General features: G+C 72.2%; 54 protein-coding genes and 1 pseudogene (2 of these 55 cut by a window edge). 38 read left to right on the top strand and 17 right to left on the bottom strand.

Annotated features, from left to right (window positions below; all coding sequences use genetic code 11):
• From AB0G11_RS09810 to AB0G11_RS09795, 4 genes are all read left to right on the top strand, one after another.
• Positions 1–800 carry the 3' end of an acetate--CoA ligase family protein gene (locus tag AB0G11_RS09810; RefSeq protein WP_219509514.1) on the top strand. It extends 1,318 nt beyond the left edge of the window, so the window shows 800 of its 2,118 coding nt (coding positions 1,319–2,118); its start codon lies beyond the left edge, outside the window; it ends in the stop codon at positions 798–800.
• 165 nt (positions 801–965) lie between these two features.
• Positions 966–2,372: an Nramp family divalent metal transporter gene (locus AB0G11_RS09805; protein ID WP_246645942.1), complete on the top strand. Its 1,407-nt coding sequence runs from the start codon at positions 966–968 to the stop codon at positions 2,370–2,372.
• Complete coding sequence (locus AB0G11_RS09800; RefSeq protein WP_219509516.1) at positions 2,372–2,863, top strand: hypothetical protein; 492 nt, start codon at positions 2,372–2,374, stop codon at positions 2,861–2,863. Before AB0G11_RS09805 ends, AB0G11_RS09800 begins: the two co-directional genes overlap by 1 nt.
• Complete coding sequence (locus tag AB0G11_RS09795) at positions 2,860–3,828, top strand: TerC family protein (protein ID WP_219509517.1); 969 nt, start codon at positions 2,860–2,862, stop codon at positions 3,826–3,828. Before AB0G11_RS09800 ends, AB0G11_RS09795 begins: the two co-directional genes overlap by 4 nt.
• A 41-nt stretch (positions 3,829–3,869) precedes the next feature.
• On the opposite strand, the gene AB0G11_RS09790 is transcribed toward AB0G11_RS09795, so the two are convergent.
• The 3 genes from AB0G11_RS09790 to AB0G11_RS09780 form a co-directional block, all read right to left on the bottom strand.
• Positions 3,870–4,049, bottom strand: a complete 180-nt coding sequence (locus AB0G11_RS09790; protein ID WP_357585084.1) for a hypothetical protein — start codon at positions 4,047–4,049, stop codon at positions 3,870–3,872.
• Between the two features lie 114 nt (positions 4,050–4,163).
• Positions 4,164–4,910: a GntR family transcriptional regulator gene (locus AB0G11_RS09785; RefSeq protein WP_219509519.1), complete on the bottom strand. Its 747-nt coding sequence runs from the start codon at positions 4,908–4,910 to the stop codon at positions 4,164–4,166.
• 135 nt (positions 4,911–5,045) lie between these two features.
• Positions 5,046–6,350 carry an MFS transporter gene (locus AB0G11_RS09780; protein WP_357585082.1) on the bottom strand — a complete coding sequence of 435 codons (1,305 nt, stop codon included), beginning with the start codon at positions 6,348–6,350 and terminating at the stop codon, positions 5,046–5,048.
• An 88-nt stretch (positions 6,351–6,438) separates the two neighbouring features.
• Between AB0G11_RS09780 and sucC the strand changes: the two genes are divergently transcribed.
• Genes sucC through AB0G11_RS09750 form a run of 6 tightly spaced genes read left to right on the top strand, consistent with a single transcriptional unit; the run spans position 6,439 to position 13,328 of the window.
• Positions 6,439–7,569, top strand: coding sequence for an ADP-forming succinate--CoA ligase subunit beta (gene sucC / locus AB0G11_RS09775; protein ID WP_219509521.1), 1,131 nt, complete (start codon positions 6,439–6,441; stop codon positions 7,567–7,569).
• Complete coding sequence (sucD, locus tag AB0G11_RS09770; protein WP_357585080.1) at positions 7,569–8,453, top strand: succinate--CoA ligase subunit alpha; 885 nt, start codon at positions 7,569–7,571, stop codon at positions 8,451–8,453. Before sucC ends, sucD begins: the two co-directional genes overlap by 1 nt.
• A complete protein-coding gene (locus AB0G11_RS09765) occupies positions 8,450–9,214 on the top strand; it encodes a TIM barrel protein (RefSeq protein WP_357585078.1) in 765 nt (254 codons plus the stop codon). The genes sucD and AB0G11_RS09765 overlap by 4 nt, the downstream gene beginning before the upstream one ends.
• The gene (locus tag AB0G11_RS09760; protein ID WP_219509524.1) at positions 9,211–10,071 is read left to right on the top strand and encodes an NAD(P)-dependent oxidoreductase; all 861 of its coding nucleotides are present in this window, start codon (positions 9,211–9,213) and stop codon (positions 10,069–10,071) included. The genes AB0G11_RS09765 and AB0G11_RS09760 overlap by 4 nt, the downstream gene beginning before the upstream one ends.
• Positions 10,068–11,789, top strand: coding sequence for a glyoxylate carboligase (gene gcl / locus AB0G11_RS09755; RefSeq protein ID WP_219509525.1), 1,722 nt, complete (start codon positions 10,068–10,070; stop codon positions 11,787–11,789). Before AB0G11_RS09760 ends, gcl begins: the two co-directional genes overlap by 4 nt.
• A gap of 9 nt (positions 11,790–11,798) precedes the next feature.
• Positions 11,799–13,328 carry an aldehyde dehydrogenase family protein gene (locus AB0G11_RS09750; protein ID WP_219509526.1) on the top strand — a complete coding sequence of 510 codons (1,530 nt, stop codon included), beginning with the start codon at positions 11,799–11,801 and terminating at the stop codon, positions 13,326–13,328.
• A gap of 26 nt (positions 13,329–13,354) precedes the next feature.
• On the opposite strand, the gene AB0G11_RS09745 is transcribed toward AB0G11_RS09750, so the two are convergent.
• Entirely contained in the window at positions 13,355–13,741 is a 387-nt protein-coding gene (locus AB0G11_RS09745; RefSeq protein ID WP_219509527.1) for a DUF6703 family protein, read from the bottom strand.
• Between the two features lie 64 nt (positions 13,742–13,805).
• Between AB0G11_RS09745 and AB0G11_RS09740 the strand changes: the two genes are divergently transcribed.
• The 15 genes from AB0G11_RS09740 (at position 13,806) to AB0G11_RS09670 (ending at position 27,492) form a co-directional block, all read left to right on the top strand.
• Positions 13,806–14,093, top strand: coding sequence for an antibiotic biosynthesis monooxygenase family protein (locus AB0G11_RS09740; RefSeq protein WP_219509528.1), 288 nt, complete (start codon positions 13,806–13,808; stop codon positions 14,091–14,093).
• Positions 14,094–14,200: 107 nt separating this feature from the next.
• Complete coding sequence (locus AB0G11_RS09735; RefSeq protein WP_219509529.1) at positions 14,201–15,586, top strand: glycine--tRNA ligase; 1,386 nt, start codon at positions 14,201–14,203, stop codon at positions 15,584–15,586.
• Between the two features lie 151 nt (positions 15,587–15,737).
• Positions 15,738–16,574, top strand: coding sequence for an STAS domain-containing protein (locus AB0G11_RS09730; protein ID WP_246645943.1), 837 nt, complete (start codon positions 15,738–15,740; stop codon positions 16,572–16,574).
• Positions 16,574–16,939 carry an STAS domain-containing protein gene (locus AB0G11_RS09725; RefSeq protein WP_219509531.1) on the top strand — a complete coding sequence of 122 codons (366 nt, stop codon included), beginning with the start codon at positions 16,574–16,576 and terminating at the stop codon, positions 16,937–16,939. Before AB0G11_RS09730 ends, AB0G11_RS09725 begins: the two co-directional genes overlap by 1 nt.
• Positions 16,936–17,340, top strand: coding sequence for an anti-sigma regulatory factor (locus AB0G11_RS09720; protein WP_219509532.1), 405 nt, complete (start codon positions 16,936–16,938; stop codon positions 17,338–17,340). The genes AB0G11_RS09725 and AB0G11_RS09720 overlap by 4 nt, the downstream gene beginning before the upstream one ends.
• A gap of 12 nt (positions 17,341–17,352) precedes the next feature.
• The gene (locus AB0G11_RS09715; RefSeq protein ID WP_219509533.1) at positions 17,353–18,354 is read left to right on the top strand and encodes an ATP-binding protein; all 1,002 of its coding nucleotides are present in this window, start codon (positions 17,353–17,355) and stop codon (positions 18,352–18,354) included.
• Positions 18,351–20,000 carry an ATP-binding protein gene (locus AB0G11_RS09710; RefSeq protein WP_219509534.1) on the top strand — a complete coding sequence of 550 codons (1,650 nt, stop codon included), beginning with the start codon at positions 18,351–18,353 and terminating at the stop codon, positions 19,998–20,000. The genes AB0G11_RS09715 and AB0G11_RS09710 overlap by 4 nt, the downstream gene beginning before the upstream one ends.
• Positions 19,993–21,564, top strand: a complete 1,572-nt coding sequence (locus tag AB0G11_RS09705) for a fused response regulator/phosphatase (protein WP_357585076.1) — start codon at positions 19,993–19,995, stop codon at positions 21,562–21,564. Before AB0G11_RS09710 ends, AB0G11_RS09705 begins: the two co-directional genes overlap by 8 nt.
• 98 nt (positions 21,565–21,662) lie before the next feature.
• On the top strand, positions 21,663–21,806 hold the full coding sequence (locus AB0G11_RS09700) for a hypothetical protein (RefSeq protein ID WP_219509536.1): 144 nt from the start codon (positions 21,663–21,665) through the stop codon (positions 21,804–21,806).
• The gene (locus AB0G11_RS09695; RefSeq protein WP_219509537.1) at positions 21,803–22,783 is read left to right on the top strand and encodes a MoxR family ATPase; all 981 of its coding nucleotides are present in this window, start codon (positions 21,803–21,805) and stop codon (positions 22,781–22,783) included. The genes AB0G11_RS09700 and AB0G11_RS09695 overlap by 4 nt, the downstream gene beginning before the upstream one ends.
• On the top strand, positions 22,780–23,766 hold the full coding sequence (locus AB0G11_RS09690) for a DUF58 domain-containing protein (protein WP_357585074.1): 987 nt from the start codon (positions 22,780–22,782) through the stop codon (positions 23,764–23,766). The genes AB0G11_RS09695 and AB0G11_RS09690 overlap by 4 nt, the downstream gene beginning before the upstream one ends.
• Positions 23,763–24,704, top strand: a complete 942-nt coding sequence (locus tag AB0G11_RS09685) for a VWA domain-containing protein (RefSeq protein WP_219509539.1) — start codon at positions 23,763–23,765, stop codon at positions 24,702–24,704. The genes AB0G11_RS09690 and AB0G11_RS09685 overlap by 4 nt, the downstream gene beginning before the upstream one ends.
• Positions 24,701–25,546 (top strand): trypsin-like peptidase domain-containing protein, encoded by an 846-nt coding sequence (locus tag AB0G11_RS09680; protein ID WP_219509540.1) that lies wholly within the window; start codon positions 24,701–24,703, stop codon positions 25,544–25,546. Before AB0G11_RS09685 ends, AB0G11_RS09680 begins: the two co-directional genes overlap by 4 nt.
• 9 nt (positions 25,547–25,555) lie before the next feature.
• Positions 25,556–26,218 (top strand): response regulator transcription factor, encoded by a 663-nt coding sequence (locus AB0G11_RS09675; protein ID WP_219509541.1) that lies wholly within the window; start codon positions 25,556–25,558, stop codon positions 26,216–26,218.
• The gene (locus AB0G11_RS09670) at positions 26,215–27,492 is read left to right on the top strand and encodes a HAMP domain-containing sensor histidine kinase (RefSeq protein ID WP_357585072.1); all 1,278 of its coding nucleotides are present in this window, start codon (positions 26,215–26,217) and stop codon (positions 27,490–27,492) included. The genes AB0G11_RS09675 and AB0G11_RS09670 overlap by 4 nt, the downstream gene beginning before the upstream one ends.
• Here AB0G11_RS09670 and AB0G11_RS09665 read toward each other — a convergent pair.
• On the bottom strand, positions 27,485–27,901 hold the full coding sequence (locus AB0G11_RS09665; RefSeq protein WP_357585070.1) for a hypothetical protein: 417 nt from the start codon (positions 27,899–27,901) through the stop codon (positions 27,485–27,487). The genes AB0G11_RS09670 and AB0G11_RS09665 overlap by 8 nt on opposite strands.
• A gap of 311 nt (positions 27,902–28,212) precedes the next feature.
• Between AB0G11_RS09665 and ppdK the strand changes: the two genes are divergently transcribed.
• Positions 28,213–30,861: a pyruvate, phosphate dikinase gene (ppdK, locus tag AB0G11_RS09660; protein WP_219509544.1), complete on the top strand. Its 2,649-nt coding sequence runs from the start codon at positions 28,213–28,215 to the stop codon at positions 30,859–30,861.
• Between the two features lie 7 nt (positions 30,862–30,868).
• On the opposite strand, the gene AB0G11_RS09655 is transcribed toward ppdK, so the two are convergent.
• Positions 30,869–32,374 (bottom strand): M48 family metallopeptidase, encoded by a 1,506-nt coding sequence (locus AB0G11_RS09655; RefSeq protein ID WP_357585068.1) that lies wholly within the window; start codon positions 32,372–32,374, stop codon positions 30,869–30,871.
• A gap of 82 nt (positions 32,375–32,456) precedes the next feature.
• Between AB0G11_RS09655 and AB0G11_RS09650 the strand changes: the two genes are divergently transcribed.
• Complete coding sequence (locus AB0G11_RS09650) at positions 32,457–33,677, top strand: deoxyguanosinetriphosphate triphosphohydrolase (RefSeq protein WP_219509546.1); 1,221 nt, start codon at positions 32,457–32,459, stop codon at positions 33,675–33,677.
• A gap of 6 nt (positions 33,678–33,683) precedes the next feature.
• Here the strand turns inward: AB0G11_RS09650 and AB0G11_RS09645 are convergent, their stop codons facing one another.
• On the bottom strand, positions 33,684–34,562 hold the full coding sequence (locus tag AB0G11_RS09645; protein WP_357585066.1) for a peptidoglycan DD-metalloendopeptidase family protein: 879 nt from the start codon (positions 34,560–34,562) through the stop codon (positions 33,684–33,686).
• Positions 34,563–34,779: 217 nt separating this feature from the next.
• On the opposite strand from AB0G11_RS09645, the gene dnaG reads away from it, so the two are divergent.
• Both dnaG and rpoD read left to right on the top strand, forming a co-directional pair.
• A complete protein-coding gene (gene dnaG / locus AB0G11_RS09640) occupies positions 34,780–36,621 on the top strand; it encodes a DNA primase (protein ID WP_219509548.1) in 1,842 nt (613 codons plus the stop codon).
• Positions 36,622–36,918: 297 nt separating this feature from the next.
• Complete coding sequence (gene rpoD, locus AB0G11_RS09635) at positions 36,919–38,022, top strand: RNA polymerase sigma factor RpoD (RefSeq protein ID WP_308125969.1); 1,104 nt, start codon at positions 36,919–36,921, stop codon at positions 38,020–38,022.
• A gap of 51 nt (positions 38,023–38,073) precedes the next feature.
• Here rpoD and AB0G11_RS09630 read toward each other — a convergent pair whose 3' ends face one another.
• From AB0G11_RS09630 to AB0G11_RS09620, 3 genes are all read right to left on the bottom strand, one after another.
• Positions 38,074–38,388, bottom strand: coding sequence for a hypothetical protein (locus AB0G11_RS09630; RefSeq protein ID WP_219509550.1), 315 nt, complete (start codon positions 38,386–38,388; stop codon positions 38,074–38,076).
• 95 nt (positions 38,389–38,483) lie between these two features.
• Positions 38,484–39,299: a transporter substrate-binding domain-containing protein gene (locus tag AB0G11_RS09625; RefSeq protein WP_357585064.1), complete on the bottom strand. Its 816-nt coding sequence runs from the start codon at positions 39,297–39,299 to the stop codon at positions 38,484–38,486.
• On the bottom strand, positions 39,296–40,606 hold the full coding sequence (locus AB0G11_RS09620) for a hypothetical protein (protein WP_357585062.1): 1,311 nt from the start codon (positions 40,604–40,606) through the stop codon (positions 39,296–39,298). The genes AB0G11_RS09625 and AB0G11_RS09620 overlap by 4 nt, the downstream gene beginning before the upstream one ends.
• A 14-nt stretch (positions 40,607–40,620) precedes the next feature.
• On the opposite strand from AB0G11_RS09620, the pseudogene AB0G11_RS09615 reads away from it, so the two are divergent.
• Positions 40,621–41,148, top strand: a pseudogene (locus AB0G11_RS09615) (LysR family transcriptional regulator substrate-binding protein); the annotation flags it as partial.
• A 43-nt stretch (positions 41,149–41,191) separates the two neighbouring features.
• Here AB0G11_RS09615 and AB0G11_RS09610 read toward each other — a convergent pair.
• From AB0G11_RS09610 to AB0G11_RS09600, 3 genes are read right to left on the bottom strand one after another with little or no spacing between them, the layout of a single operon-like run.
• On the bottom strand, positions 41,192–42,526 hold the full coding sequence (locus AB0G11_RS09610) for a serine hydrolase domain-containing protein (protein WP_219517326.1): 1,335 nt from the start codon (positions 42,524–42,526) through the stop codon (positions 41,192–41,194).
• Between the two features lie 33 nt (positions 42,527–42,559).
• Positions 42,560–43,519 (bottom strand): hypothetical protein, encoded by a 960-nt coding sequence (locus AB0G11_RS09605; protein ID WP_357585060.1) that lies wholly within the window; start codon positions 43,517–43,519, stop codon positions 42,560–42,562.
• Positions 43,520–43,545: 26 nt separating this feature from the next.
• Positions 43,546–43,872: a helix-turn-helix transcriptional regulator gene (locus AB0G11_RS09600; protein ID WP_219517328.1), complete on the bottom strand. Its 327-nt coding sequence runs from the start codon at positions 43,870–43,872 to the stop codon at positions 43,546–43,548.
• Positions 43,873–44,033: 161 nt separating this feature from the next.
• Between AB0G11_RS09600 and AB0G11_RS09595 the strand changes: the two genes are divergently transcribed.
• Complete coding sequence (locus AB0G11_RS09595; protein ID WP_357585422.1) at positions 44,034–45,071, top strand: NADH:flavin oxidoreductase/NADH oxidase; 1,038 nt, start codon at positions 44,034–44,036, stop codon at positions 45,069–45,071.
• Between the two features lie 13 nt (positions 45,072–45,084).
• Here AB0G11_RS09595 and AB0G11_RS09590 read toward each other — a convergent pair whose 3' ends face one another.
• The gene (locus AB0G11_RS09590; RefSeq protein WP_357585058.1) at positions 45,085–46,473 is read right to left on the bottom strand and encodes a cytochrome b N-terminal domain-containing protein; all 1,389 of its coding nucleotides are present in this window, start codon (positions 46,471–46,473) and stop codon (positions 45,085–45,087) included.
• 121 nt (positions 46,474–46,594) lie between these two features.
• Between AB0G11_RS09590 and AB0G11_RS09585 the strand changes: the two genes are divergently transcribed.
• Positions 46,595–48,835, top strand: a complete 2,241-nt coding sequence (locus tag AB0G11_RS09585; protein ID WP_357585056.1) for an ATP-dependent RecD-like DNA helicase — start codon at positions 46,595–46,597, stop codon at positions 48,833–48,835.
• Positions 48,836–48,960: 125 nt separating this feature from the next.
• Positions 48,961–50,151, top strand: coding sequence for an Ig-like domain-containing protein (locus AB0G11_RS09580; protein WP_357585054.1), 1,191 nt, complete (start codon positions 48,961–48,963; stop codon positions 50,149–50,151).
• A gap of 136 nt (positions 50,152–50,287) precedes the next feature.
• On the opposite strand, the gene AB0G11_RS09575 is transcribed toward AB0G11_RS09580, so the two are convergent.
• Complete coding sequence (locus tag AB0G11_RS09575) at positions 50,288–51,277, bottom strand: radical SAM protein (RefSeq protein WP_246646704.1); 990 nt, start codon at positions 51,275–51,277, stop codon at positions 50,288–50,290.
• A gap of 17 nt (positions 51,278–51,294) precedes the next feature.
• On the opposite strand from AB0G11_RS09575, the gene AB0G11_RS09570 reads away from it, so the two are divergent.
• From AB0G11_RS09570 to AB0G11_RS09560, 3 genes are all read left to right on the top strand, one after another.
• Positions 51,295–51,849: a GNAT family protein gene (locus tag AB0G11_RS09570; protein ID WP_357585052.1), complete on the top strand. Its 555-nt coding sequence runs from the start codon at positions 51,295–51,297 to the stop codon at positions 51,847–51,849.
• Positions 51,846–52,157 carry a DUF952 domain-containing protein gene (locus tag AB0G11_RS09565; RefSeq protein WP_357585051.1) on the top strand — a complete coding sequence of 104 codons (312 nt, stop codon included), beginning with the start codon at positions 51,846–51,848 and terminating at the stop codon, positions 52,155–52,157. Before AB0G11_RS09570 ends, AB0G11_RS09565 begins: the two co-directional genes overlap by 4 nt.
• An 826-nt stretch (positions 52,158–52,983) precedes the next feature.
• Complete coding sequence (locus AB0G11_RS09560; protein ID WP_357585049.1) at positions 52,984–53,238, top strand: hypothetical protein; 255 nt, start codon at positions 52,984–52,986, stop codon at positions 53,236–53,238.
• An 83-nt stretch (positions 53,239–53,321) separates the two neighbouring features.
• Here the strand turns inward: AB0G11_RS09560 and AB0G11_RS09555 are convergent, their stop codons facing one another.
• Together AB0G11_RS09555 and AB0G11_RS09550 are read right to left on the bottom strand one after the other, a co-directional pair.
• Positions 53,322–53,552, bottom strand: a complete 231-nt coding sequence (locus AB0G11_RS09555; RefSeq protein WP_357585047.1) for a hypothetical protein — start codon at positions 53,550–53,552, stop codon at positions 53,322–53,324.
• Positions 53,553–53,914: 362 nt separating this feature from the next.
• Positions 53,915–54,769, bottom strand: a complete 855-nt coding sequence (locus AB0G11_RS09550) for a TetR/AcrR family transcriptional regulator (RefSeq protein WP_357585045.1) — start codon at positions 54,767–54,769, stop codon at positions 53,915–53,917.
• A gap of 85 nt (positions 54,770–54,854) precedes the next feature.
• On the opposite strand from AB0G11_RS09550, the gene AB0G11_RS09545 reads away from it, so the two are divergent.
• Positions 54,855–55,586 carry a CPBP family intramembrane glutamic endopeptidase gene (locus AB0G11_RS09545; RefSeq protein ID WP_357585420.1) on the top strand — a complete coding sequence of 244 codons (732 nt, stop codon included), beginning with the start codon at positions 54,855–54,857 and terminating at the stop codon, positions 55,584–55,586.
• Positions 55,587–55,847: 261 nt separating this feature from the next.
• Positions 55,848–56,607: the 5' end (the start) of an enoyl-CoA hydratase-related protein gene (locus AB0G11_RS09540; RefSeq protein ID WP_357585043.1), read on the top strand. 935 nt of this gene lie beyond the right edge of the window; only the first 760 of its 1,695 coding nucleotides appear in the window; the start codon lies at positions 55,848–55,850; its stop codon lies off the right edge, out of view.

Here is a 56,607-nt window from a genome sequence, read left to right as displayed (position 1 = left end):
TGCTCACCTTCTTCGAGCAGGACGACAACACCCGCGCCGTCGCCATGCACCTGGAGGACCTCAAGGACGGGCGCGGCTTCGTCGAGGCCGCCCGCCGCGTCGTCAAGGAGAAGCCCGTCATCGTCCTCAAGGCCGGCCGCACCGCCATGGGCGCCCGCGCCGCCGGCTCCCACACGGGCGCGCTCGCCGGTGACGACAAGGTCTACGACGACATCCTGCGGCAGGCCGGCGTCGTGCGCGCCCCCGGGCTCAACGACATGCTCGAGTACGCCAGATCGCTGCCGATCATGCCGACGCCCCGGGGCGAGAACGTCGTCATCATCACCGGGGCGGGCGGCTCCGGCGTGCTGCTGTCGGACGCCTGCGTCGACGCGGGCCTGACGCTCATGGACATCCCGCCCGACCTGGACGAGGCCTTCCGCGCCTACATCCCCCCGTTCGGCGCGGCGGGCAACCCCATCGACATCACCGGCGGCGAGCCGCCCTCGACCTACGAGAACACGGTCCGCCTCGGCCTCGCCGACGACCGGATCCACGCGCTGGTCCTGGGCTACTGGCACACGATCGTCACGCCGCCGATGGTCTTCGCCGAACTCGTCGCCCGCGTGGTCGCCGAGGAGCGCGCGAAGGGCAACGTCAAGCCGGTCGTCGCGTCACTGGCCGGGGACACCGAGGTCGAGGAGGCCAGCGAGTACCTGTTCGAGCACGGAGTGGTCGCGTACCCGTACACGACCGAGAAGCCCGTGGCGGTGCTCGGCGCGAAGTACCGCTGGGCCAGGGCAGCCGGACTGCTGGGCTAAGAGCCGAGCCGCAGCAGAGCCAGGCGAGGGGGCGCATTCGGGGCAGCGCAGGAGAACCAACAAATCCCCCCAGGAGGTCCGTAGGTGGACACATCAAAACCCCCGGCGACGTCTGCGCCGCCGGTCGAGGACGAACGAGTATGGAAAGCGGGCCGGCTGGAGCCGATGCCCATCAGGAAACTCCCCGACGCGCCTCCCTCGGTGCACATCCTCGGGCCCACCGTCTTCCTCGTGGCCCTCGGCGTGGGGATGGGCGAGTCGTACATGTGGCCCCGGCTCGTGCTGCTGTTCGGGCCGGAGATCAGGTGGCTGTTCCTGATCGGCGTGACCCTCCAGGCCGTGGTCATGCTGGAGATGGCCCGCTACGCGATGGCGACGGGGGAGAGCATCTTCTCCGGCGCCGCCCGCGTCTTCAAGCCGCTCATGTGGTTCTTCTTCATCGTCGCCATGGCCGTCTACATCTGGCCGGGGCACCTGTCCGCCGGGGCGGCGGCGCTGGAACAGATCTCCGGCATCCCCTGGATGGTCACCGCCGTCGCCGGGCTCATCCTGGTCGGGGTGATCTTCAGCTTCGCCAAGGTCATCTACAACCTGCTGGAGAACGTGCTGTCGCTGCTCATCGGCGCGCTCGTGATCGGCACCGCGGTGGTCGCCGCGATGGTCGGCTCCTGGAACGACGTCGTCACCACGATCACCGGCATGTTCGCCTTCGGCTACCTGCCGGCCGAGGCCATGACGGCCGCCTGGTTCCCCGTCATCGTCGGCGCCTGCGCCTTCGCCGGGCCGTCCGGCATGCAGCAGATGTGGTACACGCTGCACCTGCGGGCCTCCGGCGCCGGCATGGGCGCGCACATCCCCAAGGTCCACGGGCTGCGGCACGCCGGCGAGGAAGAGGCCATGCCCTCGCGCGGCTTCATGTTCGACACCGAGGACCCGGCCGAGATGGCCAAGTGGAAGGGCTGGCGCCGCTGGGTGACCTTCGACGCCTTACTGCTCTTCTGGGGCATCACCATGCTCGTCACGGTCTCCTTCACGGTGATCGCCCAGGCGGCCGTCCGGCAGAACCCCGGCGTCCGCGACGTCATCCAGAACGAGGAGCGGGAGGTCGCGCTCACCGCGATGGCCGACGCCGTCTCCTCGGCGGGCAGCTCCGTGCTCGGCGTGATCTTCCTCGGGTTCATCGCGCTGATCGGCCTCAACGCCACCCTCGGGCTGTTCGACTCCTTCTCCCGCGGCCAGGCCGACATGACGTACAACTTCGTGAAGGGCGCGAAGAAGCTGCGCATGTCACACCTGTACGCGGGCTTCCTCTGGGGTGTGATCATCTTCGGCATCCTGATCCTGCTGTTCGGCCCCGCTGACGGACCGGCCGGGATCCTGGACACGCTGGCGTTCCTGTCGACGTTCGCGATGGGCGCCTACTGCGTGACGCTGCTGCTGGTCAACAACCGCATGCTGCCCAAGCCGATCAGGCCGAGGTGGTGGTCGAACGTGATCATCGGGTGTGGCGCGGTCTTCTACCTCGGCATGCTGTTCTACAGCCTGTTCGCCTTCGGCGTGGTCGTGGGCTGATGATCGATCGGCACAGCCTCGAACTCGCCCTGCCAGGGGCGTCGATCGGAGCCGTCGCCGGCGCCATGGCCGGTGGGCTGACCCTGTTCGCCGGGGTCCCCACCGGCCTGGCCGCCCTGTCGGCCCTCATGCTCGCGCTGCCCCTCGGCCTCTTCGGCGGCCTGTACGGGGTCCTGCTCGGCCGGGGCGTCTTCCGGCCCGGCACCTTCGGACCGTGCGGGCTGTACTGGATGGCGGCCTTCCCGCTGTCCAGGCTCGTCCAGGAGAGCGTCGCCGGGACCGGTGGTCTGGCCGGCGGGGCCGGAGGCTTCCTGCTCTACCAGGCGATGGTCTCGCTCGGCTTCGCCATCGGCTTCGTCTGGATCCACGAGCGGCTCATGCCGCACTGGCTCCTCCGCGTCGCCCCCGCCAACCCGCAGGCCGAAGCGCTGCTCGGCCTCTACGTCCATCACGCCGAGGCGCTGCGCGCGCGGAAGGGAGCCCGCCGATGAACCTGCCCACCTGGGTGTGGCTCGCTACGATAGGCGGCTTCGCCCTCGTCCTGGCGCTGGACTTCTACCTCGTCGCACGCAACCCGCGCGAACCCACCTTCAAGGAGTGCGTGGGCTGGGTGTCGTTCTACGTCGGCCTGGCCGTCCTGTTCGGGATCGGGCTGCTGGTCGTGTCGGGCCCCGGCCACGGCGGCGAGTTCTTCGCCGGCTGGATCACCGAGTACTCGCTCAGCGTCGACAACCTGTTCGTCTTCCTGCTGATCATGAGCCGCTTCCAGGTGCCCCGCCAGTATCGCCAGAAGGTGCTGCTCATCGGCATCGTGCTGGCCCTGCTCATGCGGGGCGCCTTCATCGCCGCCGGCGCCGAGGCGGTGTCGAGGTTCGACTGGCTCTTCTACGTCTTCGGCGCCTTCCTCGTCTACACCGCGTGGAAGCTCGTCGGGCACGAGGAGGACGAGGCCGAGTTCTCCGAGAACCTCGCCCTGCGCACGGTCCGCAGGGTGCTGCCCACCACCGACACCTACCACGGCGCCCGCCTCACCGTGCACCTGGGCCGCAGGATGGTGACGCCGATGCTGATCGTCATGGTCGCCATCGGCACCACCGACCTGCTGTTCGCGCTCGACTCGATCCCGGCCATCTTCGGGCTCACCAAGGAGCCGTATCTCGTCTTCACCGCCAACGCCTTCGCCCTCATGGGGCTGCGGCAGCTGTTCTTCCTCATCGGCGGCCTGCTCGACCGGCTCGTCTACCTGAGCAAGGGCCTGTCGGTGGTGCTCGCCTTCATCGGCGTCAAGCTCATCCTGGAGGCGCTGCACCACGACGGCGTGTCGTGGGCTCCGGAGATCCCGATCCTGGTGTCGCTCGGGGTCATCCTCGGCACCCTGGCGGTCACCACGGTGCTGAGCCTGGTCAAGTCGTCGCGCGACGCCCGGAAGGAGGTCGCGGAACCGGTGGAGCGCTGACCACGCCGCGCGCCGGGGGCGTCCGTCCCCCGGTGCGCGGCTCAGCTCTTGGGGCTCTTGCGCACGTCGTGCTCCACGGCCCACTCCCGCAGGTGCAGCTCCGCGTCGTCGGCGGAGTAGTGCTTCCTGAGCGCCGCGCTCAGCCCGATGCCCAGGGCCCGGCCGTCGGCGGCCTGACCCAGGGGATCACCAAGGAGGAAGCGGACAAGCGTCTTCTTCATCGTTCGAACACCTCCCAGTTTCTGCTCCATGTGCTGCCCGGGACGGCCCCGGGCAAGCGGAATCCGCCGCCCGGACCGTCTCCGGGCGGAAAGGCGGGGTGCCGGCCGCGGCGGCTAGTTCGTCGCCGGGGTCGTGCGCGGGCGGCGGCGGCGCACCGGCTTGGGCGCGGGCTCCACCGGCTCGTTCTCGCGCTGCTCCATGTACGAGGCGCGGGTGTGACCGGTGTGCTCCCGCATGATCGACGCGGCCCGGTCGGCGTCACCGGCCTCGATCGCGTCGATCAGCGACCGGTGCTCCTCCCACGAGGCCATGCCCCGCTGGCGGGCCACCGGCGTGTGATACCACCGCACCCGCCGGGCCACCTGGCTGGCCAGCTCCTCCAGCACCTTGTTGCCCGACAGCGCCGTCACCAGCGCGTGCAGCTCCGAGTTGGTGGCGACGGCGCCGTCGACGTCGTCGGAACGCACGGCGGCCATGCCGCGCTCGCACAGCGCACGCAGCCGCCGCACCCCCTCCTCGCCGGCGTGCTGCGCCGCGAGCCGCGCCGACTCCGTCTCCAGCAGCGCGCGCACCGCCAGGAGCTGGTCGGCCTCCTCCACCGTCGGCACGTGCACGAACGCGCCCTGCCCCGGGTGCAGGTCGACCCAGCCCTCGCCGCTGAGCTGCTGCAGCGCCTCGCGCACCGGCTGCCGCGACACCCCGAGCAGGGCGGCCAGCTCGCTCTCGACCAGGTGCTGGCCGGGCTTGAGCTGGCCGGAGACGATGAGCTCCTGAATGGCCTCGATCACGCTCTCCCTGAGCGTGGCAGGGCGGGGAATCTTGGTGGCCGCCGCCTGACCGGCCTGATCCGACAGCAACATGACGACTCCAGAGACTGCGCAACAAAATGGTTTTGGTCGACTGCCTACAGCATACTGCGCAGGATGCACGGCCCGCCGTGAGTCTCATCACAGAGAGCTACATCACAGCGTTTCACACAGCGTTTCGCCCCGCATTCACAGCGGGATGGTCGCGGGGAGCCCCGGCGTGCGCAACCTGAGCGTGGCCAGCGCCGGGAGGGCGGCGAGGGCGGCGGCGGCCAGCAGGGCCGGGCCCGGCGCGGTCAGGGCCCCCAGCGCGAGGCAGGCGGCCAGGACGCCCGCCACGGCCTTGGCGCTGTAGACGACGGCCTGGATCTCGCCGACCTTCTCGACGCCGAAGAACTCCCGTACGAGGCTCGCCACCAGCGGATAGAACGCGCCGCCGCCCAGCCCGGCGGTGATCGCGCCGAGCCACAGCAGCGGGCCGCCCGCCGGTGCCACCGCCGCTGCGGGGCCGGGCGCGGGGGTGTGGAGGGCGGCCAGGAGGAGGAGCTGGCCCGCGGCCAGGATCGCGAGCACGGCGGCGAGGACGCGCCGGCGGCCCAGGGCCTCCGAGGCGCGCATCGCGGCCGCCCGGCCCGCGCCGTTCAGCGCCACCAGCACGGCCAGCGCGCCCCAGGAGCCGGTGGCGGCGACCACGATCACGTCGAGGACGGACACCGCGCCCGCGCAGGCGAGGATGGCGGCCAGCGCGGGGAGCGCCCGGGTGCGCAGGGCCTGGGCCAGGCCGAACTGGCGGACCGCGCCGGGCGTGCGGCGCAGGATGGCCGCGTCCAGGGCGTGCGCACGGGGGTCGACGGTCGCGGGCCACCAGTGGCGCGGCGGCAGCCGCAGGCGCCGGGCCGCGACGCCGATGGCCACGGCCGCCGCGAGCGCCGCCGCCCCGAAGGCCCACGGGGTCGTCGCCGGGGCGATCCCGGCCCACACCAGCAGCGGGACCGCCCCGTACCCGAACGCCCCTGTCACCAGGCTCACCCGGGAGGCGGCCCGGTCGGGGTACCAGGCCGAGACCACCTCGCTGCACACGCCGTAGACGGCCCCCGCCCCGAGCCCCCCGAGCACCGCGTACCCGAGCAACGCCACCCCCGGCCCCGCACCCCCCGCGGCGGTAGTGGAGGCGGGGAAGGTCAGGGCGAGGGTGAGGAGGCCGGTGGCGGTCAGCGCGGCGCCCGCGGCGAGCGCGGTGCGGACCGGGAGTCGGCCGCGGCGGACGAGGTGGAGGGCGGGGAGCGCCCCGGCGGCCTGGAAGACGAGACAGGCGGCCAGGAGCAGCAGCCCGGCGCCGTCCCGGGCGAGCAGCGCGGCGAAGCCGTACTGCAGCGGGCTGATGGCGGCCATGGCCACGAGGGCGAGCCGGAACATGCGGGTGCGGTCGGCGGGGACCGGTCCGACGAGGTAGGAGCGCCCGCGCCAGTCCCGGACAACTTCTGCATTCTCCATACCGTATGGAATATCCAGTAACCGGCCCTCTGTCGAGACCTAGACGGCGGATATTCCATACGGTATACCGTCTACAAAGGAGGCTCGAATGGACCTGTACGAGTACCAGGCGAAGGAGCTCTTCGGGCGCCACGGGATCCCGGTCCCGCCGGGCAGGGTCGCGGAAACGCCTGGGCAGGCCCGCGCGATCGCGGCAGAGCTGGGCGCCCCCGTCGTGGTCAAGGCCCAGGTGAAGACCGGTGGCAGGGGCAAGGCGGGCGGCATCAGGGCGGCGGCGGGCCCGGCCGCGGCCGAGGAGGAGGCGGCCCGCGTCCTCGGCATGGATATCAAGGGACATATCGCGAAACGGGTGCTGGTCGAGGCCGCGACCGTGCCCTTCGAGGAGTACTACGCGGCCTTCCTGGTCGACCGGGCCGAGGGCGGCTTCCTGGCCATGGTGTCCGCCCAGGGCGGCATGGAGATCGAGGAGCTGGCCGCGACGGACCCCGGCGCGATCGTGCGGCTGCCGATCGACCCGGTGACCGGCGTGGACGCCGGCACGGCGCGGCTGCTGGCCGCCAAGGCGGGCCTGCCGCAGGCCGCGGCCCCGGTCCTGGAGCGGCTGTGGACCGTGATGGCCGAGGAGGACGCCCTGCTCGTCGAGGTGAACCCGCTCATCTGCACCACCGGCCAGCAGATCGTCGCCCTCGACGGCAAGGTCACCCTGGACGACAACGCCGCCTTCCGCCACGAGCGGCCGGCCGGGGAGCGCACCGGCAGCCTGGAGGACCGGGCCAGGGCCAAGGGCCTCAACTACGTCAAGCTCGACGGCAGCGTCGGCGTCATCGGCAACGGCGCCGGGCTGGTGATGAGCACGCTCGACGTGGTCGCCGGCGCCGGCGCCGATCCGGCGAACTTCCTGGACATCGGCGGCGGCGCGTCCGCCCAGGTCATGGCCGACGGCCTGGAGATCATCCTGGCGGACCCGGACGTCCGGTCGGTGCTGGTCAACGTCTTCGGCGGCATCACCGCCTGCGACGCGGTGGCCAACGGCATCGTCACCGCGCTCGAACTGCTCGGCGAACGCGGCCACAGCAGGCCCATCGTCGTACGCCTGGACGGCAACAACGCCGAGGTGGGCCGGCGCATCCTGAGCGACGCCCGGCACCCGGTGGTCCGCCAGGTCTCCACCATGGACGGCGCCGCCGAGATGGCGGCCAGACTCGCGGCAGGTGCGTGATGGCGATCTTCCTGACCAAGGACAGCCGGGTGCTGGTCCAGGGCATGACCGGCGCGGAGGGCAGCAGGCACACCGCCCGCATGCTGGCCGCCGGGACCGAGGTGGTGGCCGGGGTGACCCCCGGCAAGGGCGGCCGCTCGGTCGACTTCGGCGAGCGCGCGGTGCCGGTGTTCGGCTCGGTGGCCGACGCCGTGGCGGAGACCGGCGCCGACGTGTCGGTGGTGTTCGTGCCGCCGCGCTTCACGCTCGCGGCCGTGGAGGAGGCGGTCTCGGCGGCGGTGCCGCTGTGCGTGGTCATCACCGAGGGCGTGCCCGTACGCGACGCGATCCGGCTGCGCGCCGCGGCGGCGGGACGGACCAGGATCATCGGCCCGAACTGCCCCGGTCTGATCAGCCCCGGCCAGTCCTCCGCCGGGATCATCCCCGCCGACATCACCTCCTCGGGGCGGATCGGCCTGGTCTCCAAGTCGGGCACGCTCACGTACCAGCTCATGTACGAGCTGCGCGACCTGGGGTTCTCGACCGCCGTGGGCATCGGCGGCGACCCGGTGATCGGCACCACGCACATCGACTGCCTCCAGGCGTTCCAGGACGACCCGGGCACCGACGCGATCGTGATGATCGGCGAGATCGGCGGCGACGCCGAGGAGCGGGCCGCCGCGTACATCGCCGCGCACGTCACCAAGCCCGTCGTCGCCTACGTGGCCGGGTTCACCGCCCCCGAGGGCAGGACGATGGGGCACGCGGGCGCGATCGTGTCGGGCTCGTCGGGCACCGCCCAGGCCAAGAAGGAGGCGCTGGAGGCGGTCGGCGTGCGGGTCGGGCGGACGCCGTCGGAGACGGCCAGGCTCATGCGGTCGGCGCTCGGCAGGGCGGCGGCATGAGGTTCGCGGTCAACCTGTCCATCCTGCTGACGGACCTGCCGCTGCTGGAGCGGCCCGCGGCGGCGGCCAAGGCCGGGTTCGACGCGGTCGAGCTGTGGTGGCCGTTCGCCACGCCCGAGCCGGATCCCGCGGACCTGGCCGCGCTGCGCGCCTCCGTCGAGGACGCCGGCGTGCGGCTGTCGGGGCTCAACTTCGACGCCGGCGACATGGCCGCCGGCGAGCGCGGCCTGCTGGCGCGGCCCGACGGCTCCGCACGCTTCCGGGCGAACATCCCGGTGGCGGTCGCGTTCGCCGGCGAGCTCGGGTGCGGGGTGCTCAACGCCCTGTACGGCAACGGTCCCGGCACGGACCGCGCGCTGGCGGTGGAGAACCTGAGGAGGGCCGCCGACGCGGCGGGGGAGATCGGCGCGACCGTCGTGGTCGAGGCCCTCAACTCCCACGAGAACCCGCACTACCCGATCACGTCGTCCCAGGAGGCGTTCGACCTGATCGGCGAGGTGGGCCGCGAGAACGTGGCCTTCCTGGCCGACCTCTACCACCTGCACCGCATGGGTGAGGACGTGCTCGCGCTCGTCGGCGGGCACGCGGCGAGGTTCGGTCACGTGCAGATCGCCGACGACCCCGGCCGGGGGCGGCCCGGGAGCGGGCGGATGCCGTACCCGGAGATCCTCGCGCGGCTGGCGGAGGCCGGCTACCGGGGGCACGTCGGCCTGGAGTACCGGCACGAGGGGCCGGGTGCGTTCGCTTGGAGGCAGGGATGACGATCGCGTTCGTCGGCTTGGGGATCATGGGCAGCCCGATGGCCGCCAACCTGGTCGCCGCTGGGCACGCCGTGACCGGCTACGACGTCAGCGCGGAGCGGGTGGACGAGCTGGTCGCGCGGGGCGGCAAGGGCGCCTCCAGCGTGGCCGAGGCGGTGACCGGCGCGGCCGTGGTGATCACCATGCTGCCCGACTCGCCGCAGGTCGAGCAGGTGGCGCCGGACGTCGTCGAGCACGCCTCGCCCGGCCTGCTCTACCTCGACATGAGCACGATCCGGCCCGAGACCTCCCGCTGGGTCGCCGGGCTGGCGGCGGCCAGGGGCGTGCGGGCGCTGGACGCGCCGGTCAGCGGCGGCGAGCGCGGCGCGATCGACGGCACCCTGTCGATCATGGTGGGCGGCGCGGCCGAGGACGTGGAGGCGGCCCGGCCGGTGCTCGGCGCGCTCGGCACCACGATCGTGCACGTCGGCCCGGCCGGCGCGGGGCAGACCGTCAAGGCGGCCAACCAGCTCGTCGTCGGGGGGATCTACGGGCTGGTCGCCGAGGCGATCGTGCTGCTGGAGGCGTCCGGCGTCGACCCCGTCGCCGGGCTGGACGTGCTCGCCGGCGGCCTGGCCGGCTCGCGCGTCCTCGACCTCAAGCGGCACACGATGATCAGGCGGCAGTTCGCCCCGGGCTTCCGCATCGACCTGCACCACAAGGACATGGGCATCGCGATCGCCGCGGCCCGCGAGGCCGGGGTCAGCCTGCCGCTCACCGGCCAGGTCGCCCAGCTCGTCGCGGCGGCCAGGGCGCAGGGCCACGGCTCGCTCGACCACTCCGCGCTGCTCAAAGTGATCGAAAGGCTCAATTCATGACACGAGTCCCCTGCATGGAGGCCGTGGTCGCGGTGCTGGAGTCGGAGGGCGTCGACACGGTCTTCGGCATCCCGGGCGCGGCCATCCTGCCGCTGTACGCGGCGCTCCAGCACAGCTCGATCCGGCACATCACGGTCCGCCACGAGGAGGGCGGCACGCACGCCGCCGACGGCTGGGCGCGCGTCACCGGGAACGTCGGCGTCTGCATCGGCACCTCCGGCCCCGCCGGCACCAACATGATCACCGGCCTCTACACCGCGATGGCCGACTCGATCCCGATGATCTGCGTCACCGGGCAGGCGGCCACCGCCAAGCTGCACCAGGAGGCGTTCCAGGCGGTCGACATCGTGGAGGTCGCCCGGCCCGTCACCAAATGGGCGGTGCAGCTCAAGGAGCCCGCCCAGGCGCCGTGGGTGTTCCGGGAGGCGTTCCGGATCGCCCGTTCCGGAAGGCCCGGGCCGGTGCTCATCGACCTGCCGATTGACGTGCAGCGCGGCACCTGCCTGTACGACAGGACGGTGGACGCGCCGCTGCCCGTCGAGGTGCCGCGGCCCTTACCCCGGGCGGTGCGCCGGGCGGTCGACCTGATCGGCGAGGCCAGGAGGCCGCTCATCCTGGCGGGCGGCGGCGTGATCATCGCCGACGCGGCGGAGGAGCTGCTGGCGCTGGCCGAGCACCTCCAGGTGCCGGTCCAGGTCACGCTCATGGGCAAGGGCGCCTTCCCGGAGGACCACCCGCTGTTCGCCGGGATGGCCGGCATCCAGACGCAGACCCGGTGGGGCAACGCGGCGTTCCTGGAGAGCGACCTCGTGCTGGCGGTCGGCGCGCGGTTCGGCGACCGGCACACCGGCGACCTGGACGTCTACCGGGGCCGGCGCACGTTCATCCACGTGGACATCGAGCCCACCCAGCTCGGCCGGGTCTTCGAGCCCGACCTCGGCATCGTGAGCCACGCCAGGCCGGCGCTGTCCGCGCTGCTCGACGAGGCGCGCGGCCGGGGCGAGGCGCGCGAGCCGGGCGCCTGGCCGCGCCGGGTCGGCGAGCTGCGCGCCACGATGGCCCGCCGCGACGACTTCGACGACGTGCCGATCAAGCCGCCCAGGGTGTTCAGGGAGCTCAATGAGTTCTACGGCCGCGACACCACGTTCGTCACCGCGATCGGGCTCTACCAGATCTGGTCCGGCCAGTTCCAGACGACCTACCTGCCGCGCCGCTACCTGGTCTGCGGCCAGGCCGGGCCGCTGGGCTGGGAGGTGCCGGCCGCGATGGGCGTCAAGTGCGCCCACCCCGAACGGCAGGTCGTGGTGGTGGTCGGCGACTACTCCTTCCAGTTCCTCATGGAGGAGGTCGCGGTCGCCGCCCAGTACCGCATCCCGTTCGTCATCGTGATGATCAACAACGAGTACCTGGGCCTCATCAGGCAGGCGGAGATCCCGTACGAGATGAACTTCGCCGTGGACCTGCACTACGGCGAGGGCGGGATCGACCACGTGAAGGCCATGGAGGCGTTCGGCTGCCCGGCGCGCCGGGTGGAGGAGCCGGGCGACCTCCGCGACGCGCTGGCCTGGGCGAGCGCCGAGGCCGCCCGCGAACGGCTCCCGGTGCTGGTGGAGGTGATGGTCGAGCGCGAGGCCAACGCCGCGATGGGGCCGTCGCTGAAGGAGATCAAGGAGTTCGAGCCGCTGCCCGAGCTCATCGCCGTCGACTGGTCCGACTGAGGAGGCGCCATGCTGCTCAAACCGGGTACGGCCTGGCAGGACACCTACGCACGCGGTCACGCGGTGGCGCCCGAGGCGTTCCACGAGGACCGGGTGCTCAACCACTGGGGCGGGTTCTGGCAGCGTGACGGGCGGCCCGCGCCCGTCTTCTCGCCGCTGGACGGCACCGCCATCGCCGGGCCGCCCCGGCTGGACCGGGCGGGCGCGGGCCGGGCCGTGGCGGGCGCCGTCGACGAGCACCGGCAGTGGCGGCACCTGCCGCTCGCCGAGCGCAGGGCCCGGGTGGCGGCGGCCGTGGAAGCCATGGCCGAGCACCGCGACCTGCTGGCCCTGATGCTCGTGTGGGAGATCGGCAAGCCGTGGAAGACCGCCCGCGCCGACGTGGACCGGTGCCTGGACGGGGTGCGCTGGTATCTGGAGGAGATCGACCGCATGGTCGCCGGGCGGGCGCCGCTGCCCGGCCCGGTGAGCAACATCGCGAGCTGGAACTACCCGATGAGCGTGCTCATGCACGCGATGCTCGTGCAGGCGCTGGCCGGCAACGCGGTGATCGCCAAGACGCCGACCGACGGCGGGCTGTGCTGCCTCACGCTCGCCTGCGCGCTGGCCGTACGGGAGGGGCTGCCTTTCACGCTGGTCAGCGGGGGAGGGGCGGAGCTGTCACCGGTGCTGGTGGCCGGGCGCTCGCTCGGCTGCGTGTCGTTCGTCGGCGGGCGCGACGCGGGCGCCAGCGTGGCGACCTCGCTGGCCGACCCGGAGCGGCGGCACGTGCTGGAGCAGGAGGGGCTCAACTGCTGGGGCGTGTGGGAGTTCTCCGGCTGGGACGCGCTCACCCGGCAGATCCGGGCCTCGTTCGACTACGGCAAGCAGCGGTGCACCGCCTATCCGAGGTTCGTGGTGCAGCGGTCGCTGTTCCCCGAGTTCCTGCGGGCGTACCTGGCGGCGGTCGGGTCGCTGCGGTTCGGGCATCCGCTGGCCGTGGCCGAGCCCGGCGATCCGCTGCCGGAGCTGGACTTCGGGCCGCTGATCAACGCCTCGAAGGCCAAGGAGCTGGCCGACCAGGTGGACGAGGCGGTGGCGCGGGGCGGGGTGCCGGTGCACCGGGCGTCGCTGGCTGACGGACATTTCCTGCCAGGGCAGGATATTTCGGCGTATTTCGCGCCGGTGGCGTTGCTCAGCCCGCCCCGCTCCTCGCCCCTCTTCCACGCCGAGCCGTTCGGCCCCGTCGACACGATCGTGCTGGTGGACACCGAGGCCGAGCTGCTGGCCGCGATGAACGCCAGCAACGGAGCCCTGGTCGCCACCCTGTCCTGCGACGAGGAGGACACGTACGGCAGGCTCGCCCGCGACGTGCGGGCCTTCAAGGTCGGCCACAACCGGCCGCGCTCCCGGGGCGACCGGGAGGAGCTGTTCGGCGGGCTCGGCGCCTCCTGGCGCGGCGCGTTCGTCGGCGGCGAGCTGCTCGTCCGGGCCGCCACCCAGGGCCCCGAAGGCGAGCGCCTGCCCGGCAACTTCCCGCACTACACGCTGCTGCCGTGAGGCCGTGACACCGGCGACCGGACCGGCTAGAACGCCCCGAACCTGGTCGCCGCCAGCAGCACCAGGAACGTCAGCATCGCCACCCGCAGCAGCTTCCCGCCCACCCCCAGGGACGGCCACGACAAGTAGGCCAGCCAGCCGATGAAGACGAGGACGGGCAGCACCGCCACGCCCCCCAGCCAGTTGGTGACCGCGAACCCGGCCAGCAGCAGGACCACCATCACCGCGGGTGTCACCCACCGGGGCACCTGCGTGAACAGGAACGCCATCGGCGTGGCGCTGCGCTCCTCCACCGACTTGCGCAGGCCCGTCGCCCCCGGCGTGAAGAACTGCTCGCCGGGCGGCAGCGGGCGCTTGGCCCCGGGACGCGGCTGGGCGAGCGGGTGTCTGCGGCGGTCGTCGTCTGTGCCCACGGTCCCGAGCCTAGCGCCGCGCGAATCGGCCCGGAGGCTCCGCGCCGTCTGACATCCTGGGGGCGTGCTCGCCGTGATCCGCTACACCGTTCCAGAGTCCCAGTCCCAAGACTTCGCCAAGCAGGGCCAAGCCATCCTCGACCTGCTCGCCGAACAGCCCGGCTACGTCCGGGGCCGGCTGGCGCGGTCCGTCGACGAGCCCAACCTGTGGGCCGTGATCAGCGAATGGGAGGGCGCCGGGTTCTACCGCCGGGCGCTGTCCGCCGCCCGGATGGCGATGTATCCCCTCATGACGCTCATGGTCAACGAACCCAGTGCCTTCGAGGACGTCTACCTCCTCGAAGGCGCGTAACGTCACTCGCGCACGGGGCCGCGGCCCCGTCCCCTAAGCTGGGACCTCACTGAGAGTCCACTGAGAATTCCCTCGCCGACCTCCAGCCGGAAAGAGAACCGACCAACATGGCACGACGCACCGACGTCATGGACACCATCGTCAGCCTCGCCAAGCGCCGCGGGCTCGTCTACCCGTCGAGCGAGATCTACGGCGGACTGCGCGCGTCATGGGACTACGGTCCGCTGGGCGTCGAGCTGAAGAACAACGTCAAGCGGCAGTGGTGGCTGTCGATGGTCCAGGCCCGCGAGGACGTCGTCGGCCTCGACTCCTGCGTCATCCTCGCCCCCGAGGTGTGGCAGGCCAGCGGCCACGTCGAGACCTTCACCGACCCGCTGACCGAGTGCCAGTCCTGCCACAAGCGCTTCCGCGCCGACCACCTGCTCGAGGCGTACGAGGAGAAGAACGGCAAGGAGCCCGCCGGGGGCCTGGCCGACATCACCTGCCCCAACTGCGGCAACAAGGGCTCCTTCACCGCGCCCCGGCAGTTCAGCGGCCTGCTCAAGACCTTCCTCGGCCCGGTCGAGGACGAGTCCGGCCTGGCCTACCTGCGGCCCGAGACCGCCCAGGGCATCTTCATCAACTACCAGAACGTGCAGCAGTCGGCCCGCCGCAAGATCCCGTTCGGCATCGGCCAGATCGGCAAGTCGTTCCGCAACGAGATCACGCCGGGCAACTTCATCTTCCGCACGCGCGAGTTCGAGCAGATGGAGATGGAGTTCTTCGTCAAGCCCGGCACCGACGAGGAATGGCACCAGTACTGGATCGACGAGCGCTTCCGCTGGTACTCCGACCTGGGCATCAACAAGGACAACCTCCGGCTCTACGAGCACCCCAAGGAGAAGCTGTCCCACTACTCCAAGCGGACCGTGGACGTCGAGTACCGCTTCAACTTCACCGGCTCGGAGTGGGGTGAGCTGGAGGGCATCGCCAACCGCACCGACTTCGACCTGACCGCCCACTCCAAGGCTTCGGGCGTCGACCTCAGCTTCTTCGAGCAGGACACCGGCGAGCGTTACGTCCCGTACGTGATCGAGCCGGCCGCCGGCGTCGACCGGGCCACGCTGACGTTCCTGCTCGACGCCTACACCGAGGACGAGGCGCCCAACGCCAAGGGCGTGATGGAGAAGCGCACGGTCATGCGCCTGGACCACCGCCTGGCCCCGGTCAAGGCCGCGGTGCTGCCGCTGTCGCGCAACGCCGACCTGTCGCCGAAGGCGCGTGACCTGGCCGCCCAGCTCCGCCGCCGGTGGAACGTCGAGTTCGACGACGCGGGCGCGATCGGCCGCCGCTACCGCCGCCAGGACGAGATCGGCACGCCGTTCTGCATCACGATCGACTTCGACACCCTGGACGACCAGGCGGTCACCGTGCGCGAGCGCGACTCCATGAGCCAGGAGCGCATCGCCCTCGACCAGGTCGACTCCTACCTGCGCCAGCACCTCAACGACTGACGCACCGCTCGTTCACCGAAAGGGCCGCACTCCGGTGCGGCCCTTTCGCGTTCCGTTCGCGCCGATCCTCGCATACCTGGACGTAACACCACATCTCTCGCTTGTAGCATTCATGGACTGCCCCTGTCCCGATCTGCTCCGGAGGTCACCGTTGACCGCTCACGCTGATGCCAGCAGGCAACGCATCCACGACCTGCTCACCACTGAGGAAGAGCGGGTGCTGCAGCGCTGGACAGCCCTGGCCAAGACGTCCGGCGAGGAGCTGCGGGACATCTACCAGGCGCTGCGCCTCGCCATCGGCGAGGGCCGTGACGACCTGACCGACGTCCGCGGCCTGCTCGCCGAGCTGTCGCGCGAGCGCGCCCGGCAGGGCCACACCCCCTCCGACACCGCGCGCGCGGTCTACGGCCTCAAGGAGGCCGTCTACGAGGCCGTCGAGAGCGACGGCTCCGCCGACGCCCTGCGCGGCTTCATCTGGTTCTCGCGGCTGATCGACGACCTCGGCCTCTACACGTTCGAGGTGTACGCCACCGCCCGCGAGACGATCATCCTGGACCAGGCGGAACAGCTCCTGGAGCTGTCGACGCCCGTCGTCAAGCTGTGGGAGGGCATCGTCGCGGTGCCCCTGATCGGCACCCTGGACTCGGCCAGGACCCAGGTCGTGATGGAGAAGCTGCTGCAGACGCTGGTCGAGACCGGCTCCGAGCACGCCGTGATCGACATCACCGGCGTCCCCGCCGTCGACACCCAGGTCGCCCAGCACCTGCTCAAGACCGTCTTCGCCGCCCGCCTGATGGGCGCCGAATGCGTCATCTCCGGCATCCGCCCGCAGATCGCGCACACCATCGTCACGCTCGGCATCGAGTTCGGCGACATCGTCACCAAGGCCTCGCTCGCCGACGCCCTCGCCTACGCGCTCAGCCGCAGCGGCACCGAGATCAGCACCCCCCGCCGCACCCGCATCGCGGTGCGGACCGAGGAGGTCTGATGGAGCGCGTCCCCATTCTCAAGCTGGGCGACATCCTCATCATCTCCATCCAGGTCGACCTGGAGGACCAGAGCGTGCTGGCCCTCCAGGAGGACCTGGCCGACAGGGTGGTCTCCACCGGGGCGCGCGGCGTCATCATCGACATCACCGCCGTGGAGATCGTCGACTCGTTCATCGGCCGCATGCTGGCCACGATCGCCGCCATGTCGCGGATGCTCGACGCCGAGACCGTGGTCGTCGGCATGCGCCCGGCGGTGGCCATCACGCTGGTCGAGCTCGGCCTGTCCCTGGGCGGCGTGCGCACCGCCCTCGACCTGGAGAAGGGCGTCGCGTTGCTGGAGCACACCCGGAGCACGTCACGATGACCGGAGGCGGTCACGAGCTGCCGATCACGAGCAACGCCGACGTCGTGGCCGTGCGCCAGCGGGTCCGGACCCTGGCCGTGGACGTCGGGCTCTCCCTCGTCGATCAGACCAAGGTCGTCACAGCGGCCAGCGAGCTCGCCCGCAACGCGCTCGTCTACGCCGGAGGAGGCCGGGCCAGCGTCGAGATCGTCGACAACGGCCTGCGCCGGGGCCTCAGGTTGTCCTTCGTCGACGAGGGCCCCGGCATCCCGGACGTGGAGCAGGCGCTCACCGACGGCTGGACCACCGGCAGCGGCCTGGGCCTTGGCCTGGGCGGCTCCCGGCGGCTGGTCGACGAGTTCGAGCTGACCTCGGCCCCTGGGAAGGGGACGACGGTGACCGTGACGAAGTGGGCCAGATAGGTGGCTGGATCAGTGGACGGCATCAGGCAGTTCGGCGACGACACCTGGATACGCGCCGAGGAGCCCAGCGCGGTCGGCGCGGTGCGCCGGCTCGCCACCGGGCTCGCCCTGGCCGCCGGTTTCGGCGACGAGCGCACCGGCCAGGTCGCGGTGGCGGCCACCGAGGCCGTCTCCAACCTGGTCAAGCACGCCGAGCAGGGGATGGCGCTGGTCCGGCTCTGCCCGGGCGCCCCGGACGTCGTCGAGCTGATCACGCTGGACCGGGGGCCGGGCATGCCCGACGTGGCGCGCGCTCTACGTGACGGCTACTCCACGTCCGGCACGCTCGGCATCGGCCTGGGCGCGATCGCCCGCATCGCCTCCCGCTACGACGTCCACTCGCTGCCGGGCAAGGGCACCGTGCTCGCCGTCCAGTTCGGCCGGGCGGAGCTGGACACCCTCCCGCCGGCCAGCGGCCTGGTGCGGCCCATCGGCGAGGAGAGCGTGTCGGGCGACTCGTACGCGATCGTCACCGACGGGCCGGTGACGACCGTGCTGGTGTGCGACGGGCTGGGGCACGGCCCGGCCGCCGCGCAGGCCTCCCGCGAGGCGGTGGCGCTGTTCCTGCGCTCGTCCCGCGACGAGCCGCGCGAGATCCTCGCCCGCGTCCACCGCGGCCTGAACTCCACCCGGGGCGGCGCGGTCGCGGTGGCGCGCGTCACCTCCACCGCCGTCAGCTACGCCGGGCTCGGCAACGTCTCCGGCTGGATCTCCCGCGCCGACGGCCGCCAGGGCATGATCTCCGTGCCGGGCATCGCCGGTCATCAGGGCGGGACGCTGCGCCAGTACGAGTACGAGCTGGGCGAGCACGCCAGCGTGGTGCTGCACTCCGACGGGCTGACCGAGCGCTGGTCCGCCGGCGCGGTCCCGGGCCTGTTCACCTGCTCCCCGGCCGTGATCGCGGCCGGGCTGCTGCGCGAGGCGGGCAGCCGCCGCGACGACGCCTGCGTGGTGATCGTGAGGCCGCGGCCATGAGCGGGACCGAGGTGGCCCGGCTCCGGCTGACCGGCGACCAGGACGTCTTCTCGCTGCGCCGCCTCGGCCGCGCGGTGGCGCGGCTGTCCGGGCTGGAGACGCAGGACCAGGTTCGCGTGGCGACCGCGCTCAGCGAGGTCGGCCGGGAGACGGCCGGCACCGGCGCCCTGGTCGTGTTCTCGCTGGAGAGCGATCGGCTGCTCATCACCGTCGAGCGCGCCCCCGACGCGCTGTGCTCATCGGAGGGCCTGGCGCTCGCCCGGCGCCTGGTGGACGAGGTCACCGCCACGCCCGGCGGGCCGGTCACGATCGTCAAGCGGCTGCCCCCGCGCCGCCAGGGCCCGCCCGCCGAGCGCATCCGCGACAGCCTGGCAGGCTTGACCCCGGTCACCGCGCTGGAGGAACTGCGGGCGCAGAACGAGGAGCTGGCCACGGCCCTGGAGGACGTGCGGCGGCTCAACACCGAGCTGCAGGAGACCAACACCGGCGTCCTGGCGCTGTACAACCAGCTCTCCAGCGAGCTGGAGGAGACCAACCGCGGCGTCGTCGCCCTCTACGCCGAGCTCGACGAGAAGTCCACCCAGCTCCGCGAGGCGTCGGAGGCCAGGAACCGGTTCTGGACCACGCTCAGCCACGAGCTGCGCACCCCGCTCAACTCGGTCATCGGCCTGGTCCGGCTGCTCGTCGGCCCCGGCGGCGAGCCGCTCACCGAGGAGCAGGCGCACCAGATCCGGCTCATCGGCGGCTCGGCCGAGACGCTGCTGGCGCTGGTGGGCGAGCTGCTCGACATGGCCAAGGCCGAATCGGGGCGGCTGCAGCCCGAGCTCGGCCTGTGCGACCTGGCCAGGCTCGTGGAGCAGCTCCGGGTCACGATGCAGCCGACCGGCGAGGTGGAGCTGCGCACCTCGGTCGCCCCCGAGGCGGCCGAGATCTACACCGACGCGGTCATGCTCACGCGGGTGCTGCGCAACCTGCTGTCGAACGCGCTGAAGTTCACCCGGAGCGGCGAGGTGCGGCTGCGGGCGGAGCTCGACGAGGCCGCCGACGAGGTGGTCGTCACCGTGGCCGACACCGGCATCGGCATCTCGCAGGAGGATCTGGAGCGCGTCTTCGAGGAGTTCTACCAGGTGCCGGGCCCCCTCCAGGCCACGGCCAGGGGCACCGGCATCGGCCTGCCGTACGCGCGCAGGCTGGTGGAGGCGCTGGACGGGAGCCTGGAGCTGGCGAGCGCGGCGGGCGAGGGGACGACGGTCACCGTCCGGCTGCCGCGCCACCACCTGGTGCCCGAGGTCGAGCGGCTGCTGATAGCCGACGACGACGAGGCGTTCCGCGCCCTGGCCCGCAGGATGCTGCACGGCTTCGCCGTCCACGTGGACGAGGCCGGCGACGGCGTCGAGGCGCTGGGCGTGATGAAGGAGCGGCGGCCCGGCGTCGTCGTGCTGGACATGCTGATGCCGCGCCTCGACGGCAACGCGCTGCTCCAGCGCATGGCGGAGGACGAGGAGCTGCGGGAGGTGCCGGTGGTGGTCGTGACCGTGGCGCCGGGCAGGGCCGTGGCGGGCCATCCGGTGCTGTCCAAGGACCGGCTGCGCCGCGAGGACCTGCTGCGCGCGGTGCGCGAGGCAACGGGGACGAGCCGTGGCTGAGCCGCCCGCGACGGTCCTCGTGGTGGACGACACGCCCACCAAGCGCTACATCCTGTCGAGCTGGCTGCGCCGGGCCGGCCACCAGGTCGTCGAGGCCGGCACCGGGGAGGAGGCCCTGGAGGTGCTCGCCCGGGGCGGCCTCGACCTGGTGGTGCTGGACGTGCGGCTGCCCGGCCTCGACGGCTACGCGGTGTGCGAGCGCATCAAGGCCGACCCGGCGACCGCCTCGATCCCGGTCATCCAGGTGTCGGCCCACGCCGTCTCGGTGACCGACCGGGCCGAGGGGCTGGAGCGGGGCGCGGACGCGTACCTGTCGGAGCCCATCGAGCCGGACGAGTTCACCGCGACCGTCGTGGCCACGCTGCGCTACTCGCGGGCGCGGCGGCAGGCCGAGGTGATGGCCTGGCGCCTGGCCAGGCTGGCCGAGACGACGCTGCGCATCAACCGGGCCGACTCCTTCGAGCGGCTGCTGTCGGTGGCGGTGGCGGGCACCGCCGAGATCATGGGCCGCTTCTCCGGCGCGCTGGCGCTGCCCGCCGACGGGCGGCTGCGCCGCTACCGGGCGCGCCCTGGCGAGGCGGCGGCCGGCAAGGGCGTCGCCCCCAGCCTGCTGGAGCGCCTGACCGCGATCGCGCTCGGCCCGGCGACGGGCGCCGAGGTGATCACCCTGCCGCCCGAGCGGTGGCGCGAGCTCGTGCCGGACTCCGAGATCGACATGCCGGTCACCGGGGTCCTCTGCCGGACCAGGAAGGGCCGGCCGCCGATCTTCCTCGGCGTCGAGGCCGACCCGGAGCTGGACGCCGACGAGGTCAACCTGCTGCGCCAGCTCGCCCAGGAGCTGGCCCTGGCCGTCGACGCGCGGCGCGCCTACACCGAGGAGCACGCGATCTCGATCATGCTGCAGCGCAGCCTGCTGCCCCCGTACGTCCCGGACGTGGCCGGGGTGACGCTGGGCCTGCGCTACGAGCCCGCCGGCGGCGGGCTCGAGGTGGGCGGCGACTTCTACGAGGTGCTGAGCCTGGGCGAGCGGATGCTCGTGGCGGTCGGCGACGTGATGGGCCACTCGCTGCACGCCGCGACGGTCATGGCCGAGCTGCGTCACGCGCTGCGCGCCTCCGTCATGGACGAGGTGAACCTGTCGGCGTCGATGGACCTGCTCAACAAGGTGCTGCGGCGCTACCACCCGGGCATGACGGCGACCGTCTGCCTGATGCTGCTGACCCCGGCGACGGGCGAGATCGCGCTGGCCAACGCCGGGCACATCCCGCCGCTGATGGCCGGGCCCGACGCCCGCTACCACGGCATGGGCAACCTCATGCTGGGCGTGGCCGACGAGGAGTACAAGGTCGACCACCTCGTGCTGCCGCCCGGCGGGACGGTCATGCTGTTCACCGACGGGCTGGTGGAGGACCGGCACACGCTGCTGGACGACTGCCTGGAGCGGGCCAGGGCGCTGGCCGAGACCGTCGGGGACGACCTGGAGGCGTTCTGCGACGGGATGCTGGCGGCCTTCGGGACGCGGGAGGACGACGTCGCGCTCGTGGTGCTGCGGCGCGACGCCTGACCACCCCACCGAAAAATCGCATAAAGGCCGCAGTTACCTACGTTTTCGCGCCCGCTTGATGACATGGCCCTGAACCCGATGAAAGGGACAGGGGATCCATGCCACGCACCACACGTATCGCCGCCCTTCTCCTGGCCGGCGGCGCGCTGCTCCTGACGGGCGGCGCCGCGTACGCCGGGCCGGAGCCGTCCGCGCTGGAGCTCCGGCTCGTCGTGGACGACTGCCCCGAGGTCAGGCCATGACCGACGCCGAACTGCTGGAACGGGCGCTGTTCGAGGTCAAGAGGGTGATCGTCGGCCAGGACCACATGGTCGAACGGCTGCTGGTCGCGGTCCTGGCCAGGGGGCACTGCCTGCTCGAAGGGGTGCCGGGCATCGCCAAGACGCTGGCGGCCCACACCCTGGCCACCGTGGTGGGCGGCACGTTCGCCCGCATCCAGTTCACGCCCGACCTGGTGCCGTCCGACATCGTCGGCACCCGCATCTACCGGCCGTCGACCGAGACGTTCGACATCGAGCTCGGCCCGGTCATGGTCAACCTGCTGCTCGCCGACGAGATCAACCGGGCGCCCGCCAAGGTCCAGTCGGCGCTCCTGGAGATCATGGCCGAGCGGCAGGTGAGCATCGGCGGCGCCACCCACCAGGTGCCGACGCCGTTCCTGGTGCTGGCCACGCAGAACCCGATCGAGTCCGAAGGCGTCTACCACCTGCCGGAGGCCCAGCGCGACCGCTTCCTGCTCAAGGTGGACGTCGGCTATCCCAGCGAGTCGGAGGAGCTGGCGATCGCCTACCGGATGAGCGTCGACCCGCCCGTGCCCCAGCGCGTGCTCGACCCCGACCGGCTCACCGAGCTGCAACGCCGCGCCGACCAGGTGTTCGTCCACCACGCCGTCGCCGAGTACGCCGTCCGCCTCGTCCACGCCACCCGCGCCCCCGACCGCTACGGGCTGCCCGGCCTGGGCCGCCACCTCGCCTTCGGGGCCGGCCCGCGCGCCACGCTCGGCCTGCTCGCCGCCGGACGGGCGCTCGCCCTCATGCGCGGCCGCTCGTACGTGCTGCCCGACGACATCCGCGACCTCGCGCCCGACGTGATGGCGCACCGGCTGGTGCTGTCGTTCGACGCGCTGGCCGACGACGTGCCGCCGAGGTCGATCGTGGACCAGGTCCTGTCGGCGGTGCCACTCCCGGTCATCGCCCCGCAGCAGGACGCGGCCGCATGACCGCCCACCTGGCGGCCGAGCCCGCGCTGCGCAGGCTGGAGCTGGTCATCACCAGGCGGCTCGACGGGCTGCTCCAGGGCGAGCACCTGGGCCTGTTCCCCGGGCCGGGCAGCGAGCTCGCCGAGGCCCGGCCGTACCGGCCCGGCGACGACGTGCGGCGGATGGACTGGAACGTCACCGCGCGCACCGCCGAGCCGCACGTGCGCGAGCAGGTCGCCGACCGCGAGCTGGAGGTGTGGACGCTGCTCGACGCCACGGCCAGCATGGACTTCGGCACCGCCACGATGGAGAAACGCGACCTCGCGCTGGCCGCCGTGGCGGCGGTCGGCTTCCTCACCCAGCGGACCGGCAACCGGATGGGCGCCCACCTGCTGCACGGCGACGGCGTCCGCGTCCTGCCCGCCAGGACCGGGCGGGCGCACCTGATGGCGGTGCTGCGGGCCGTGTCCGCGCTGCCCCGCACCCCGCCGGGCGCCGCCCCGCCGCCGCTCGGCGCGGCGATCGAGCGATTCGGGAAGGCGGTGCGGCGGCGTGGCCTCGTCGTGGTGGTGTCGGACTTCCTGGACGAGCCGGCGGCCTGGGAGCCGGCGCTGCGCCGCCTCGCCGTCCGCCACCAGGCGCTCGCGGTGGAGGTGCTCGATCCGCGCGAGCTGACGCTCCCGGACGTCGGCGTCCTCACGCTCGTCGACCCCGAGACCGGGCGGCGGCGCGAGGTCTCCACGGCGGGCGCCCGGCTGCGGCTGCGCTACGCCGAGGCCGCCGCCGCCCAGCGCGCTGCCATCGCGGCCGCCCTGCGCCGCGCCGGCGCCGCCCACCTGCGGCTGCGCACCGACGGCGACTGGCTCCGCGACCTCGCCCGTCACATCCTCACCCACCGCCGCCTCGCCCACGCCCCCACCGCCCCCGCCGCCCCCACTGGCCCCACCGCGCCCGCCGCACCCGGTGTCGCCGGGGCGTTGTCGTCGGGGGGTGGGGGCCGGTGACGCTGCTCTCGCCGATGTGGCTGCTGCTCCTGGCGCCCGTCGCCCTGCTCGCGGTCGCGTACGTGGTGACGCAGGCGAGGCGCAGCGCGTACGCCGTCCGGTTCACCAACCTGGACCTGCTCGACAAGGTGGCCCCGCGCGGGCCCGGATGGCGGCGGCACGTGCCGGCCGCGCTGCTGCTCGGCGTGTTCGCGCTGCTGGTCGTCGGGTTCGCCAGGCCGACGGCCGAGGTCCGGGTGCCCAGGGAACGCGCGACGATCATGGTGGCGTTCGACGTGTCCGCGTCCATGGAGGCCACCGACGTGTCGCCGGACCGGTTCACCGCCGCCCGGCAGGCGGCCCGGCAGTTCGTGGACGGGCTGCCGGAGCGGTTCAACCTGGGCCTGGTCGCGTTCTCGTCGGACGCGTCGGTGGCGGTCCCGCCCACCACCGACAGGCAGGCGGTGCTGACCGCGCTCGACCGGCTGTCCACGTCCGCCGGCACCGCCATCGGCGAGGCCGTCCTGTCGTCGCTGGAGGCGATCGCCGCCCTCGACAGCCAGGAGGAGGCGCCGCCCGCGCACATCGTGCTGCTGTCGGACGGCTCCAGCACCACCGGCAGGACGGTCGCCGAGGCCGCGCGGGAGGCGGCCGCGCGCGGCGTGCCCGTCACCACCATCGCCTACGGCACCCAGGGCGGCGTCATCGAGCTGCAGGGCCGCCAGGTGCCGGTCCCGGTGGACGGCCCCGCCCTGCGGGAGCTGGCCGAGACCGCCGGGGGCGGCTTCTACGAGGCGGCCAGCGGCGACGAGCTCCAGGCGGTCTACGAGGACATCGGCACGTCGGTCGGCTACCGGACCGAACGGCAGGAGATCTGGCAGTGGTTCGTGGCGGCGGCCCTGGTCCTGGGGCTGCTGGCCGCCGGGGCCTCGATGCTCTGGTTCGCGAGGCTGCCGTGATCGGGCTCGGCCGGCCCAGCGGGCCGGAGTTCGTCACCCCGCCCCTGACCCGCCCGGCCCCGGCGGTCACGCCGGGCGTGCGGGCGATGGCCGGGCCGGCCGCGCCGCCTCGGGGCGGTCGTCTGCTGCTCGCCGCCGTGCTCGTCGCGGCGGTCACCGGCGGCGCGGCCGGTCTGGCCGGCGCGGCGGTGTTCGCCGGGAGCGAGCCGCCCGCCGCGGCCGCGCTGCCCAGGGCCGCCCCGGCCCCGGCGGGCAGCCTGGCCGGGATGAGCGCCACCGCCGCCCGCGTGCTCCCCAGCGTCGTCTCGATCGAGCTGCGGCGCGGCGGCGGCTCCGGGTTCGTGGTGGACGGCCGGGGCCACGTCCTCACCAACGCGCACGTCGTACGCGGTGAGAGCGAGGTGACCGTGGTGCTCGGCGACGGCCGCAGGCTGGCGGCCCGGGTGCTCGGCGCCGACGACGACGAGGACCTGGCCGTGCTGCGCGTCGACGGCGCCGCCGGGCTGCCGCCCGCGACGCTCGGCCGCTCCGCCGCCCTGGCCGTCGGCGAGCAGGTGCTCGCCATCGGCTCGCCGCTCGGCCTGTCCGGCACCGTCACCGCCGGCATCGTCAGCGCCCTGGACCGCGAGGTCAGGCTGGGCGGCTCGGCCCGCACCGCCGTGCAGACGGACGCCTCCATCAACCCCGGCAACTCCGGCGGCCCGCTCGTCAACGCCCGGGGCGAGGTCGTCGGCGTGAACACGGCCATCGCGGCGGACCGGGGCGGCGGCAACATCGGCATCGGCTTCGCCATCCCGATCGACCGCGCCGCGCCCATCGCGGAACGCATCATCCGAAATTAGGGTCCAGGCATGCGATTGCTGGTGGTCGAGGACGAGGAGGACCTGGTCGACGCGCTGCGCGTGGGCCTGGTCCGGGCCGGATACGCCGTGGACGTCGCCTTCGACGCCCCGGCGGCGCAGGAGAAGCTCCAGGTGAACGGCTACGACCTGGTGCTGCTCGACCTCAACCTGCCCGGCGGCGACGGCTTCCAGCTGTGCCGGGCGGCGCGGGCGGCGGGCAACGACGTGCGCATCATCATGGTCACCGCCCGCGACCGGCTGGACGACCGCGTGCGCGGGCTCGACGAGGGCGCCGACGACTACCTGGTCAAGCCGTTCGCCTTCCCCGAACTGCTGGCCAGGGTCCGGGCGCTGCTCCGCAGGGACACCGGCGGCACCTCCGTCCTCGAAGTCGGGCTGCTGCGGATCGACACGGCGAGGATGGAGGTGTCGCTGGGCGGCCGGGCGCTGGCGCTCACCCCCAAGGAGTACGGGGTGCTGCACTACCTGATGACGCGGCCCGGCCACGTCGTCTCCAGCGAGGAACTGCTCGAACACGTCTGGGACGAGCACGCCGACCCGTTCACCAACACCGTGCGGGTGACCGTCGGCAACCTGCGCCGCAAGCTCCAGGCGGACGGGCTCATCGAGACGGTGATCAGCCGGGGATACCGGCTCAAGGAGCCCACATGATCCACACCATCCGGTTCCGGCTCACCGTGCTCTACTCCGGGCTGCTGTTCCTGCTGGCGGCGCTGGTGCTCGGCGGCATCTACCTCGCCGTCTCGCGCACGACCGAGCAGCGGGGGTACGCGACCGAGGTCGCCAAGGCGTTCCGCAACGGCGAGTACATCGGCAAGCGGGAAGTGGTCCTCATGGAGGAGGTGGAGAACGCGATCAACGTGCGGACGATGGACACGCTGCGCGACTACTCCCTCTACACGCTCGGCGCGCTGTTCCTGGCCAGTCTCGGCATCGGCTGGATGCTGTCGGGGCGGGTGCTGCGGCCGGTCCGGTCCATCACCCGGACGACCGAGGAGATCCAGGCGACCGACCTGACCCGGCGGATCACGCTCGGCGGCCCGAACGACGAGCTGAAGGACCTCGCCGACACCATCGACACCATGCTCGACCGGCTGGAGGAGGCGTTCCGGGCGCAGCGGCAGCTCATCGACGACGCCTCCCACGAGCTGCGCAGCCCGTTGACGATCATCCGGGCGAACGTGGACGCCGTCCTGCTGTCGCCGGAGGCCAGCGACGAGGAGCGGGCCCGCGCGGTCGCCGTCGTGGACCGGGCGACGACCCGGATGACGCGGCTGGTGGAGGACCTGCTGGCCAGCGCCAGGCGGCAGGGCACCGCCTTCGCCGACACGGACCTGGACCTGGCGCGGGTGGCGGGGGAGGCGTGCGAGGAGTACGCGGCGCTGGCCTCGGCCCGCGCGCTCACCATCACCCGTGAGCTGACGCCGGGGCTGGAGATGACCGGCGACCAGGACGCGCTGCGGCGCGCGGTGGCCAACCTGCTGTCCAACGCGGTGCGCCTCTCCCCGCCGGGCGGCCGGGTCCGCGTCGCCGCCGGCCGCTGGGGCGCCCCGTGGACGGCCGCCGAAACCCTTTCCACCTCCGCCGGGCCCCCGTCGGCACGGGGGCGGGAGGCCGGCCACGGGAGGGAGCGGCGGGGCTCCGGGGCGGACGGCGGGTGGCTGTGGGTGGCGGTGCGCGACGACGGGCCCGGGCTGGAGGCGGCCGACCAGGCCCGGGTGTTCGACCGGTTCTGGCGCGGCGAGGCGAGCCGCAGGGACCGCCACACCGGCCTGGGCCTGGCGATCGTCCGGCAGATCGTGGAGTCGCACGGCGGCAGGGTGGCGGTGTTCTCGCAGGTGGGCCGGGGGTCGACGTTCGTCCTGTGGCTGCCGGCGCGGGACGGCGCGCCGGGCCCGGCGCCGGAGGCGGACCCGCTCATTTGAGCACCCGCCCGACCAGCTCTCCCTTGCGCGGCACGGCGATGCAGTAGGCGGTGCGGTGGCGCGGCCACTCGTGCTCCAGCGGGAGTACGGCGGTGGCCTCCACGAGGTGCCGCTTGTCCGGGAGGACCCGCATCTTGTCGGCGCACCAGGCCCTGGACTTGCGCATCGCCTCGGTCTCGCCGGGCCACGGGCCTTCGGGGAGCACGTACATGGAGGAGAACTCGGCGGCGTGCGGCAGCCCGCACGGCACGAGCGTCGCCGTCAGGTCGCCGTAGATCTCGGCGATGCAGTCGCCGGGACGCAGCACGGTCATGTGGAAGAGCTCCCCGGACTGGGGGGTCGTGGCTGCGCAGGCGACCGCTCCCGCCAGGCAGACGGCGGCCGTCAGTCGGCGTGTCGTGGAAAGCACGGGGCCGAGGATCCCAGCCGCCGGTCACCGTGGGATCGCGGGGACGGGGCTGAACAGTCACGCTGCTCCAGTCAGGCCGGGTTGTAAAGGGCGTGGTTCCGCGCCCCCCAATCCGCTCGGGCACGCGGAAACCTCTTCGGAATTGGTTTGAACCATTGGTATAAACCAATTGTCGAAGCTTGCTGAATATTGAGTGGATTAGACCTCTGTTTCGGTGTTGACCAGGCAAAACAGTGGTTTATCCTAAGGGTGCAGTTTCATCATCTATTTCGCCGGTAGAGTCCCGGGCAGAAGCGTTGATTGGAGCTGTGGTGGCCAAGTACGTTTACGACTTCACCGAGGGCAACAGGAATCTCAAAGATCTCCTCGGCGGCAAGGGAGCCAACCTCGCCGAGATGACCAACCTGGGGCTGCCCGTCCCTCCGGGGTTCACGATCACCTCGGAGGCGTGCCGCCACTACCTCGCCGAGGGCGCCCTGCCCGACGGCCTGGAGGACGAGGTCGCCGCGCACCTGAGCGCGCTGGAGGCCGGCATGGGCCGCAAGCTCGGCCAGGCCGACGACCCGCTGCTGGTGAGCGTCCGCTCCGGGGCCAAGTTCTCGATGCCCGGCATGATGGAGACGGTGCTCAACATCGGGCTCAACGACGAGTCCGTGCACGGCCTGGCCAAGCAGTCGGGCGGCAACGAGCGCTTCGCCTGGGACTCCTACCGGCGGCTCATCCAGATGTTCGGCAAGACCGTGCTCGGCATCGACGGCGAGCTGTTCGAGGACGCGCTCGACGCGCTCAAGGGCGACCGCCAGGACACCGACCTGAACGCGGGCGAGCTCCAGGGCCTGGTGGAGACGTACAAGGGCATCGTGCGCGAGCGGACCGGCCGCGACTTCCCGGCCGACCCGCGCGAGCAGATGCGGCTGGCCGTCATGGCCGTCTTCGACTCCTGGAACGCGCCGCGCGCCATCCTCTACCGCCGCCAGGAGCGCATCCCGGCCGACCTCGGCACCGCCGTCAACATCGTGGCGATGGTGTTCGGCAACTGCGGCGACGACTCCGGCACGGGCGTCGCGTTCACCCGCGACCCGGGCACGGGCAGACAGGGCATCTACGGCGACTACCTGCAGAACGCCCAGGGCGAGGACGTGGTCGCCGGCATCCGCAACACGATCCCGCTCCAGGACCTCGAACGCCTCGACAAGCGCTCGTACGACGAGCTGCTGGCGATCATGGAGAAGCTGGAGAACCACTACCGGGACCTGTGCGACATCGAGTTCACGATCGAGCGCGGCAAGCTGTGGATGCTGCAGACGCGGGTCGGCAAGCGCACCGCCGCCGCCGCGTTCTGCATCGCCACCCAGCTCGTCGACCAGGGCCTCATCACGATGGACGAGGCCGTCACCCGCGTCACCGGCGACCAGCTCGCCCAGCTCATGTTCCCGCGCTTCGACGGCGGCGCCGAGAAGAAGAAGATCGCCAAAGGCATGAACGCCTCGCCGGGCGCGGCCGTCGGCCAGGCCGTCTTCTCCTCCGAACGCGCCGTCGAGCTGGCCGCCCGGGGCGAGGACGTCATCCTGGTCCGCCGCGAGACCAACCCCGACGACCTGTCCGGCATGATCGCCGCCCGCGGCGTCCTGACCAGCCGCGGCGGCAAGACCTCCCACGCCGCCGTGGTGGCCCGCGGCATGGGCAAGACCTGCGTGTGCGGCGCGGAGGAGCTGGAGGTGTCCGTGGACGAGCGCCGCTTCACCGCCCCCGGCGGCGTCGTGGTGTCCGAGGGCGACGTGATCTCCATCGACGGCACCAGCGGCGAGGTCTACCTGGGCGAGGTGCCCGTCGTCGACTCGGCCGTGGTGGAGTACTTCGAGGGCTCGGCGGGCAGCGGGGACCAGTCCGACGACGACCTCGTCCGCGCCGTCGACCGGATCATGCGGCACGCCGACTCCGTGCGCCGCCTCGGCGTGCGGGCCAACGCCGACACCCCGGACGACTCGGCCCGCGCCCGCCGCTTCGGCGCCGAGGGCGTCGGGCTGTGCCGCACCGAGCACATGTTCCTGGGCGAGCGCAGGCAGCTCGTGGAGGACCTGGTGCTCGCCTCCGGCGACGAGGAGCGCAAGGCCGCGCTCGACGCGCTGGAGCCGCTCCAGAAGGCCGACTTCGCGGAGATCTTCCGGGCGATGGACGGCCTGCCGGTGACGATCCGGCTCATCGACCCGCCGCTGCACGAGTTCCTGCCCGACATGGTGGCGCTGTCGGTCAAGGACGCCACGGGCCAGGCCACGGACAAGGACCGCGCCCTGCTGGCCGCCGTCAAGAGGCTGCACGAGCAGAACCCGATGCTCGGGCTGCGCGGCGTACGGCTCGGCCTGGTCATCCCCGGGCTGTTCGCCATGCAGGTCCGGGCGATCGCCCAGGCGGCCCGCGAGGTGCCGGGGGCCAGGCCGGAGATCATGATCCCGCTGGTCGCCGCCGTACAGGAGCTGGAGGCCGTCCGTGAGGAGGCCGCCGCGATCCTCGCGGAGGCGGGCGTGGAGGCCCTGATCGGCACCATGGTCGAGACCCCGAGGGCCGCGCTCACCGCCGGGCAGGTGGCCGAGGCCGCCGAGTTCTTCTCCTTCGGCACCAACGACCTCACCCAGATGACCTGGGGGTTCTCCCGCGACGACGTGGAGGCCGCGTTCTTCTCCCGCTACCTGGAGCTGGGCATCTTCGGCGTGTCGCCGTTCGAGACGCTCGACCGCGACGGCGTCGGCAGGCTGGTGGCGCTGGCGGTGCAGGAGGGGCGGGCGGCCCGGCCCGGGCTCAAGGTCGGCATCTGCGGCGAGCACGGGGGAGACCCGGACTCGGTGCACTTCTGCCACGACACCGGGCTCGACTACGTCTCCTGCTCGCCGTTCCGCATCCCGGTGGCCCGCCTGGAGGCGGGCCGCGCGGCGCTGAGCGGCAGCGACTCCGACTCGCGCTAGCGGGCCCTCATACCGCCGCCACGGGCGCCGGCTGCTCGGCGCCCGGCGGCACGTAGTCGTGGGGCACGCCCTGGTCGCCCAGCCAGGCGCGCAGCCCGGCGACGGCGGCCGGGCTGGCGGCGACCTGGGCCGCGTACTCGGCCAGCGCCGCCTCCTCGCCGTCGTCGTAGAGGAGCCGGGCGGGGCCCGCCCACGACAGCGACCAGCGGGCCTGGCCGTGCTGGATGAGCACCGCCTCCAGGGCCAGCCGCAGCACGGTGGCCAGCACCGGACCCTCGGACTCCCAGCCGGAGGCGCGCAGCCGCTCCTCCAGCTCGGCCTGGCGGCCCCGCGCGATCGCCTCGAACGCCGCGTCCAGGTAGGGCCGGTTCGCCCCCATGACCTGCCCGCCGGCCGTCGCCAGGTCGTGCAGCGCGCCCGCGTTGCGGACCGCGTACATGCCCTCGGCGACGAGCTCGTCCCACGACGCCGGCCGCAGCTCCGCCAGCGCCTTCGGCGTCCACATCGACTCCTCGACGGCGTGCGCGGCCACGTTGGCGTCGCGCAGCAGCGTCAGCGCCGAACGCGGGTCCGGCACGTGCTCGGGCTCCGGCAGCAGCTCGATCGCCGCCAGCCGCTCGGCCAGGCTCGGATGGGAGTCGTACGGGGACGTCTCCTGAGGCCGCTCGCCCAGCCGCGTCAGCTCGGCCTGCCTGGCCGGATCGTTCAGCAGCGAGTAGAAGCCGCCGAACACCGCCGCGGGCCGGCACCCGCCCGCCCCCGTCAGCGCCAGGTAGCCCTCGGTGTAGAGGTCCCACGCGATCGCCGTGTGGTGGATCTTGCGCAGCGCCTGCGCCATCGCCTGCCGGCCGCCGATCGCGACCGCGTGCTGGTCGGCCTCCAGCTCCTGCCGGCGCGAGACCGCCTGGGAGATGCGCAGGTAGAGCTTGGCGTAGGCGGCGAACACCTTCTGGATGATCGGATGGCGGCCCAGGTGCCCCACGGTCGCGATGAGCGAGACGCGCCCCCGGTAGACCGGCGCGCCCAGCCGGGTGTGGGAGCCGCTGTAGTGGCCCAGCTCGTGCCCGAGCACCGCGCGCATCTCGTCGACCGTCAGCGTCTGCAGCAGCGGCAGCCCGACGTACATGCGCCGCCGCGTCGCCACCAGGCCGAGGAAGCGGGTGTCCTCCGCCACGGCCGCGTTCACCTCCGGCACCAGGCGGATCTCGTCGGGCGGCGCGGTGCGCACCCGCCGCGCCAGGTCCTCGACCGTCTGCCACAGCACCGGCTCGTGCTCGCGCGACACCGCCACGCCCGGCTCCTCACCGCCCGGCCGCCGGCTCACCATGACCAGCGCCTGCACGAGCGCGGCGGCGGCGAGCGTCAGCACGATCGCCGCGCGCAGCCCGTTGGCGTGGAAGTCGACGACGAGCAGCACGTCGAACACCAGCGCCGCCGTCACGACCGAGCCCACCAGCACGTAGAAGCCGGCGAGCAGGGTGAAGGCCAGCACGGCCCGGAACGCAGTCGTCATGAGGGGAGGGCTCCCGGGGAAGGGGGTTCTCGCGAGGCTTGACACTAGCGGAGTCCGGAATCTGGATAAAATCACTGCACTTATGGCCGCCTACGACACGCACGATCAGGCCCGATGGGTCCCGGAGCCGCCCGGCAACCCCGAGCGCAGCCCGTTCGAGCGCGACCGCGCCCGCATCCTGCACAGCTCCGCGCTCCGCAGGCTGGCCGCCAAGACCCAGGTCGTCGGGCCGGGCGAGACGCTCGGCGTCGGCCAGCACGTCCCGCGCACCCGGCTGACCCACTCGCTGGAGTGCGGCCAGGTCGGCAGGGAGATGGGCGCCACCCTCGGCGTCGACCCCGACCTGGTCGAGACCGCCTGCCTCGCGCACGACCTGGGCCACCCGCCGTTCGGCCACAACGGCGAGGTCGCGCTCAACGCCCTGGCCGAGGGCTGCGGCGGGTTCGAGGGCAACGCGCAGAGTCTGCGCCTGCTCACCCGCCTGGAGCCGAAGGTGATCGCCGCCGACGGCACCAGCGCCGGGCTCAACCTGACCAGGGCCGCCCTCGACGCCTCCGTCAAATACCCGTGGACCCGCGACCGGTCGGCCAAGTTCGGCGTCTACGACGACGACCTACCCGTCTTCCGCTGGATCAGGGAAGGCGCCCCCGAGGGCCGCGTCAGCTTCGAGGCCCAGATCATGGACTGGGCCGACGACGTCGCCTACTCGGTGCACGACCTGGAGGACGCGCTGCACTCCGGTCACGTCACCCCCGAGGCGCTCCGCTCGCCCGCCGAGCGCAGGCAGGTGTGCGAGATCACCCGCACCTGGTACGCGCCCGGCGCCGACCTCGGCGAGCTGGAGGAGGTCTTCGCCGCCCTGGTGGCCGAGCCGCTGTGGCCGCGCCGGTTCGCGGCCACGTTCGCCGACCTGGCCGGGCTCAAGGCCCTCACCAGCGGCCTCATCGGCCGCTTCTGCCGCGCCGCGCAGAGCGCCACCATCGGCGCGTACGGGCCCCGCCACCGGGCCGACCTGCTCGTCCCGGAGACCACCCGGCTGGAGTGCGCCCTGCTCAAGGGCATCACCGCCCACTACGTGATGACCACCGACGACCACCACGCCACCCAGGCCAGGCAGCGCGACCTGATCACCGAGCTGGCCTCGCTGATCACGCTCGGCGCCCCCGGCACGCTGGAGCCCGCCTTCCGGCCCGCCTTCCTGGCGGCGCCCGACGACAAGGCCCGCGTCAGGGTCGTCATCGACCAGATCGCCTCGCTCACCGACACCTCCGCCGTCGGCTGGCACCGGCGGCTCAGCCGCTGACCCGCGTCACTGCATGGTGGCCGGGTTGCCCGTCGGGTTGAGCGTGAACGGGTCGTCGTCCGGCTTGGGCGACTTCGTGGTCTTCGGCGCCTTCTTCGACGTACACAGGACCGTGCAGCGCGGCGACTCGCCCAGCCTGGCGCGCATCGCCAGCGTCTCCTGCCGGGGCGACAGCGTGCGGTTGCCCGACAGCCAGGCGTCCAGGTAGTCCCACGGCTCGACCATGCCCCGGCGCACCCACCACAGCGACGGCCCGGTCTTCCAGGAGATCGCGAAGTAGAGGTTCGGCCCGGTGGTGCGGGCGTTGCCCGAGTTGCCCACCGTGCCCAGCACCTGGCCGCCGGAGACGCGGACGCCCGGCCTGATCCCGTCGGCGACGCTGTCGAGATGGCCGCCCAGGTAGCGGACGCCGTCGTCGCCGATGATCGTGACGAAGCGGCCCTCCCGGTGCGCGCCCGCGTCGGTGGACGGCAGCCAGCGGTTGCGCGTGTTGACCTCGTCCACGACGCCGCCGACCGGCGCCACGAACGCGCACCCCTCGGCCGCCCAGATCGTCGTCTTGGGCAGCACCAGGAGCCTGCGCTGGTAGCTCACCCGGCAGCCCCTGACCGGGAACGTGTAGGTGTACTTCGACAGCTTGGGCGGCGGCACCCGTACCGGGTCGTCGCCCTCGGGGGCGCGCACCGACGCCTGCCGCTCGGGCGTCGGCGGCGGGATCGTCGCGGTCACGGCCGCCGAGCCGCCCGTGCCCGGCGAGCTCGGCGCGCCGGACGTGCCGGGCGAGGCTGGCGTCCGCGCGCTGACCCCGGCGACGCCGGTCGCCGGGCTGCACGCGGCGACCGCGAGCAGGGCAGCCGTCGCCGCCACCCACCGTGTGCTCCGCATGATCTCCACCCGCGTCACCGTATCCGACCCCAGCCTTTACCTTTGTAGCCGACGGGGGGCGTTCCCATAACAGCTTTTCCGCTATCGGATGCTGTCTGCCCTCGGAGGGAAGAGTGTGACGGATGCCGTCCCCTCATCCGGAGGTTCATCCGGAGGTGCCCGCTGTGGGGTCGCCCGTCGGTGAGAGTCTGTCGGGGGAGCCGAATAGACTCACCGCGTGGCTGGCCGGATCCGTGATGTCGACATCGCGCTCGTACGCGAGCGTTCCCCCATCGCCGACGTGATCGGCGAGCACATCCAGTTGCGCAACGCCGGCGGGGGCAATCTCAAGGGCCTGTGCCCCTTCCACGACGAGAAGAGCCCGTCGTTCAACGTCACCCCCGAGCGCGGGATGTTCTTCTGCTTCGGCTGCTCCGAGGGCGGCGACGTGATCACGTTCGTCGAGAAGATCGAGCACCTGTCGTTCGGCGAGGCCGTCGAGCGGCTGGCGCAGCGCGCCGGCATCCAGTTGCAGTACGAGCAGGGCGGCTATGTGCCGCGCCGCGACCACGGGGAGCGAGCGCGGCTGATCGAGGCGCACAAGGTCGCCGCCGAGTTCTACGCCGACAAGCTGTTCGGCCCCGACGCGGCCGCCGGGCGGCGGTTCCTGTCCGAGCGGGGCTTCGAGCGGGCCGACGCCGAGCTGTTCGGCGTGGGCTACGCGCCCAACGAGTGGGAGGCGCTGGCCCGCCACCTGATGGCGCGCGGCTTCAGCGCCGACGAGATCGTCAAGGGCGGCCTGGCCAAGCAGGGCAGGCGCGGCCCGATCGACCGGTTCCGGGGGCGGCTGATCTGGCCGATCCGCGACGCCACCGGCGACGTGATCGGGTTCGGCGCGCGCAAGCTGATCGACGCCGACGACGGCCCCAAATACCTCAACACCCCCGATTCGCCGCTCTACAAGAAGAGCCAGGTGCTCTACGGCCTCGACCTGGCCAAGCGCGAGATCTCCAAGCGCGCCCAGGCGGTCATCGTCGAGGGCTACACCGACGTGATGGCCTGCCATCTGGCCGGGGTGCCGACGGCGGTGGCGACCTGCGGCACCTCGTTCGGCGAGGAGCACATCAAGATCCTGCGCCGGTTCCTGCTCGACCAGGCCGAGTTCCGCGGCGAGGTGGTGTTCACCTTCGACGGCGACGCGGCGGGCCAGAAGGCGGCGCTGCGCGCGTTCGCCGACGACCAGAAGTTCGTCACCCAGACGTACGTGGCGGTCCAGGCTGACGGGCTCGACCCGTGCGACCTGCGGATCAAGCAGGGCGACGCGGCGGTGCGCGACCTGATCGCCGGGCGCGAGCCGCTGTTCCAGTTCGCCATCCGCAGCACGATCTCCCGCTACGACCTGCGCAGCAACGAGGGCAAGATCGCGGCGCTCGACGCGGCGGCGCCCATCGTGGCCGGGATCAAGGACGCCGGGCTGCGCAAGCGCTACGCGATCGACCTCGACCGGTGGCTGGGCTTCATGGACGAGCGGTTCGTCATCCAGCGCATCGCCGACGCCGCCCAGACGCAGCAGGGCCGCCCCCAGCGCGCCCCCAGGCCCGCGCCCGTCGACCCGCACGTGCGGGTGGAGGCCGAGCTGCTCAAGCTGGCGGTGCAGCGGCCCGCGCTGCTGGGGCCGCGTTTCGACGCGCTCGACCAGCAGGCGTTCACCGCTCCCGACCACCTGGCGCTGCACCAGGTCATCGTGGCGGCGGGCGGGCTGGCCGCGGCCGGGCCCGGCGGGCGCGCGTGGGTCGACCGGCTGGTGGAGCACGCCCACGCCGAGGGCGCCCGCGCGCTGGTCACCCGGTTCGCGGTGGAGGCGATCCAGGCCGACTCCCACGCCGAGGAGCGCTACGCCGCAGCCATGCTGGCCGCCATCGAGGCCACCGCGGTCGACCGCGCCATCGCCCAGGTGAAGTCGCGCATCCAGCGGCTCAATCCGGTCGACGAGCAGCAGGAGTACAACCGGCTGTTCGGCGAGCTGGTCGCCTTGGAGCAGCAGCGCCGCGTCCTGCGTGATCGCGCCGCCGGAAGTTGAAAGATCCTTTTACCACGGTAAATCCGGGTGGTTGAGTGGGAATCGCCCGGAGGTGTCCGGGCAGGCAGACCACGGTGCCCGGCCTGGGGGGACACCGGGCACGCAATCCGTAACGCGTAATTGACTTTACTTTCCTGATCAAACTCCGGCTAAACATTGAAGGGATCTCAATTCCGTAAGGGTGACGGCCTTACCTTCAGTGCCAAAAATGGGTCTGCCATTTTATGGAACCAATACTGCAGACTGTCTCCCGTGGGTGCATCGGTGCTGTCAAGTGGACCGCCATCCGTAGACCAGGTGGCGGACCTCGTCGCGAAGGGAAGGGAGCGCGGAAGCGTAACCGTCGATGACGTCGCAGCCGCGCTCGACCGATCCGAGCTCCCGTCCGACGCGCTGGAACGCGTCGTGCGGATGCTCGCCGAGAACGGTGTGGAGGTCCTCGAGCCCCAGGGCGACGAGGAGACCCCCCGCGCCGATGAGGAAGACGTAGGCAAGCGCGCGCCGACCAGCGATCTGGTCCGCATCTACCTGCGGGAGATCGGCCGCGTGCCCCTGCTGACGGCCGAAGAGGAGGTGGAGCTCGCCAAGTCGATCGAAGCCGGCCTGTTCGCCGAGGACAAGCTCGGCAACGGGGTCTCGCGTCTGGCCTTCCCGGAATTCAGGGAGCTCGTCTGGCAGGGCACCCGGGCCAAGCAGCGCCTCATCGAGGCGAACCTGCGGCTCGTGGTGTCGATAGCGAAAAGGTATGTCGGGCGCGGCATGCTCTTCCTGGACCTCATCCAGGAGGGCAATCTCGGCCTGATCCGCGCCGTGGAGAAGTTCGACTACACCAAGGGCTACAAGTTCTCCACCTACGCCACCTGGTGGATTCGCCAGGCGATCACCCGGGCGATCGCCGACCAGGCGCGGACCATCCGCATTCCCGTGCACATGGTGGAGACCATCAACAAGCTCGTCAGGGTGCAGCGCCAGCTCCATCAGGACCTCGGCCGCGAGCCGGCGCCCGAGGAGATCGCCGCGGAGATGGACCTGCCGGTCGACCGGGTCGTGGAGATCCAGCGGATCGCCCAGGAGCCGGTGTCGCTGCAGTCTCCCATCGGTGAGGAGGACTCCGACCTCGGCGACTTCATCGAGGACTCCGACGCGGTGGTGCCGATGGAGGCCGCGGCCTTCATCATGCTGCAGGACCAGCTCGACGACATCCTGGCGACGCTGTCCGACCGCGAGCAGCGCATCATCCAGCTCCGCTTCGGCCTGGCCGACGGGCATCCCCGCACGCTGGAGGAGGTGGGCAGGGAGTTCGGCGTCACGCGGGAGCGCATCCGGCAGATCGAGTCGAAGACCCTCGCCAAGCTCCGCCACCCGACCAGGGCGCAGATGCTGCGCGACTACCTCGACTGACAGGTGAGGCCGCTCGGGCCGGCGTCCCGCGGGGCGCCGGCCCGAGGCATGTCAGCAGCTGTTGGCGCCGTCGAAGGTCCGGATGCCGCGCGGCACCTGGGACGAGATCGTCTGACCGGGGTCGACGGTGTAGCAGGAGCCGTCGGTGCCACGCGCCCAGACGATCTTCAGGCGCAGCCGCCTGTCGCAGTCGTTGCGCGCGTAGCCGGTCTTGGTGACGCGGCCGGTGGTCTCCCAGACGGCCACGCACTCGGGCGCGTTGCCCGCGGGCGCGGCCAGGGCCGGCGCGGCCGCGAGGACGGCCGGGGCCAGGGAGCCGCAGACGAGCGCGGCGGCGGTGAGGGAGGTTCGGGTGAACAGGTGCATGAAGCGGTGTTCCTTTCCGGGGACGACTCTCCGCTACAGATTGCCCACTCATGGTGACCGATCTCGCGGAGACGCCCGGCTGGAGCACCAACGTTCTACGAGCACCCCTCGAACTGCGGCACGGCGACCCGGTCGACGACCAGCCCGGTGCCCCCGAACCACTTCTCCAGCAGCCGCGCGGCGGTCCCGTCCTGGTACATGTCGATGATCGCCCGGTTGACCTCCTCGCAGCCGGCCACGTCGCCCTTGCGCAGCCCGACCCCGGTGCGCTGCTCGTTGAACTGGGTGCCGACCAGGCGCAGCCCGCCGCCGCCCTGCTTGGCCAGGCCCGCGAGGATGACGTCGTTGGTGGTGATGGCGTCGACCTGGCGGCCCTTCAGCGCCGTCATGCAGGCCGCGTAGTCCTTGAACGGCAGCACCCGCGCCGCCACCTTGCGCTCCTCCACCACGCGCCGCGCCGCGTTGGAGCCCGTCACCTCGCAGATGCGCCGGCCCCGGAGGTCGCGCACGTTGCGGATGCCGTTCTCGTCCGGCCGCACCAGGATGTCCTGGTAGGAGATGTGGTACGGGCCCGCGAACAGCACGGTGTCCTTGCGGTCCTGGCTGATCGTGAACGTGGCCACGACCAGGTCGGCCTTGCCGTCGACCAGCACGTCGTCCCGGTCGTCGGCCAGCACGCCGATGAGCTCGGCCTCCTTGCCGAGCTTCCCGGCGATGTAGCGGGCCACCTCGACGTCGAACCCCTCGAACGAGCCGTCGGCCTTGCGGAAGCCCACCAGCGGCAGGTCGGGGCGCACGCCGATGACCAGCCGGTCCTTGTCCAGGACGCTCTCCGCGCCGTCACCGGCCAGGCCGCACGAGGCGGCGAGCATCGCGATCACGGCCAGGACCGCGGGCAGCAGCCGCTTCATCGGTACTCCTTCAGACGTGGCCACACCCCGGCGACGAGCAGCACGCCGATGCCGCCGATCGCGAACGGGAGCAGCCGCCACAGGTTGTCCAGCGCGGACTGGCCCGCGCCGACCGCCCGCTCGAAGACCGCCTGGTGCCGGGCCGCGAGCGTCACCAGCTCCTTGTCGTAGGCGTCGAACGCGTCGCGCACCGAGCCGAGGCGGGAGGCGACGGCCGCGCCGGGCCGGTCCCCGCTCGCCATCGCGCGCAGGGTCGCGTCCGTCCGCTGGAACCTGGCCCAGGCGTCGAGCGCGGCCCGGCCCCGGTCGCCGCCGAGCTGGCGGCCCAGCATGCCCCGGTAGTCCTCGTCGCGCCCGGCGACGGCCGCGTGGTAGCCGCCCAGGTTGCCCGCTTCGAGATAGAGCAGCCGCTGCGCCTTGTCCAGGTAGGTGTGCTCGTAGGTGTCGGCCCGCTCCTCGTCGAGCAGGAACCGGCTCTGGTCGCCCTGCATGCTGTTGCCGATCGCGCGGGCCTTGGCGAGCGTGACGATCGAGTCGAAGCCCTCCTCCTTGGCCGTGCGCAGGTGGTCGGCGTCCTGCTGGAGCGCCGACGCCCCGGCCACCGTCGCCGCCAGCGTCACCACGGTGGCGGCCAGCAGCGCCGGGCCGAGGATCCGGCGGAACCGCCGCGCCAGGAAGACCTGCAGCCACGCCAGGCAGCCGATGGCCAGCAGCCCGGCCGCCACCACCGCCACCCGCAGGAGCGGCAGCGTCACCGCCGTCTCGTCGTAGGTGCGCCGCACGATCGTGCCGCTCTCCAGCGTCAGGTTGTACGCCTGCGGGAGCAGCACCTGGCGCATCAGGTCCGTGGCCTCCCGGTAGACGGCCACCACCCCGGACGGCGGCGGGCCGGCGGCGTGCCCGGACTGCTCGTCGAGCAGCAGCGCCCGCGCGGCCAGCCGCTCGTAGCGGGCCAGCCCGTCGAGCACCGACTCGATCGTGCGCCGTTCGGCCGGGTCGTCCCCGGCCAGCTCGAACGCCTTCAGCAGCGCCTGGTTCGCCATCGTGCGCTGCTGCTCGTACCGCTTGATGGCGGCCTGGCGGCGGGCGTCGTCGCCGCTGCCCATCACGAGCACGTCGGCGATCTGCGCGTCCATGTCGCTCAGCCCGAAGTAGAGCCCGGCGGTGGCGACGACCTGGGGACCGGCGTCGCGGCCGATCACCCGCAGGCCCTCGCCGGCGGTCGCGCCGCCCGCCGCGATCGCGCCGAACAGCAGCGCCAGCGCCGCGGCCGCGACGCCGGTCAGGAGCCGGATCCGGCCGGGCACGCCGCGCCGCGCGGGCGCGGGCGCGGCTGCCGCGGCTGACGGTGACCGTGCGGGCGTGCCCGGCTGACGAGGCGGCCCGGCTGGTGGCGGGCGGCGAGGCGGAGCTGGCGCTGGTGGCGGGCATCGCCGCGCCCAGCGATCCGCTGCGCCTGCCGGACGCGGGCCCGCTCACCGCGACGCGGGCGGGGGAGGAGCCGCTGGTGGTGGCGCTGCCGGCCGATCATCCGCTGGCGGGCCGGGCGGGGCTGCGGCTGGCCGATCTGGTGGACGCCCGCTGGCTGCGCACGCCGCTGTGCCCGCTGGAGCGGCTGCGTGACCTGGCGGGCGACGGGTTCCGCGCCGGGCTGCACTACACCGGCGACGATCCGCGCACGGTGATGAGCCTGGTCACGGCCGGGCACGGGCTGACGCTGCTGCCCGCCTCGGCCGCGACGGGGGTGCCGCTGGTGGCGCCCCGGCTGGTGCACCGGGTGGAGCTGGTGCACGCCGCGCTGCCGCCCGGCCCGGCCGCCGACCTGGCCGCCACCCTCGCCAGCCCCTGAGCGGGCCCGCGAAGGAGCCCGCCCAGAAGCCCGCCCGTGCGGGTCAGGCCCGCCAGGTCTCGACGCCGCCCGGCACCGGCGCGCCCGGGTCGTACGGCTCGCGGGTGAAGACGAACGTGTTGACGTCCAGGTGGTCGGCGGCCACGCGCAGCGTCTCGCCCGCGTAGTAGCCGTCGAGCCCCAGCCACGTCCCGTCGTCCTGCGGCACGAACCGGGAGGCCCGGCCGCCGCCGCGGGCCGGCTCCAGAGCGAGCCCGCGCCCGGGCAGCAGCCGCAGCACGTACGGGGTCGGCCCCCAGTGCCACACGCCGGTCAGCGCCAGCAGGTCGGCGTCGGCCTCAGCCGGCTCCCACTCGCGCGGCAGGCTGGGCTCGTGCTCGTCGAGGATGCGCAGCAGGTCGGTCAGCAGGGTGCGGCTCATCCCGGAGGTGGTATTGGCCAGGAACAGCACGCCGACCCGGTCGGCCGGGTCGGCCCACACGGTGGCCAGGAAGCCCGGCATCGACCCGGTGTGCCCGGCCAGCCGCCGCCCGGCGTAGCGGGTGAGCTGCAGGCCGAGCCCGTAGCCGGCGGTCCAGGCGTCGCCGTCGTCGACGATCGCCGGCTCGCGCATCTCCTCCAGCGTGGCGGCGTCGATCACGCCCCGGGTGTCACCGGCGACGAAGGCCGCCCAGCGCGCCAGGTCGGCGGTCGTCGACCACAGCTGCCCGGCGGGCGCCATCGCGACGGCGTCGTGCTCGGGCTCGGGCAGCAGCACGTCGGCGTACGGGTGTACGGCGTAGCCGGAGGCGTGCGGGGCGCGCGGCCGGGCGGTGGTGTCGCTCATGCCGAGCGGCTCCAGCACCTCCTGGCGCACCACGTCCAGCCACGGCCTGCCGCGCAGCCGCGCCACCAGCTCGCCCAGCAGCGCGAACCCGACGTTGGAGTAGTGGAAGCGGCGGCCGGGCCGGTGCTTGACGTGGCCGGGCCCGACCCGGGCGAGCAGTTCGCCCGCCTCCACGCCGGGGGTGCGCTCCCACCAGGGGGTGGGCGGCTCGGCGGTCAGCCCGCTGGTGTGGGAGAGCAGCTGGGCGACGGTCGCCTCGCCGAACCGGGCGCCGGGCAGGTGCTTGCCGATGGGATCCAGCAGGTCGAGCAGCCCTTCGTCGCGCAGCCGCATGACGGCGACGGCGACCACGCTCTTGGTGATCGAGCCGAGCCGGTACTGGGTGCGCGTCGTAGGCGGCTCGCCGCCGACGCGGCCGCGCCCGGCCGCCCATGCGATGTGCCCGTCGCGCACGACCGCCGCCATGATCGACGGGATGCGGCACTCGGCCTGTTCGGCCGCGAGGCGGCGCAGCAGCGCGGCCGCCGTCTGGTGTCCCACCTGGTGACTCATGGCCGCCAAGCCTAACGCCCGCTGCCTGCGCCTTCAGGACCGGTCCGGCGCCCGGTCGAACACGTCCAGCAGCAGCCGGGTGGCGTCCAGCCCGGTCTCGGTGCGGCCCAGCCGGGGCACCTCGACGGGGCCGGGCCAGGTGTGCCCGCCGTCCTTGACCGTGTACAGCCGGACGGCGGCGCCGCCGGCGCACGACGTCCACGCCGACAGCCGTACCCGGGAGGCGGGGGAGGAGGCGGCGGGGGGCCCGCACCGGTAGGCGGCGGCCCACCGGCGGCTGACGGCGGTGACGGGCGGCAGGGTCACGAGGTCGGCCAGCGCCCGCAGGTCGCCGCTGGCCTCGCGCAGCGGATGCCCGCCCTGGTAGGGGACGACGCGGTCGGCGGTGCCGTGCACGGCGACGACGGTGGCGGGCGGCGGCCGCTCGCAGGGCGGCGCCAGGCTGACGCCGCCGACGGCGGCGGCTCCGGCCAGCCGGCCGCGCAGGCCGCACACGAGGGCGACGGCCATCGCGCCGCCGTAGGACAGCCCGGCGGCGAACGCGCGCCGCCGGTCGGCGCACAGGCCGTCCTCCAGGTGGTCGAGCAGCGCGCCGAGGAACGCGGTGTCGTCGGGGCCGTAGGTGTGCGGCAGCGTCCAGGCCAGCCGCCCGTCGGCGGCCTGCGGGGTGGCGACGATGTAGCCGCGGGCGGCACCTTCGCGGGGCAGGCGCGTGTAGGCGGCCTGCTCGCGGGCGTCGGAGCCGAGGCCGTGCAGGTTGAGCAGCACCGGGTGCGGCCCGCGCCCGTCCGGGACGCTCAGCAGGAAGGTGCGGGTGAGGCCGCCGTGCTCGAAGGTGTGCCGCCCGCCGGGCAGCCGCCGCTCGCCGCACCCCGCCTCCGCGCGCGTGGGCGCCGTCCGCGGAGAGGCGTCCGCCCGGGGCGGCAGCGGGGGAGCGGCCGTGCAGGCGGCCGTGGCCAGCAGTGCCGTCACCGCGGCGGCCCGTACGATCATCCGGCCTCCCGGGCTGGCGCGGCCGGTCAGACGCGGACGCGCCGGGCGGCCGCGGTGACGACGCTGTCGAGCAGGCCGGGGAAGAGCGCGTCGAGGTCGTCGCGCCGCAGCGAGTTGATCTTCGCGGTGCCGCGGTAGACCTGGGTGATGACCCCGGCCTCGCGCAGCACCCGGTAGTGGTGGGTGCCGGTGGACTTGCTCACGCCCAGGTCGATCTCGGCGCAGCCGGCCTCCCCGCCGTGGGCGGCCAGGAAGCACACCACCTCCAGCCGCATGGGGTCGGCCAGCGCGTGCAGCACGGCCTCCAGCCGGATCTCGGCGGCGTCGGGGTGCTGCAGAACCCTCGTGGACATCGGCCCTCCCTCAACCACCACCATGGTACGGCAACCATCGTAATACGATAACTCTCGTAGTACGATGATTGACGTACAAGCCGTCCTCCCGGGAGAGGTGCCCCCCTGTGCTGTTCGACCCGATCACCCTGCGCTCACTGACGATCCCCAACCGCGCCTGGATGTCGCCGATGTGCATGTACTCCGCCGCCCCCGACGGCCCCGACACGGGCGTGCCGCACGACTGGCACTACTCCCACCTGGCCGCCCGCGCCGCCGGCGGCGCCGGCCTCATCCTCACCGAGGCCACCGCCGTCTCCGCCGAAGGCCGCATCACCCCCTGGGACCTCGGCCTGTGGAACGACCGCCAGGAGCGGGCCTTCGCCCACATCAGCCACCTGCTCACCCTGCACGGCGCCGTCCCCGGCATCCAGCTCGGCCACGCCGGCCGCAAGGCCTCCACCGACCGCCCCTGGCGCGGCGGCGGCCCCGTCGCCCCCGCCGACGGCGGCTGGCCCGTCACCGGCCCCAGCCCCCTGGCCTTCGACGACGGCTACCCCGTCCCGCACGAGCTCACCACCGAGGAGATCCAGCGCGTCGTCGCCGACTTCGCCGCCGCCGCCGGCCGCGCCCTGCGCGCCGGCTTCCGCGTCGCCGAGATCCACGGCGCCCACGGCTACCTGATCGGCGAATTCCTCTCCCCGCACAGCAACCACCGCACCGACGCCTACGGCGGCTCCTTCGCCAACCGCATCCGCCTCGCCCTGCAGATCGCCGACGCCGTCCGCGCCGTCTGGCCCGACGACCTGCCCGTCCTGTTCCGCGTCTCGGCCACCGACTGGCTCACCGAGAACCCCGGCGACGAGCGCGACGGCTGGACCGCCGACGACACCGTACGGCTGGCCAAGGAACTGCACGCCCACGGCATCGACCTGCTCGACACCTCCAGCGGCGGCAACGCGCCCCGCGCCCGCATCGTCCCCACGCCCGGCTACCAGGTGCCCTTCGCCGCCCGCGTGCGCGCCGAGACCGGCATGCCCGTCGCCGCCGTCGGCAAGATCACCGACCCGCGGCAGGCCGAGGACATCCTCACCTCCGGCCACGCCGACGCCGTCCTGCTCGGCCGCGAGCTGCTGCGCGACCCGTACTGGCCGCACCGGGCCGCCCGCGAGCTGGGCGCCCGCCCGACCTGGCCCGACCAGTACGACTACGCCCTGTGACCCACCCGCCGGCCTAACCGTGGCGACCCGCGCCGATCGCCTCCCGCCCCGGCCGCTCCGGCATCGGCCGCTCGTGGAACCCGCCACCGGGGGAGCGCACGATGACCCCGCTCTCCACCCCATGATCCTCCGCCTGGCGCAACCCCAGGCAGATCCACCGCGTCACCACGAACGCGACCACCGGCCCCGCCACCACCGCGCACCTGAAGAAGACCGTCACCGCCTCCAGGGACAGGTGGAACTGGTGGGCGAGCTGGTCGTTGGCCGCCGCCGCCCACAACAGCCCGTAGAACGTGATCCCGGCCACCGCCAGCGCCGTCTTCACCGGCGTGTCCCTCGGCCGGTCCAGCACGTCACCCACGGCCCGCTCCCGCGCCATCCGGCTCGCGCTCTTGGGCCGCCCCAGCCCGTCACGCCGCCCCCGCCGCGCCAGCACGAACCGCTCGGCCACCGGGTAGGCCGCCAGCACCGTGAAGAACACCCCCGGCACCACCAGCGTCGGCACCAGCACCGCCAGGCTCAGCGTGTAACCGCCCAGCGTCAGCTCCCACGCCGGCATGATCCGCAACGCCCCGTCGAGGAACCCCATGTACCAGTCCGGCACCGAACCGGCCGAGATCTGCGACGGACTGGCCGGCCCGTACAGCCACACCGGAGCGATCTGCACCCCGTACCCCAGAATGATCAGCATGCCGGCCGTCGCCGCCGCCATCATCAGCCGGGCACTGCGCCGCACCGGCAGCGACGCGACGAACCGCGAATGCCCCCGCCGCCGCACCAGCAGCTCCCGCCAGATCAGCAGCCCCGCCATCACGACCGAGACCCCCAGATGCCCGCCGTACATGACCGGAATGATGTGATCGCCCGGGAACCCCGCCCCGAACAGCAGCCCCGCCACCCACGTCCCCACCAGCGGGATCGACTGCACCACCGACACGATCAGCCACAAGCTCCCGCCCGACAGCCCGTCGTCCGGCAGCGCGTTGCCGGTCTCGCCCGCGGCCATGCCCAGCGCCAGCAGCGTCACCCAGATCAGCCACTGACCCGTGCGCGGCCGCCGGAACGCCCCCGTCAGGAACATCCGCAGCAGTTGCAACGCCACCGCCGCCACGAACACCAGCGCGGCCCAGTGATGCGCCTGCCGCACCAGCAGCCCCCCACGCACCTCCAGCGAGAGCCGCATGGTCGAATCGAACGCCTCGCTGACCCACAGCCCCCGCAGCGGCCCGTACGGGCCGTCATAACGCACCCGCGCCATGCCCGGCTCGTAGAACAGCATCAGCACGGCCCCCGTCACCACCAGCACCGCGAACGACCAGATCGCGATCTGCGCGAACATGAACGACCAGTGCGAGAACTGGAACGACCCCCGCCTGGCCCCGGAACGTACGGGCGAACGCATGATGAAACCTCCTGACCTCGCCTGTACACAAGACGCCGCCCACCCCGCCCCTGTGACGCCCCCACCGCCCGTCGTGACCAACGTCACGCCGCGATCACCGCCGCCCCGCCCGTAGGGCAGAATGCTGGCCATGACCGAGGAACGACCCGCCGGCGCCGTGCTGGAGGCCGTCCTCGAACGCATCACCTACGCCAACGAGGAGACCGGCTACACCATCGCCCGGGTCGCCACCGCCCGCACCGGCGCCGACCTCCTCACCGTCGTCGGCCCCCTCCTCGGCGCCCAGGTCGGCGAATCCCTGCGCCTGACCGGCCGCTGGACCTCACACCCCCGCTACGGCCGCCAGTTCGAGGTGTGGTCCTACACCACCGTGCTCCCCGCCACCGTGCAGGGCATCCGCCGCTACCTCGGCTCCGGCCTCATCAAGGGCATCGGCCCCAAGATGGCCGAACGCATCACCGACCACTTCGGCACCGCCACCCTCGACATCATCGAGAACGACCCCGGACGCCTCACCGAAGTCCCCGGCCTCGGCCCCAAACGCACCAAACTCATCGCCGCCGCCTGGGAAGAACAGAAAATCATCAAAGAAGTGATGATCTTCCTGCAGGGCGTCGGCGTCTCCACCTCCATCGCCGTCCGCATCTTCAAGCAGTACGGCGACAAATCCGTCGACGTCGTCCGCACCCACCCCTACCGGCTCGCCGACGACGTGTGGGGAATCGGCTTCAAGACCGCCGACACCATCGCCCAGGCCGTCGGCATCCCCCACGACAGCCCCGAACGCGTCAAAGCCGGCCTGCGCTACACCCTGTCCCAGGCCGCCGACGACGGCCACTGCTACCTGCCCGCCCCCAACCTCACCGCCGACGCCGTCAAGATCCTCGACGTGCCCGCACCCCTCGTCACCACCTGCCTCGACGACCTCGTCACCGCCGAAGGCGCCGTCCGCGAACCCGTCCCCGCCGGCGACAACGTCGTGCCCGCCGTCTACCTGCCGCCCTTCCACCGCGCCGAACTCTCCCTCGCCGGCAGCCTGCTCACCCTCCTGCGCAACGGCCACGACCGGCTCAAGAGCTTCACCGACGTCGACTGGAACGCCGCCGAAGCCTGGCTGCGCGACCGCACCGGCGCCGACCTCGCCCCCGAGCAACGCCAGGCCGTCCGCCTCGCCCTCACCCGCAAGGTCGCCGTCCTGACCGGCGGCCCCGGCTGCGGCAAGAGCTTCACCGTCCGCTCCATCGTCACCCTGGCCCGCGCCAAACACGCCAAGGTCATCCTCGCCGCCCCCACCGGCCGCGCCGCCAAACGCCTGGCCGAACTCACCGGCCACCAGGCCACCACCGTCCACCGCCTGCTCCAGCTACGCCCCGGCGGCGAGGCCACCTTCGACCGCGACAACCCCCTCGACGCCGACCTCGTCGTCGTCGACGAAGCCTCCATGCTCGACCTACTCCTGGCCAACAAACTCGTCAAGGCCGTCGCCCCCGGCGCCCACCTGCTGTTCGTCGGCGACGTCGACCAGCTCCCCTCCGTCGGCGCCGGCGAGGTACTCAAAGACCTCCTAGCCGCCCCCGACATCCCGCGCGTCCGCCTCACCCAGATCTTCCGCCAGGCCCAGGAGTCCGGCGTCGTCGTCAACGCCCACCGCGTCAACACCGGCCACCACCCCCAGCTCGCCGGCATGACCGACTTCTTCCTGTTCCCCTGCGAGGAAGGCGAGGAGATCGCCGCCCTCACCGTCGACGTCGTCGCCCGCCGCATCCCGCGCCGCTTCCGCCTCGACCCCCGCCGCGACATCCAGGTCCTGGCCCCCATGCACCGCGGCGCCGCCGGAGCCGCCGCCCTCAACACCGCCCTGCAGGAAGCCCTCACCCCCGCCCGCGAAGGCATGCCCGAACGCCGCTACGGCGGCCGCGTCTTCCGCGTCGGCGACAAGGTCACCCAGCTGCGCAACAACTACGACAAGGGCGCCGCCGGCGTCTTCAACGGCACCGTCGGCATCGTCACCGACATCCGCCCCGACGACAGCGCCCTGACCGTCCTGACCGACGAGGACGAACACGTCGACTACGCCTTCGACGAGCTCGACGAGCTCGCCCACGCCTACGCCGTCTCCATCCACCGCTCCCAGGGCAGCGAATACCCCGCCGTCGTCATCCCGCTGGCCACCAGCGCCTGGATGATGCTGCAGCGCAACCTCCTCTACACCGCCATCACCCGCGCCAAGAAGCTCGTCGTCATCGTCGGCTCCCGCCGCGCCCTGGCCCAGGCCGTGCGCACCAGGGGAGCGGGCCGCCGGCACACCGGCCTCACCCACCGCCTGTCGGGCCCGCTTTCCGGCCGTCCTGACCCGTCTTGACCAGCGGCGACACCCCCAGAAGTGATCGAAATGTGACCGAACTCTCCCAAACTCATCCGCGTCTTACATGCAGGAGCATTAAGGTTTTTTAGTGCGCAGATGAGCAAGTGGGGGAGAGGTACGGAGTGAACGTCGCAACCGGCTGGAGAAAGACCGCCGCAGGAGTGGCCCTGGCCACCACGGCAGCCTTGACCGCCTCATGCTCCGGCGGAGGAACGCCCAACGGCCCCTCCGCCTCCGAGGCGACCACCTCCGCCACCACCCAACCCCCCACCATCCAGATCAGCCCCGCCGACGGCGGCGCCAAGGTCGACCCCGCCAAGAAGGTCATCGTCACCGCCGCCGGCGGCACCCTCGACGACGTCATCGTCGAGGCGAAGGGCGAACAACTCGAGGGCAAGTACAACAGCGACAAGACCCGCTGGATCTCCACCACCCCCCTCAAACCCTCCAGCAGCTACACCGTCACCGCCCGCGCCGGAGCCACCACCGCCGACGGCACCTTCACCACCCTCAAACCCGAACGCATCCTGCAGATCGCCGACGTCACCCCCAACGTCAAGGGCGAAACCGTAGGCGTCGGCATGCCCATCCGGGTCACCTTCAACCAGGCCGTCACCAACAAGGCCGCCGTCGAACGCAACCTCCACGTCGAATCCGAAGAACCCCACAAGGGCGCCTGGCGCTGGATCGACGACACCGTCGCCATCTACCGCCCCGCCAAATACTGGGCCGCCCACCAGAAAGTCACCTTCTCCGCCGACCTCACCGGCGTCAAAGCCGGCAAGGGCCTCTACGGCATGAAGGACTACGACTACAGCATGAAGATCGGCGCCAAGGTCATCAGCAAGATCAACGCCGCCAAGCACATGATGTACGTCTACAAGGACGGCAAACGCGTCAAGACCATGGCCATCAGCGCCGGCATGGCCACCACCCGCGAATACACCACCACCTCCGGCATCCACCTCACCATGGAACGCGCCCACCCCGTCCGCATGATCTCCCCAGGACGCAAAAAGGGCGACCCCGGCTACTACGACGTCATGATCGACCACGCCGTCCGCATCTCCAACAGCGGCGAATACGTCCACGCCAAGAACAACACCTGGGCCCAAGGCCGCCGCAACGTCAGCCACGGCTGCATCAACGCCCGCCCCGACCAGGCCAAATGGTTCTACGACACCTTCCAGCGCGGCGACATCGTCGACATCACCGGCACCGACCGCCAACTCGAATGGAACAACGGCTGGGGCTACTGGCAGATGTCCTTCACCCAGTGGAAGAAGGGCAGCGCCCTCAAGAACGACGCCTGACCACCACACACGTAAGGGCCGCACCTGCACACAGGTGCGGCCCTTCACGCATCTACGGGACCAGCGGCACAGGGGAGAAGCCCTCACACCGAACGGGGGAGAAACCCCCTACCACCCAACGGGGGAGAAGCCCCGCTCACACCAACGCCAACTGCCCGAACCGCGGCTCACGCCGCTCCGCCACCCCCGCACCACACGCCAGACCATACGCCCGGCACAACTGCCCGATCTGCCCCACAATCCGCTCCTCATAACCAGCCGACGGCAACCCCGACCGGTCATACAACTCCTCATACCGGCCCACCAACTCCGGATGAGCACCCCCCAACCACTCCAAATACCACTCCCGCGTCCCCGGCGGCAGCCGCAACACCACCGGCTCCACCGCCACCGCCCCCGCCGCCGCGATCCGCCGCACCGTCGCCCCCAACTGATCCGCCGCATCACTCAACAACGGCAACACCGGCCCCATCCGCACCCGGCACGCCACCCCCGCCTCCACCAACGCCGACACCAGCTCCAACCGCGCCTGCGCCCCCACCGCCCCCGGCTCCACCCCACGCCGGATCCGCTCATCCACGAACGCGATCGACACCGCCACCGAAGCCCCCGCCTCCGCCAGCACCCCCGCATCACGCAACACCAGCGGACTCTTCGTATACACCGTGAACGGCACCCCCGCCTCCGCCAACGCCGCCACCACCCCCGGCATCAACCGATACGTCCGCTCCGCCACCTGATACACATCACCACTCACCCCCACCGCCACCGGCTCACCACCCCACCGAGCCAGCTCCGCCCGCAACCGCACCACCACATTCGGCCGCACCACCACCCGCGTCTCGAAATCACGACCCGCGTCCAACCCCAACCGGCCATGCCCCGACCGCGCCCCACACCCCACACACGCGTGCGCACACCCCCGATACGGCGACACCCCCCACCCCTCGGAGACCCCCGCCCACACCGGCACCCGCTCGATCACCGAACGAGCCTGCATCTCATAGAAACCACCACGCAGCACCGCCCGCCGCTCGATCAGCGGACGATCGTCAGCGGCCTCCACCAACGGCAGCGCATCCCAACCCACCACCCAAGTGGAACACGCATTCGACTCCCAGAGCAAGCCACTACACTGCCCCCGTGCTCAAACCCCGCTACCCCATCACCACCCCCCGCCTCACCCTGCGCCCCTTCACCACCGACGACCTCGACGCCCTCCACGCCTACGAATCCCGCCCCGACGTCGCCCGCTACCTCTACTGGACCCCCCGCGACCGCAACACCGTCCGCGAACACCTCGACAAGAAAATCACCCGCACCCAGCTCCACGACGAAGGCGACGCCCTCGACGTCGCCATCACCCGCAACGACACCGGCGCCCTCATCGGCAACACCCTGCTCATCTGGACCAGCCGCACCCACCGCCAAGGCGAAATCGGCTACATCCTGCACCCCGACCACCACGGCCACGCCTACGCCGCCGAAGCCGCCCGCGAAATGCTCCGCCTCGGCTTCGACCACCTCGGCCTCCACCGCATCGTCGGCCGCCTCGACGCCCGCAACACCGCCTCCGCCCGCGTCCTGCAGAAACTCGGCATGCGCCAGGAAGCCCACCTCATCGACAACGAACACGTCAAAGGCGAATGGGTCTCAGAAATGATCTACGCCATGCTCGAAACCGAATGGACACCATGACCACCCACCCCACCATCCACCACCTCGCCCTGCGCACCGACTGGACCCACGCCCAGACCACGGGGGAGTACCTCATCTCCACCCTCGGCCGCACCCTCGCCCAAGAGGGCTACATCCACTGCAGCCGCGACCACACCCAACTCCGCACCGTCCACGACACCTACTACCACCACATCCCCGACACCGACCTGATCATCCTCGACATCGACCCCACCGGCCTCGACATCCGCACCGAGAACGGCTACCCCCACCTCTACGGCCCCCTGCCCACCACAGCCGTCACCGCCACCCGCCCCTACACCCCCTGAAAAACGGAAAACGGCCAGCCCGTCACACCGTGACAGCCTGGCCGCAACCGCGAAAACCTAGCGGCGAACCCCCGGACCCACCGCAACCGGAACCTGAGCCGGCGCATACAACGGAGCCTGCACCGACTCCTGCCCATACCCATACGCCTGCCCCTGCGGATGACCCTGCAGATGCCCCTGCGCCTGCCCCTGAACCGGACCCGGCGCCGCAACCGGACGCGCCACCTGCTGCGTCCGCTCCCGATCAACCCCACGCCGATCGGCGCAGTCACCCCCGCAATACCCATTCGTCAGAATCAGCCGCCCCCGCAGCGGCGTGTACGCATCCCGCCCCGAAGCCGGAACAACCCCCTGACACACCGGACATAACACAGACTCGTTCCCCACGTGCTGCTCCTCTCGCGGCGCGATAGCAGAAGACCACCCTAAACGCCACATCAACCCAGCGGCAGCTAATCAACGAGAAGTCACCCCAACTGTCAACCACCCACCCCACCCCGCCCCCCAACCGCACCACCGGGGGAGAAGCACCCCAAACCACCACTCCACCAGCCACAACACCCGCACACCACCACCCCCGCCGCCCCACCCCACCTCCCGCCCCGCACCCACCCCACCACGTAACGCATCTCACACCCGCCAATCCGGCGAACCCAAACCCCTAACCGAAACCGGCAGGGGAGAGCCCCCACGAGCCGCCGACCACATCTACTTGACATAATGTCCATTATCAAGCAACCAGGCAGACCCCAGAAGCCCGCCCTCAGAGCCCCCGGCGCACCCGCACACCCTTCGTGCCGCACAACCGAGCGCGTACGATCGAATCATGCCCATCCTGGCGATCTCCACCGGCGGTCTCGTCGCGATCACCGCGGTCGTCACGATCGTGATCATCTACCTGATCATCCTGGCCGCGCGCCTCACCCGCCGCCCCCGCAACCGCCCAGCCCCCAACCCCGACCTGGTCGAGCAGGCCCGCGAGATGAAGGCGATGGGCCAGATCCAGGAGGCAGTGTTCCTCGTGCGCGGCGAGACGGGCATGAGCCACCGCGCCGCCACCCGCTTCGTCAACCGGCTCTAATCCGACAAAATAGGCCATACCAGACAGAAGCTGGATTCTGTTTGGTATGCCCAGTCAGTCGCGCCCCCCACCGCCGACGCGGATCAATGCCGCTTCGCGTCGCGGATGGCAGCCTCGATCCTGAGCAACGCCCCCAGGATCGCGACCCCGAGAAAGATGAGAATCCAGAGCCCGGAGTTTCGCCCGCTGGAGTTCGCCTGAATCAAGGCGAGCAGGACACCCCCGCCGATGGCGATCCAGCCGACCATCCGCAGCACCCAGACAGGGTCCTCCAACGCACCACCGGGCTCGGCACCTTCGTTCGATTCAGACACGGATGAGAGCATTCCACGCCCAGATCAAGATCCGATAGCGACCGCCTGGGCCGCTCCGGTGAGACAGGGCCCAGTGCGCCCGCTGCCGGCATTCCCGCCTCTCGTGCGCCGTCCGTACGCGCTCCCCTCCTGGCGCGGGGATGGCGCCACGCGGAGAAGCCGCCCACCGGGTGGACATACGGCCCACTCCCCTTTTCTGTGATCAGTAGAACCACCGTCCAGATCCCAGAGGTTGCCACCCGGCTGGTGAGGCGGAGCCAAAGTGCGGAGATTGCGGCTCCTCGCGCGTCAGGGTTGGCCCACTCCCCCTCGGCGGGTGTGACCACCGGGGGCGTCCGTCCCCCTCCGGCCTGGCGTGGTGGTCAGGTTTCCCGCCACTGCCCCGTGCGGAGGGCGTGCTCGGCCGCGCGTTCGTGTTCGTCGGTCCAGGTGAGGTCGGGGTCGGGTTCGAGGAGGCCGACCACGACGGTGGCGATCGCGAGTGCGGGTTCGGTCCATTCGGCGGGTTCGGGGGCGCCGAAGGGGTTGGCGGGGAATCGGTGGGTGGTGAGTTCGGGGTTGGCGGGGGTCATGAGGATGAGTCCGCGCAGGGTGGCGACGGCGAGGCGGGCGATGGTCTCGTACGTGATGCCGGGGTGTGGGCGCAGGCCGAGGAGCCGGGTCATGTGGGTGTAGGTGGTGGCGAGGCCGGTGATCATGGTGTGTTCGGCGTCGGTGAGGGCTTGCTGGACGTCGGTGCGGAGGTCGCCGTCGGGGAGGCTGCGGAAGGTGGCTTGCAGGGCGAGGTAGGTGCGCCAGGCGGGTGAGCGGTGGAAGAGGTCGTATTCGCCGAGTGCGCCGGTGCGGAGTGCTTCGGCGGCCAGGGCGCGGCGTTGGTGGGGGTTGCGGGCCCAGGTGAGTGAGGTGAGGAGGGTGTGGGTGGCTGTTCGGGTGGCGGTGGGGTCGGTGGCGGTGGTGGTGGGGTTGGTGGCTTTGGCGAGTTCGCGGAGGAGGTCGCTGAAGAAGAGGTCTTTGTAGGGCCAGCGGCGGTAGACGGCGCTGCGGGCGACGCCGGCGTCTCGGATGATCTGTTCGAGGCTGAGGTGGTCGAGGCTGACGGTGAGGCCGGTGTGTTCGACGGTGTGGGTGGCGGTGTCGAGCATGCGGCGGGCGGTTTCTTCGTCGGTGATGCGGGTGCGGCGCCGGGTTGGGCCGGTTTGCGGTGGTTGTGGGGTCACTCTCGTAGTTTATGGTACTTGGGATATCGTGTCTCAACGGGTGCGGGGGTGGTGGGCCGTGGTGGGTCGGCCGGGGTTGTTCCTGGTGCTGGTCGCTGTGCTGTCGGTGCCGTTCTATGTGGTGGGGGCGCTGTCCCCCACGGTGCGGGTGGGGGCGGTCGACATGCCGGCGAGTGCGGCGATGTTCGTGGTGCCGCTGGTGGCGGCGGTGGTGCTGGTGTGGCGGGATGCGGGGCGGGCGGGGGTCGTGGCGTTGCTGGCGGGGGTGGTGGATCGGCCGGCGGGGCGGGCTCGGTGGTATGCGGTGGCGGTGGCGTTGCCGGTCGTGGTGGGGGCCGGGGTGGTGCTGGTGGGTGCGGCTCCGGTGGGGTTGGCGACGTCGCTGGTGGTGTTGCCGTTGGTGTTCGGGGCTTCGGTGGTGGCGGCGGCGTTCGAGGAGGTGGGGTGGACGGGGTATGCGGCCGATCCGTTGCGGGGGCGGTTCGGGGTGGTGGGTGCGGGGGTGGTTCTCGGGGTGTTCTGGGGGGTGTGGCATCTGCTGCCGTTGGTGCAGGCGGGGCACGGTGCGGTGTGGATCGGGGGCTGGTTCGTGGGGACGGTGGCGGCTCGGGTGGTCATGGTGGGGTTGCGTGCGGTGACGGGTGGGGTGTCGGCGGCGGTGTTGATGCACGCGATGTTGAACGTGACGGCGGCGTATGTGCCGGGGTATGACGCGGCGGTGGTGCCGGTGGTGTCGGGTGTGCTGACGGTGGGGGCGGCCGTGGTGGTGGTGTGGGTGGTGTCGCGGTCGCGGGCGGGGGTGGGCGGGGGCGGGTGATCGTGGCGGTGGGCTGCCCTCTCCCCCGGCGGCGGTGTGTGCGGGGTGCGGGACGGAGGGTGGGGGGTTTCGGTCAGCGGGGGTGGGTGGGGGTTGGGCCTCCAACCGAAGAAAAATCCCGACATATGGGTAGTAATCGCCCCCACCTCCGTGGTGTTCTGCTGGGATTTGTCATCATTGCTTGCCGGACCATGTCAGCATCGATGCACGAACGTCCCATATGGGGCCGCCTTAAAACGACATCGTCCGGAGGATCCCCCCTTGCGCATCCTGCTGCTGTGCTCCTCGTTCAACGGCCTGACCCAGCGTGCCTGGCTGGAGCTGCGCCGGGCCGGTCATGACGTCAGCGTGGAGCTGGCGTTGTCGCCGGAGGTGATGCTGGAGGCCGTCCAGCTGGCCAAGCCGGATCTGGTGATCTGCCCGTTCCTGAAGGAGAAGGTGCCGGCCGAGCTGTGGCGGGGGCAGCGAACGGTGATCATCCATCCGGGTCCGCCCGGGGACCGGGGGCCGTCGTCGCTGGACTGGGCGATCCTCGAGGGGGCCGCCGAGTGGGGTGTGACGGCGTTGCAGGCGGTCGAGGAGATGGACGCGGGCCCGATCTGGGCGTACCGGATGTTCCCGGTGCCGGCGGGGCCGCCGCGCAAGTCGGCGCTGTACAACGGGCCGGTGGCGGACGCGGCGGTGGAGCTGGTGCTGGAGGTGGCGGCGAAGGCGGGTGACCCGGCGTTCGTGCCGGAGCCGCTGGACTACGCGCGGCCGGAGGTCGTGGGCAGGCTGCGGCCGGCGATGCGGCGGGCGGACCGGGAGGTGTCGTGGGCGGAGCCGACGGCGGAGGTGGTGCGCCGGGTGCGGGCAGCCGACGGGTCGCCGGGCGGCCTGGCGGAGCTGTGCGGGATGCGGGTGCGGGTGTTCGACGTGTATCCGGGTCCGGCGCTGGCGGGGACTCCGGGGACGGTCGCGGGCCGGCGTGAGGGGGCGGTGCTCGTGCACACCGGCGACGGGTCGGTGTGGGTGGGGCATC

Source organism: Nonomuraea sp. NPDC023979, from assembly GCF_040639085.1.
In the GTDB taxonomy this organism is placed as follows: domain Bacteria; phylum Actinomycetota; class Actinomycetes; order Streptosporangiales; family Streptosporangiaceae; genus Nonomuraea; species Nonomuraea ceibae.
Note: the sequence above shows the minus strand (reverse complement) of the source record. Positions and strands in the feature narration are given on the sequence as shown.

Coding starts and splice junctions, on each gene's coding strand:
- AB0G11_RS09805 (WP_246645942.1), top strand. CDS start 966: ATGCCCATCAGGAAACTCCCCGACGCGCCTCCCTCGGTGCACATCCTC.
- AB0G11_RS09800 (WP_219509516.1), top strand. CDS start 2,372: ATGATCGATCGGCACAGCCTCGAACTCGCCCTGCCAGGGGCGTCGATC.
- AB0G11_RS09795 (WP_219509517.1), top strand. CDS start 2,860: ATGAACCTGCCCACCTGGGTGTGGCTCGCTACGATAGGCGGCTTCGCC.
- AB0G11_RS09790 (WP_357585084.1), bottom strand. CDS start 4,049: ATGAAGAAGACGCTTGTCCGCTTCCTCCTTGGTGATCCCCTGGGTCAG.
- AB0G11_RS09785 (WP_219509519.1), bottom strand. CDS start 4,910: ATGTTGCTGTCGGATCAGGCCGGTCAGGCGGCGGCCACCAAGATTCCC.
- AB0G11_RS09780 (WP_357585082.1), bottom strand. CDS start 6,350: ATGGAGAATGCAGAAGTTGTCCGGGACTGGCGCGGGCGCTCCTACCTC.
- sucC (WP_219509521.1), top strand. CDS start 6,439: ATGGACCTGTACGAGTACCAGGCGAAGGAGCTCTTCGGGCGCCACGGG.
- sucD (WP_357585080.1), top strand. CDS start 7,569: ATGGCGATCTTCCTGACCAAGGACAGCCGGGTGCTGGTCCAGGGCATG.
- AB0G11_RS09765 (WP_357585078.1), top strand. CDS start 8,450: ATGAGGTTCGCGGTCAACCTGTCCATCCTGCTGACGGACCTGCCGCTG.
- AB0G11_RS09760 (WP_219509524.1), top strand. CDS start 9,211: ATGACGATCGCGTTCGTCGGCTTGGGGATCATGGGCAGCCCGATGGCC.
- gcl (WP_219509525.1), top strand. CDS start 10,068: ATGACACGAGTCCCCTGCATGGAGGCCGTGGTCGCGGTGCTGGAGTCG.
- AB0G11_RS09750 (WP_219509526.1), top strand. CDS start 11,799: ATGCTGCTCAAACCGGGTACGGCCTGGCAGGACACCTACGCACGCGGT.
- AB0G11_RS09735 (WP_219509529.1), top strand. CDS start 14,201: ATGGCACGACGCACCGACGTCATGGACACCATCGTCAGCCTCGCCAAG.
- AB0G11_RS09725 (WP_219509531.1), top strand. CDS start 16,574: ATGGAGCGCGTCCCCATTCTCAAGCTGGGCGACATCCTCATCATCTCC.
- AB0G11_RS09720 (WP_219509532.1), top strand. CDS start 16,936: ATGACCGGAGGCGGTCACGAGCTGCCGATCACGAGCAACGCCGACGTC.
- AB0G11_RS09710 (WP_219509534.1), top strand. CDS start 18,351: ATGAGCGGGACCGAGGTGGCCCGGCTCCGGCTGACCGGCGACCAGGAC.
- AB0G11_RS09700 (WP_219509536.1), top strand. CDS start 21,663: ATGCCACGCACCACACGTATCGCCGCCCTTCTCCTGGCCGGCGGCGCG.
- AB0G11_RS09695 (WP_219509537.1), top strand. CDS start 21,803: ATGACCGACGCCGAACTGCTGGAACGGGCGCTGTTCGAGGTCAAGAGG.
- AB0G11_RS09690 (WP_357585074.1), top strand. CDS start 22,780: ATGACCGCCCACCTGGCGGCCGAGCCCGCGCTGCGCAGGCTGGAGCTG.
- AB0G11_RS09675 (WP_219509541.1), top strand. CDS start 25,556: ATGCGATTGCTGGTGGTCGAGGACGAGGAGGACCTGGTCGACGCGCTG.
- AB0G11_RS09670 (WP_357585072.1), top strand. CDS start 26,215: ATGATCCACACCATCCGGTTCCGGCTCACCGTGCTCTACTCCGGGCTG.
- AB0G11_RS09655 (WP_357585068.1), bottom strand. CDS start 32,374: ATGACGACTGCGTTCCGGGCCGTGCTGGCCTTCACCCTGCTCGCCGGC.
- AB0G11_RS09650 (WP_219509546.1), top strand. CDS start 32,457: ATGGCCGCCTACGACACGCACGATCAGGCCCGATGGGTCCCGGAGCCG.
- AB0G11_RS09645 (WP_357585066.1), bottom strand. CDS start 34,562: ATGCGGAGCACACGGTGGGTGGCGGCGACGGCTGCCCTGCTCGCGGTC.
- AB0G11_RS09630 (WP_219509550.1), bottom strand. CDS start 38,388: ATGCACCTGTTCACCCGAACCTCCCTCACCGCCGCCGCGCTCGTCTGC.
- AB0G11_RS09625 (WP_357585064.1), bottom strand. CDS start 39,299: ATGAAGCGGCTGCTGCCCGCGGTCCTGGCCGTGATCGCGATGCTCGCC.
- AB0G11_RS09610 (WP_219517326.1), bottom strand. CDS start 42,526: ATGAGTCACCAGGTGGGACACCAGACGGCGGCCGCGCTGCTGCGCCGC.
- AB0G11_RS09605 (WP_357585060.1), bottom strand. CDS start 43,519: ATGATCGTACGGGCCGCCGCGGTGACGGCACTGCTGGCCACGGCCGCC.
- AB0G11_RS09600 (WP_219517328.1), bottom strand. CDS start 43,872: ATGTCCACGAGGGTTCTGCAGCACCCCGACGCCGCCGAGATCCGGCTG.
- AB0G11_RS09595 (WP_357585422.1), top strand. CDS start 44,034: ATGTCGCCGATGTGCATGTACTCCGCCGCCCCCGACGGCCCCGACACG.
- AB0G11_RS09590 (WP_357585058.1), bottom strand. CDS start 46,473: ATGCGTTCGCCCGTACGTTCCGGGGCCAGGCGGGGGTCGTTCCAGTTC.
- AB0G11_RS09585 (WP_357585056.1), top strand. CDS start 46,595: ATGCTGGCCATGACCGAGGAACGACCCGCCGGCGCCGTGCTGGAGGCC.
- AB0G11_RS09565 (WP_357585051.1), top strand. CDS start 51,846: ATGACCACCCACCCCACCATCCACCACCTCGCCCTGCGCACCGACTGG.
- AB0G11_RS09560 (WP_357585049.1), top strand. CDS start 52,984: ATGCCCATCCTGGCGATCTCCACCGGCGGTCTCGTCGCGATCACCGCG.